Here is a 57,671-nt window from a genome sequence, read left to right on the forward strand (position 1 = left end):
GCAGGCCTAACACATGCAAGTCGAGCGGTTGAAGGAAGCTTGCTTCCTGATTCAGCGGCGGACGGGTGAGTAATGCCTAGGAATCTGCCTGGTAGTGGGGGACAACGTTTCGAAAGGAACGCTAATACCGCATACGTCCTACGGGAGAAAGCAGGGGACCTTCGGGCCTTGCGCTATCAGATGAGCCTAGGTCGGATTAGCTAGTTGGTGAGGTAATGGCTCACCAAGGCGACGATCCGTAACTGGTCTGAGAGGATGATCAGTCACACTGGAACTGAGACACGGTCCAGACTCCTACGGGAGGCAGCAGTGGGGAATATTGGACAATGGGCGAAAGCCTGATCCAGCCATGCCGCGTGTGTGAAGAAGGTCTTCGGATTGTAAAGCACTTTAAGTTGGGAGGAAGGGCAGTAAGCGAATACCTTGCTGTTTTGACGTTACCGACAGAATAAGCACCGGCTAACTCTGTGCCAGCAGCCGCGGTAATACAGAGGGTGCAAGCGTTAATCGGAATTACTGGGCGTAAAGCGCGCGTAGGTGGTTTGTTAAGTTGAATGTGAAATCCCCGGGCTCAACCTGGGAACTGCATCCAAAACTGGCAAGCTAGAGTAGGGCAGAGGGTGGTGGAATTTCCTGTGTAGCGGTGAAATGCGTAGATATAGGAAGGAACACCAGTGGCGAAGGCGACCACCTGGGCTCATACTGACACTGAGGTGCGAAAGCGTGGGGAGCAAACAGGATTAGATACCCTGGTAGTCCACGCCGTAAACGATGTCAACTAGCCGTTGGGAGTCTTGAACTCTTAGTGGCGCAGCTAACGCATTAAGTTGACCGCCTGGGGAGTACGGCCGCAAGGTTAAAACTCAAATGAATTGACGGGGGCCCGCACAAGCGGTGGAGCATGTGGTTTAATTCGAAGCAACGCGAAGAACCTTACCAGGCCTTGACATCCAATGAACTTTCCAGAGATGGATTGGTGCCTTCGGGAACATTGAGACAGGTGCTGCATGGCTGTCGTCAGCTCGTGTCGTGAGATGTTGGGTTAAGTCCCGTAACGAGCGCAACCCTTGTCCTTAGTTACCAGCACGTTATGGTGGGCACTCTAAGGAGACTGCCGGTGACAAACCGGAGGAAGGTGGGGATGACGTCAAGTCATCATGGCCCTTACGGCCTGGGCTACACACGTGCTACAATGGTCGGTACAGAGGGTCGCCAAGCCGCGAGGTGGAGCTAATCTCACAAAACCGATCGTAGTCCGGATCGCAGTCTGCAACTCGACTGCGTGAAGTCGGAATCGCTAGTAATCGCGAATCAGAATGTCGCGGTGAATACGTTCCCGGGCCTTGTACACACCGCCCGTCACACCATGGGAGTGGGTTGCACCAGAAGTAGCTAGTCTAACCTTCGGGAGGACGGTTACCACGGTGTGATTCATGACTGGGGTGAAGTCGTAACAAGGTAGCCGTAGGGGAACCTGCGGCTGGATCACCTCCTTAATCGACGACAACAGCTGGCTCATGAGCTCCCACACGAATTGCTTGATTCATTGAAGAAGACGATTGGGTCTGTAGCTCAGTTGGTTAGAGCGCACCCCTGATAAGGGTGAGGTCGGCAGTTCGAATCTGCCCAGACCCACCAATTATGGGGCCATAGCTCAGCTGGGAGAGCGCCTGCCTTGCACGCAGGAGGTCAGCGGTTCGATCCCGCTTGGCTCCACCACTTTTGGTGCTCCATCGTTGTCAAAGCTTAGAAATGAGCATTCCATCGAATGATGGTTGAATGCTGATTTCTGATCTTTTTCAGAATCGTTCTTTAAAAATTTGGGTATGTGATAGAAAGATAGACTGGACAGCACTTTCACTGGTGTTGTTCAGGCTAAGGTAAAATTTGTGAGTTGCTCTTAGAGTAAATGCGAATTTTCGGCGAATGTCGTCTTCACAGTATAACCAGATTGCTTGGGGTTATATGGTCAAGTGAAGAAGCGCATACGGTGGATGCCTTGGCAGTCAGAGGCGATGAAAGACGTGGTAGCCTGCGAAAAGCTTCGGGGAGTCGGCAAACAGACTGTGATCCGGAGATGTCTGAATGGGGGAACCCAGCTGTCATAAGACAGTTATCTCATGCTGAATACATAGGCATGAGAAGCGAACCAGGGGAACTGAAACATCTAAGTACCCTGAGGAAAAGAAATCAACCGAGATTCCCTTAGTAGTGGCGAGCGAACGGGGACCAGCCCTTAAGTTGGTTTGAGATTAGCGGAACGCTCTGGAAAGTGCGGCCATAGTGGGTGATAGCCCTGTACGCGAAAATCTCTTGTCAATGAAATCGAGTAGGACGGGGCACGAGAAACCTTGTCTGAATATGGGGGGACCATCCTCCAAGGCTAAATACTACTGACTGACCGATAGTGAACTAGTACCGTGAGGGAAAGGCGAAAAGAACCCCGGAGAGGGGAGTGAAATAGATCCTGAAACCGTATGCGTACAAGCAGTGGGAGCAGACTTGTTCTGTGACTGCGTACCTTTTGTATAATGGGTCAGCGACTTATATTCAGTGGCGAGCTTAACCGAATAGGGGAGGCGTAGCGAAAGCGAGTCTTAATAGGGCGTTTAGTCGCTGGGTATAGACCCGAAACCGGGCGATCTATCCATGGGCAGGTTGAAGGTTAGGTAACACTGACTGGAGGACCGAACCGACTACCGTTGAAAAGTTAGCGGATGACCTGTGGATCGGAGTGAAAGGCTAATCAAGCTCGGAGATAGCTGGTTCTCCTCGAAAGCTATTTAGGTAGCGCCTCATGTATCACTGTAGGGGGTAGAGCACTGTTTCGGCTAGGGGGTCATCCCGACTTACCAAACCGATGCAAACTCCGAATACCTACAAGTGCCGAGCATGGGAGACACACGGCGGGTGCTAACGTCCGTCGTGAAAAGGGAAACAACCCAGACCGTCAGCTAAGGTCCCAAAATCCTGGTTAAGTGGGAAACGATGTGGGAAGGCTTAGACAGCTAGGAGGTTGGCTTAGAAGCAGCCACCCTTTAAAGAAAGCGTAATAGCTCACTAGTCGAGTCGGCCTGCGCGGAAGATGTAACGGGGCTCAAACCAGGTACCGAAGCTACGGGTATCATCTTATGATGATGCGGTAGAGGAGCGTTCTGTAAGCCTGTGAAGGTGAGTTGAGAAGCTTGCTGGAGGTATCAGAAGTGCGAATGCTGACATGAGTAACGACAATGGGTGTGAAAAACACCCACGCCGAAAGACCAAGGTTTCCTGCGCAACGTTAATCGACGCAGGGTTAGTCGGTCCCTAAGGCGAGGCTGAAAAGCGTAGTCGATGGAAAACAGGTTAATATTCCTGTACTTCTGGTTATTGCGATGGAGGGACGGAGAAGGCTAGGCCAGCTTGGCGTTGGTTGTCCAAGTTTAAGGTGGTAGGCTGAGATCTTAGGTAAATCCGGGATCTCAAGGCCGAGAGCTGATGACGAGTTGTCTTTTAGACGACGAAGTGGTTGATGCCATGCTTCCAAGAAAAGCTTCTAAGCTTCAGGTAACCAGGAACCGTACCCCAAACCGACACAGGTGGTTGGGTAGAGAATACCAAGGCGCTTGAGAGAACTCGGGTGAAGGAACTAGGCAAAATGGCACCGTAACTTCGGGAGAAGGTGCGCCGGTGAGGGTGAAGGACTTGCTCCGTAAGCTCATGCCGGTCGAAGATACCAGGCCGCTGCGACTGTTTATTAAAAACACAGCACTCTGCAAACACGAAAGTGGACGTATAGGGTGTGACGCCTGCCCGGTGCCGGAAGGTTAATTGATGGGGTTAGCGCAAGCGAAGCTCTTGATCGAAGCCCCGGTAAACGGCGGCCGTAACTATAACGGTCCTAAGGTAGCGAAATTCCTTGTCGGGTAAGTTCCGACCTGCACGAATGGCGTAACGATGGCGGCGCTGTCTCCACCCGAGACTCAGTGAAATTGAAATCGCTGTGAAGATGCAGTGTATCCGCGGCTAGACGGAAAGACCCCGTGAACCTTTACTATAGCTTTGCACTGGACTTTGAATTTGCTTGTGTAGGATAGGTGGGAGGCTTTGAAGCGTGGACGCCAGTCTGCGTGGAGCCAACCTTGAAATACCACCCTGGCAACTTTGAGGTTCTAACTCAGGTCCGTTATCCGGATCGAGGACAGTGTATGGTGGGTAGTTTGACTGGGGCGGTCTCCTCCTAAAGAGTAACGGAGGAGTACGAAGGTGCGCTCAGACCGGTCGGAAATCGGTCGTAGAGTATAAAGGCAAAAGCGCGCTTGACTGCGAGACAGACACGTCGAGCAGGTACGAAAGTAGGTCTTAGTGATCCGGTGGTTCTGTATGGAAGGGCCATCGCTCAACGGATAAAAGGTACTCCGGGGATAACAGGCTGATACCGCCCAAGAGTTCATATCGACGGCGGTGTTTGGCACCTCGATGTCGGCTCATCACATCCTGGGGCTGAAGCCGGTCCCAAGGGTATGGCTGTTCGCCATTTAAAGTGGTACGCGAGCTGGGTTTAGAACGTCGTGAGACAGTTCGGTCCCTATCTGCCGTGGACGTTTGAGATTTGAGAGGGGCTGCTCCTAGTACGAGAGGACCGGAGTGGACGAACCTCTGGTGTTCCGGTTGTCACGCCAGTGGCATTGCCGGGTAGCTATGTTCGGAAAAGATAACCGCTGAAAGCATCTAAGCGGGAAACTTGCCTCAAGATGAGATCTCACTGGAACCTTGAGTTCCCTGAAGGGCCGTCGAAGACTACGACGTTGATAGGTGGGGTGTGTAAGCGCTGTGAGGCGTTGAGCTAACCCATACTAATTGCCCGTGAGGCTTGACCATATAACACCCAAGCAATTTGTGTCGAACGACCAGATTGCGGTGACTGTGGAGATGACACGAACCGAAAGTTCGCAGCAAGACAACCCACAACTATCACATACCCGATTCGCTGGAATGCCTTCCAAAGGGCATCCTGGCTACAGAATTTCTTGACGACCATAGAGCATTGGAACCACCTGATCCCATCCCGAACTCAGCAGTGAAACGATGCATCGCCGATGGTAGTGTGGGGTTTCCCCATGTGAGAGTAGGTCATCGTCAAGATTCAATTCCGAAACCCCTATCTGCGTGAGCAGGTAGGGGTTTTGTCTTTCTTGAGGCAAAAATAATGACCCTGGAGGGTGTTTTTTTGCAGCACGCCTGCCTATGAATCTGTGCCTTTATGCAATCCAGAGGTGATGAGATCGCGCAGCCATATGTGGCCAGGGTCTCGATGCAGTCTTTCCGGCCACAACATGAGCATCTCAAAACCTGGAATAGCGAGTGGAGGTGTCTGGACGTGAAGAGCTGGCTCATCCTGCACGAGTCTTTCCGGCACCACCGCGACCAGGTCACTGTGAGCCAGTGCTGAAACAAGCGAGTTGAAAGTGGACACTGATAGAACGACTTTGCGTTCCAGGCCTTGGGCAGCCAGTGCCTGGTCAGTACTGCCAACGAAGCCAGCGCCATTGGGTGACACCACGGCGTATTCAAGACCACAAAATGCCTCAAGCGAAAGCGGGGTTGCCAATGCAGGATGACCTCGACGCGCTGCCAGCACATAGCGTTCGTGAACCAAAGACTTGTGACGCAGTTTTGCTGGTGCTTCATCGCGGGTGTGCAGGGCCAGATCGAGCCGACCATTTTCAAGGTCATCGGCGAGGCTGAGGGGACTCTTGTTCAACAGCACCAGGCGGGTGTCCGGTGCCAGGCGCCTGAGCACCGCCAACGATGGCCAGACGAATGCGGTCACGGCGTAATCACTCGCAGCGATTTTCCAGGTGTGATTGGACAGTGCAGGCTCGAATGGGGCGCTGGGGCTCAGCGTCGCTTCCAAAGCCACCAGCGCTTCACGCAACGGTCCGCGCAACTCCTTGGCCCGCTCGGTAGGTGACATCCCTCGCGGGCCTGGCAGCAACAAAGGATCGTCCAGAATCTCTCGCAGCCGGCCCAGTTGCAGGCTGACTGTCGGTTGAGCCAGATTGAGGAGTCGGGCGGCGCGCGTGACGTTTTGCTCGGACAGCAGTGCATCCAGCGTGACCAGTAGATTGAGATCCAGGCGGCGCAAGATATTGTGCATGTAAATACCAGATGTTTCGGGAATTCATTTCTATCATAGCGAGCCGGTCGCTACCGTGTGGCATTCATTTACTTGGAGCTCCACATGAAGCTGCTGCTTGTCTACGCTCATCCTGAACCTCGATCCCTGAATGGCTCACTCAAGGATTTCGCCATCGCTCACCTGAAAGCCGGGGGGCACGAAGTAGTCGTTTCGGATTTGTACGCCATGGGTTGGAAAGCGCCTCTGGATACCGACGATGCGCCTGGCTATGACAACCAAACGCCTTTCAACCCTGCGCTTGAATCGCAGCGTGTATTCGCTGCGGGCACGCAGCCGCTGGACATCGAGAGAGAACAGGCAAAGTTGCGTTGGGCAGACGCCGTGATCTTTCAGTTTCCACTGTGGTGGTTCTCGATGCCTGCAATCCTCAAGGGCTGGATCGAGCGCGTCTATGCCTACGGGTTTGCCTACGGCGTTGGCGAACACAGCGAAAGTCATTGGGGTGATCGCTACGGCGAAGGCAGCATGATGGGAAAGCGCGCCATGTTGGTGGTGACCATGGGCGGGTGGGAGCCTCATTACAGTGATCGAGGCGTGAACGGTGCGCTGAATGATCTGCTTTTCCCCATTCAACATGGCGTGCTTTTCTATCCTGGGTTTACGGTGATGCCGCCTTTTCCGATCTACAAAACAGGCAAAATGGACGCGACTCGGTTCGAACAGGTTTGTGAAGCCTATGCAGTCCGGCTGGATAATCTGTTTGATGACGAGCCGCTGCGATTTCGTCGCCAGAATGGTGGGGACTATGAGATTCCGGCGTTGACTCTCAAGCCGCATGTTGCGCCTGGGCGTAACGATCTGGGCATCCATATGAGTGACGACTGAACGCTCGAAGGGTTGAAAAAGTCGAGTTCACGAAGACGTCGAGCCGGAGAATGCCGCCAGCTTGCATCTGCTGGAGAAGCTTGGATTTGCCCACGAAGGTACGTTGCGCGATGTCGAATACAAGGATGGGCGCTACATCAGCCTGCACCAGTTGAGCCTGATTGAGAGCGATCCGGCGGCGGTTGAGCTGATCAGACCGGCGAGTGGTTGAAGGCTTCAAAAAAAGCCCCGCTGTTGCGGGGCTCGTTCATTGCGGTGCGTTTACCGAGTTGCCTCGCTTTCGAGTGCAGCGACCGCTTTCGTCAGCTCGTCATGGCGGCGGATGAATTTCCAGTCCGTTTCATCGATGTAGATGCCGTCGGCGCTGCTGCCGCCTTCGAGGTCGATGGCGACGTGAGCGGACACCTGTGGCTTCACGCTCGCCAGAATCGGCGTGAAACCCAGTTGCTGGCTGGTTTCCAGCAGGGCGGCCTGGTTGCGTTCGTCGATATCAGCGGCTTCGTCCAGGTAGTAGGGCAGACGGATGCGGCCGGCTTGATCGCGATCCATCAGGTGCAGCAGCAGGTACATGTTGGTCAGCGCCTTGATGGTCATCGTGGTGCCGTTGGAGGCGGCGCCATCGATGTCCGTGTGGATGACCGGCTGACCGTTGATCTTGGTGATTTCGAAGGCGAGCTCGAACAGGTCCTTGAGGCCAAGCTGGTTATGATTGGCCGCGACCATGCGGGCCAGGTATTCCTTGGCTTCTTCGTTCTTGCTGTCCTGCTCGGCGCTCTGGTTGAGGTCGAACACGGAAAGGGTTTCGCCTTCCTCGTATTGGCCTGCGCTGTGGATGATCTGGTCGATATGCTTGAGGGCGTCCTTGTTGGGCGCCAGGACGATGCGGAAGCTTTGCAGGTTGGACACCTGGCGCTTGTTGATCTCGCGGTTGAACAACGCCAGCTGATGTTCGAGGCTGTCGTAGTCGCTGCGGATGTTGCGCAGCGTCCGGGCGATGTCGGTGACGGCGGCGCGGCGGGCCTTGCCCAAGGTCAGGGCTTCGTCGGTGCGATGGGCATAGGCGTTGATCAGCAACTGCAGGCGGCGCTCGACATCGTCTTCGCTGTCGAACTTGGCCACGCCCTTCAGGCGCACCTGGGCGTACAGGGCTTCGATCTGTCCGTCCACGCGTTGCAGACTCTGCCAGCTGTCCTGATAGTCATTGAGCAGAGGCAGCAGGTTATCCATGGAGTCGTCTATCAACTCCATGAACGGGGTACCGAATGGCAGGTCGACCGGGAGCAGGTGGCGGCGGCGCAGGGCATCGTCCAAGGTACGCTGTTTGCTTTCCAGGTCGGCGATCTGTCGACCTACCAGTTGCAGCTTGGCTGACAGCTGTCCGACGCGCTCGGTGAAGGCGTCGCTGGAGCGCGCCAGTTCATCCTGGGCCGCTTCGAGTTGGGCGAGTTGCTCAAGCTTGTCCGGTTCCTCGGCACTTAGGGTCTGGCTGCGACGGTAGTCTTCCAGCGCCTTCTGGGCATCCAGGACCTGTTGGTACAGCGTTTCGGATCGAGACTTGCTGGCCTGAACATCCGACGCGACGGCTTGCTGGGTCTTGAGCTGTTGCAGCTCCTTTTCCAGACGCGCGCTTTGCTCGCGCAGTGCGGCGCGATCGGCCAGAGCCTGCAACACCGGTGGCTCGATGGTGGACAGGTCGATGGAAAGTCCCGGCAGTTCGAAGCGCTCGCCCTTGAAGCGGTCGAGCACGGTCTGCACGGCGTCGACCCAGGCGTTGCCGTCATCCAGGGCCAGGCCACGGGGCCCCGTCGGCAGGCTGAACAGTGCACCGTTGAAGAGGCGCATCAGCCGGTCGACATCCTGTTGCGAGAACTCTTCGCGCAGGCGTGCGTAGCTGTTGTTGTCGGCGTGTTCCAGTTGCTGGCGGATGGACTTGAGGCGCTGTTCGATGTCGCGGACGCGTTCCTGCAAATCCTGTGCGCTGAATTGCCGGGACTGGGCCAGGGCGCCGGCCAGTTCGTCGTGGGCATCCTTGGCCGCGAGCAATTGCTGCTCCAGCATGCGCACGTCGGTGACCAGTGCGAAGCGGTTCTTGAGGACCGAGAGCTCGCCAAGCCAGCGCTGGATACCCGATATTTCACGCTCCAGGCGCATGAGTTCCTGGGTGCTGCCGCGCTGATTGTTTTGCAGCACGTCCTGCTCGTTGCGGTAGTGCTCGGACTGGATGACCAGTTCTTCCTTGCGTGCGCCGGCATAGTCCTGCCAGGTACCCAGCAGCCCATCGAGGATCGGCGAGAGGCGGTGGAGCTTGCCGCGCAGTGCGTCGCGCTGGGCAACGCCGGTGGCCAGTGCCTCGACCAGCGGGCCGGCGGCGACCAGTGCGTTGTAGTCCTGCTCCATGCGGCGTACGTCGCGGAAGGCTTCTTCACAGGCAGCGATGTAGTCGACGCTGCCCGAACGCAGGCTGTGTTCGAAGGCATCGAGGAACAATTGCTTGAGCTTGGCCGCGGTGATTTCGCGCATGTGCAGCAGGTTGATGAACAGGGCGCGAAAGGTCTTCAGGCTCTGCTCGCTGGTCGAGCGCAGTGGAATCAGGGTGAGGTCGAGCGGTACGCTGGTATGGCCGCCGACCAGCAGGCGGCGCAGTTCTTCGGGCTTGAGCTCATGGGCCTTGAGGTTGTGACGTTCGAGGTTGGCGAACAGTTCTTTCTGGCGCAGGCAGGTACCGTCCTGTTGATAGTGCGCCAGGTCCAACTCGCCAGCATAAGCGAAGAACTGGTGACCGAAACCGCCGCCAGGGCCGCGACCGACCACGCCGATCACGTGAGGACCGTGGGCCAGTAGCACTTCGCAGAGGATGTAGCTGGTATCGGTGGCGAAGTAGAAGCGCCGCGATTGTTCCAGGGTGTATTTGCCGAAGCTCATGTCGGACATGCGCGCCAGGATCGGGAACTGCAGGGCGTTGATCGAAGCGCTCTTGCCCAGGTTGTTGGCGCCATAGACCGACAGTGGATGTTCCAAGGGGAACAGTCCGAGGCTGTAGCCGGCGGTGTTGAGCAGGGCGAAGCGGCGGATGCCGTAGCGTTCCTGGGTCATGCATCGAACTCCTGTCGCTCTTGGGCTATCGCCAGTGCCAAGGCCTGTTCGTCGGCGGTGTCATCGCCTTCGTCGCTATCGTCGCCTGCCAGCATCGGTACCGGCAGGGGCAGGGCGCTGTGCAGGCTGGCGGCCAGGTCGCGGTCTTGTTGGACTGAGAGGCATACGTCGAGGAAGCGGTGCATCGGCGCCAGGAAGCGATAGATGCCGTTGTCTTCGGCGGTGAAGCCCAATTGAGTCATGCGTCGCAGGATTTTCTCTTCCAGTTCTTCCTGGGTTTGCACTTCGGCCTGCACGAACAGGTCACGGTACTTGTCCAGCAAGGCCGGTAGCTCATCGCGGCCCAGGCTTCCGCCATCGAGTACGGCAATCGGATCGCGGCCCTGGTCGGCCAGGTGCTCCACGAGGATGAAGGTGAACAGGGACAGACGCTGTGCGGTCTTGTTGACCTGTGCGGCAGCCAGCTCGGGAACGAAGTAGTAGAAACCACGGGTGTCGCAGACCAGCTCGAAGCCCAAGGCTTTGAACAGGCTGCGGTACACGTCCTGGAGGCTGGACAGCTGCGAGTAGAGCTCCGGGTCGCGGCGGCTGATGTGAAAGCCTTTGAGCAGCTCGCGGAAGATCGGCGCCAGGTGGGTCAGTTCTTTGAGGTCAAGATGCATGGTCGGTGCTCGCGGAATGTGCCGGGGCTGCCGCAACGGCGGGCTCGGCGCTGGAAAGCAGGGCGAAGGAGCGCAGGCTCAGCTGGTGTTCGCGGGTATGGTAGTCACGGCGTTCGAGGCGCTGGCGGTTAAAGCGCTTGTCCCGTGAGAGGCGTGAGAACCAGTACAGCATGTCGTCGGTGGCGCCATCGGGTTCCTGGTCGAGCAGCCAGAGCATCAGGTCGGGCATCGGCAGGGCGTTTTCGCAACGCTCGAGCATTTCCTTGACCGTGCGTGGCGCGCGCGGTGTGTCTGCCGTGTCGTTCTTGCGCGCCGTGGGGAAGGGCGCCGGCTTGGCTTCGAAGCGGGCCAGGGCGTAGACGTAGGCCTCGACCTGGCTGGCGCTGCCCAGAAAGGTGCTTTGCGGACGGCTGAACAATGGCAGGGCCGCCTGTGGCACGGCGTCCAGGCCCTTGCGGCGAATGGCCGAGAGCGCCAGGGCCGCGCCGCGGGTCACGGCGTTGTGCCGACGTGCCTCTTCGCGCAAGGGCAACAGCAGCTCGCGGGCATGGCGCAGGGTCAACTGCGCGCACGTCTGCATTTCGAGAATGCGCGCATGGGTGCGTAGCAGCATGTCGTCATCGACTAGGTGACCGAGGCGCTGCTGTTCGCTGAGCAAACGCAGCAGGACGTTCTCGACCTTGCGCACGCCTTGCTCGAAGGCGCCGTCGGCGTTGACCAGTTGGATCATCGGTTCGACGTATTCATCCCAGGTCGCGAGGACCTCGGCGTAGCGCTGGCGCAAGGCAACCTGGCGGTCACGAGTCTTGGCTCGCTCGGCCACGGCCACCAGGGCTTGTTCGTCGTTGGCCAGTTTCTTCAGGACATCGCGCACGCGCATGTCGAGCAGTCGAAGTTGCCGAGCCAGGTCGTTGCCATCGCGGATGTCGAAGGCATCCTGGATGTGCCCGGCCAGGCGTTCGAGGTGACGCAGGTAGGCTTCGATCTCCAGGCACAGGCCCAGGCGATGCTCGCGCCGCAGGTAGGCGAGGAAGTCGTGGATCTGCGCGTTGAGCTCGAAGCGGTTGGGGCTTTTCGCGACGGGTACCAGGATGTCCAGCCGGATCCAGGTGTCGAGCAGGCTGGTGATTTCCTGGGCAGTGCTTTCCAGGCGTTGGGCAGCCAGTTGCCGGCGCAGTTCGACAAGGCTCAGGGTGCCTTGGTCGAAGTGCTCGCACAGCGGCTCCAGCAGGGCCCAGTGGTCGGCGAGGGCGCGCAGCACGCGCTTGGGTTCGATCATCGGCTGGTCGACTCGTGCCAGGTTAAAGGGGCGCGATTGTACTGCATGATGGGGCGGGTATTGGTGCTGTGCGCGACCGCTCGTGTAAAACGTGGCGGCACATCGTGTCGAACATCGGTAGAATCCACCGCCTCGACTTACCCATAGATGGCTGACCTTTTGCTCAACGAGTCCCGTCGCCGCGCCTATCTGGACGCCATGCAGGTAGTGCACTGGCTGCCCCGCACCGAGCTGCCGTTCGCAGCGCCTTCGCGCGACTGTGTACTGGAGCACGTCGAGGCGTTGCCGTCGCCCTTGGAACCTGCCGAGCAGGCGGCGGTGACGGCAGCGTTGCCCAATGCACCGCGCCCCGTAGAGCCTGCGATGCCCGAACCTGCCAAGGTTCAGCGGCCCAAGATCGAGGTGCCGCGACCCAGCGCTGCTCGCCCGGCCATGACGGCCGTGCCCGAGGTGGCCGTCGAGGTGCCGGTTGCCAAAGCGGTCAGCCTGCCGCCGCGCTTTGCCTTGCAGGTGCTGCGCGCCGGTTCTTGTGTGGTGCTGGTTGAGCTGGCCACAGGGCAGGCGTTCCAGAGTCGCGATCCTTCCTACTTGCTGCTCAAGGACATGCTGCGCGCTGCCGGCCTGCCCGATGCGCCGCAGATTCTGGGCGAGCCGATCCGCTGGCCGTTTCTGCAGCGCGGCCAGTTGGACCAGGGGCCGGATGCGGCCTGCGATTTCGTTCAGGGGTTCGTCATGGCGCAGCTCGAGCAGGCGCCGTGCACGTGCCTGTGGTTGGTCGGGCTGCCGGCGATTCGTTTTGCCGGGCGTGCCAATGCCGAAGACTACAACCGCGAGCTGGAAGTGGAAGGGCTTGGGCTGGCCTGGGCCGTGCCGGGTCTTGAGCTGTTGATGGATGAACCCGAGCGCAAGGCTGCCGTGTGGCAGGCGATGCGCCGTCTTATGCCGCGTTGGAAAAACCGTGATGAGTGATGCCGTAAGCTTTCGCCGAATGACCGAAGCGGATCTGGACGCTGTACTGAAGATCGAATTCGCTGCCTACACCCATCCGTGGACGCGGGGCATCTTTCTCGATGGTTTGAAATCCTACGAGATCTGGTTGATGTTCGACGGCCAGCAACAGGTCGGCCATGGCGTGCTCAACGTCATCATCGATGAAGCGCATCTGCTGAACATTACCGTCAAGCCAGAGAATCAAGGTCGCGGATTGGGTTTGAAGTTACTGGAGCGGCTGATGTCCCGGGCCTACGAGCTGGGCGGGCGTGAGTGCTTTCTGGAGCTGCGAGCCAGCAATCAATCGGCCTACCGACTGTACGAGCGCTATGGCTTCAACGAGATCGGCAAGCGACGGGATTACTACCCCATGGCCGGAGGGCGCGAGGATGCGCTGGTCATGGCCTGTACGTTGTTCGAATGACTGCTTTGTTCAAGTAAGCGCCACCGATCACTGCCCTGCAGGAGCCTGGGAAAGTGATCGGTGTGGGCGCCAGCCTCAGCGTTTGCCGTCGAGCGGATCGATCAGGGCCAGTTCTTCTTCATCCAGACCATCGCCGCCGCCAATGTCATCTTCATCGACGAAGCTCAGCTCCTGGTCGGCAGGACCGCTTTCGCCTGGCTCGTTGGGCGAACGTGCGCCATCCTCGTGGATCAGTGTTTCGGGGCTCAGGTCGTCGTCGGTTGGGTTGTGATCATCCATCGAGGCGCCGGTCAGGCCTGCTTCGCGTACGCGTTCCTCAGGGACCAGATGCTCCAGTTCATCGGCTGGAATGGTGTCGCCGATCCTGCCGGTTGGACCGTCCGTGTCATCGAAATCCAGCTCGCGGACTTGGCCCATGCGGTCTTCGGTGTCGTCGATCGGGTTGGGTTGTGGCGCATCGTAGGGGCGATGGGAGTCAGTCATTACGGCAATCCTCTGGTGTGTGTCTAGATAGGGTTGACCCTCGTACGGATGGAAAGATTCAGCGCGATTTGTCCGTGCCGGCCGTGACCTTGTGCGGTCCTGGCCAGTCATAATTCAAATCATTCTTGAGGCTTGAACATGCATGATCTACAGGAACTGATCGACAACAACGCACGCTGGGCCGAGGCGATCAAGGAAGAAGATCCGGAGTTCTTCGCCAAGCTGGCGCGTCAACAGACACCTGAATTCCTCTGGATCGGCTGCTCGGACGCGCGGGTGCCGGCCAACGAGATCGTCGGCATGCTGCCGGGTGATCTGTTCGTGCACCGCAACGTGGCCAACGTGGTGCTGCACACCGATCTGAATTGCATGTCGGTGATCCAGTACGCGGTCGATGTGCTCAAGGTCAAACATATCCTGGTGACCGGCCATTACGGCTGCGGCGGTGTGCGAGCGGCGATGCAGGATCGCCAGCTGGGGCTGATCGATGGCTGGCTGCGGACCATTCGCGACCTGTACTACGAGCACCGCAAGGTGCTGGCGACCTTGCCGACCGAAGAGCAACAGGTGGACCGCTTGTGCGAGCTCAATGTCATCCAGCAGGTGGCCAACGTGGGGCATACCAGCATCGTTCAGAACGCCTGGCACCGCGGTCAGGAGCTGTCGGTGCATGGCTGCATCTACGGCATCAAAGATGGCCGCTGGAAAAGCCTGGACGTGACCATCAGTGGCTTCGACCAGTTGCCGCCGCAATACCGTTTGCGCGCGCTGGATTGATGAGCAGGAACGAGTGGGCCCGATTCAGGTTCTGAACTGGATGGGGTGGCGACGCGAGTCGCGGCCCTGCCGGTAATCAAACGCGAAGCGAAGGAGGCACGATGAAGTCTTATGGCTGGCTTGCACTGATGGCAGCGATGTCGATCGGTAGCGCCAATGCGGCATCCAAGGAAGTCCAGATCAACCTGGTCAGCGCCGAGGGCGCGCCACAGCCGATCGGCACGGTGATGATCGAGGAAACGCCCTATGGCCTTGAGTTCACACCCCAACTCAAGTCTCTGCCCGCGGGTGTGCATGGATTCCACGTACATGCCAATGGCAGCTGCGCGGCGGCGATGAAGGACGGCAAGATGTCGGCTGCGGAAGCGGCGGGCGGGCACTTCGATCCACAGAAGACCGGCAAGCACCTTGGCCCATACGATGCCAAAGGTCATTTGGGTGATCTGCCGGCGATCTATGTGAACGCCGATGGCACTGCGAACTATCCAGTGCTGGCGCCGCGCTTGAAGAAACTGAGCGAGGTGGAAGGGCATGCGTTGATGGTGCATGCCGGTGGTGATAACCATGCTGATTCGCCAGCACCGCTGGGGGGTGGTGCGGCGCGGATGGCTTGTGGGGTGATTTGATCGGGGTGTGAGGTTGGGGAGCGGTGGTGCTGCCTTCGCGGGCAGAGGGCTCGCCGCCCGCCCTGCTCCCACATGAAGTAACGCGGTGGTCAGAGCTGGACGGGTGTCAGCACTGGTTCGCCACTGAAGAATGCACTCAGGTTGCGTTCTACCATCGTCACCGTGTCCCGCGTGGCTTCCGGTGAGAGGCCGGCCACGTGAGGTGTGAGCACGACGTTGTGCAGCGTCTTGAAGGCGTCGGGCACGTTGGGCTCGTCGTCGAAGACGTCCAGCGCGGCACCGGCTATGGCGTTGGTTTGCAAAGCTGTTAGCAGATCCGCCGTTGCCACCACACTGCCGCGGGCGATGTTTACCAGAAAACCTTCTGGCCCCAGCGCCTGCAGCACGGCTGCATCGACGATGGCCCGGGTCTGCGCTCCGCCAGGGGTAGCCACAATCAGGATATCGCTTGCCGCAGCCAGTTCCACTGGGCTGGCGCAGTAGTCATAGCTGACATCGGTGCGCGGCTTGCGGTTGTGGTATTGCACACTCATGTCGAAGCCCAGCGCAGCGCGCTTGGCGATTGCCAGGCCCACCGCGCCCAGACCGATGATACCCAGGCGCTTGCCCGCTACCGAAGGGCGCATGGCCTTGACCCATTCACCCCGCCGGACCGAAGCATCGGCGCCTGGGATATCGCGCATCAGTGCCAGCAACAGCGCCAGGGTATGGTCGGCCACCGTCGATGCATTCACGCCCGCCCCGTTGGTCACGGTCAGGCCATGTGCCTTGGCGGCTGGCAGATCGACGTTCTCGTAGCCTGCGCCCAGCACGCAGATGATGCGCAGCTTGGGCAGCGCCGCCATCTCATCCGCGGTCAAACCCAACGGTCCGCGAGTGAGCACGGCGTCGATGCGGTCCGCGTGCTGCGCTATCGCGTTGGCCCGAGCGGAAGGCGAAGGCGCCATGATCAGGTCGTAGCCTTGATCTTCGAGAATCGACACGTAGTCGTTGATGGTTTCGACCAGCACCAGCACGGTTGCGCGCATGTAGACCTCCGGGGTGGGAAATGAAGGTCATGGTAGCAAGTTGTTGGGCAGCGAAAATGCACGCATAAAAAAAGGGCCTACCTTTCGGTAAGCCCTTTTTCGTACTTGGTGGCTACACAGGGACTTGAACCCCGGACCCCAGCATTATGAATGCTATGCTCTAACCAACTGAGCTATGTAGCCAAGTGGCGCGCATTATTCGCTCGAAACGAGATTGTGTCAACACCCCTTTGCAAAATATTTATGCGTGCGATCAAACGCTTAGGCAATGCGCGGGTGCGAGGGCGCGCGCGGCGCGGCGATCAGCCGCCGAACCAGCCCAGCTTGATGACGAAGATGATCGACAGCACGATGAGCGCCGAATTGAGTTCGCGCCATTTGCCGCTCAACAGTTTGACGGCCGTCCAGGTGATGAAGCCGAACGCGATGCCGTTGGCGATCGAGTAGGTCAGTGGCATGGCCAGTGCGGTCACCACGACCGGCGCGGCGACGGTGATGTCGTCCCAGTCGACTTCTGCGAGGCCTGATGCCATCAGCACTGCCACGAACAGCAGCGCAGGCGCGGTGGCGAATGCCGGGACGCTACCGGCCAGCGGAGCGAAGAACAGCGCCAGCAGGAACAGGCAGGCGACCACGATGGCCGTCAGGCCGGTTCGTCCGCCGGCGCTGACGCCGGCAGCCGATTCGATGTAGCTGGTGGTGGTCGAGGTGCCCAGCAGCGAGCCGGCCAGTGCGGCGGTACTGTCGGCGATCAGGGCGCGGCCCATTTTCGGCATGTGGCCGTCCTTGCCCATCAGGCCGGCACGTTTGGCCACGCCGATGAGGGTGCCGGAGTTGTCGAACAGGTCGACGAAGAGGAAGGCGAAGATCACGCTGATCAAGCCAACGTCGAATGCACCCTTGATGTCCAGCTGCAGGAAGGTTGGTGCCAGCGACGGTGGCATCGATACCACGCCGCCGAACGGGGTGACCCCAAGCACAATAGAGAGCACGGTGATCAGCAGGATGCCGATCAGTACCGAGCCGCGGACCTTCAGTGCTTCCAGGGCGACAATGATGAAGAAGCCGAGTATCGCCAGCACCGGTTCGGGTTTCGACAGGTCGCCCATGCCGACCAGAGTAGCCGGGTTGGCGACCACGATCTTGGCGTTTTGCAGTGCGATCAGTGCCAGGAACAGGCCGATGCCTGCGGCGATGGCCGAGCGCAGCGGCAGGGGAATGCTGTTGATGATCCATTCGCGGATGCGAAAGATCGACAGCAGGAAGAAACACACGGCCGAGATGAACACCGCACCCAGTGCGACCTGCCAGCTGTGGCCCAGGTGCAGGACCACGGTGTAGGTGAAGAACGCATTGAGGCCCATGCCCGGTGCCAAGGCAATCGGGTAGTTGGCGATCAGGCCCATGATCGCCGAGCCGATGGCTGCGGCCAGGCAGGTAGCAACGAACAATGCGCCCTTGTCCATGCCGGTTTCGCCCAGGATGCTGGGGTTGACGAACAAGATGTAGGCCATGGCCAGGAAGGTGGTGACCCCGGCAAGGATTTCCGTGCGCACGGTGGTGTTGTGCGCCTTGAGCTTGAAGAATGAGTCCAGCATGTTGCTCCCCTGAGGCGATGGACGCCGTGATCTGCGGCGACGGTGTGTGCTGAAACATAACTGCCTGGTCAGCTTTTGCGGTTTGCCTGTAGCAGGTTCCGGGCCATGTGCTGCAAGACGCCGCAGGTGCGCCATTGGTAATGCGTTACGCCCTGCATGCCACTTCTGGTTACATAACCTTTGCACCCATTGGAAGCAGTCCGCACCGGGGTTCTGCACCAAAGCGGAGCCGCGCTGCCGGTGTGGCGTTCCTGGGTGCAGGCAAAGGCGCCGGAAAGCGGTTGGTCTGAATCTTGCTGCGATGGCATTTTGCTGGCGCCACGTTTCCGTAGGTACCTGCAGTCTCCGTGGAGTTGTCGGACATGCATGCTTTGTTGTCGCCGGGTATCCGGTTGCTGGGTCGCTATGGGTTCGCACGCAAGTTTCAGCTGCTGTTTCTCTTGTTCATGTTGCCGCTGGTAGGCAGCCTCTGGCTGTTGGGAGAAGACTTTCGCGATCGACTGGCCGTGATCGATGCCGAGCGCAGCGGTGTGCATCAGTTGCTGGCGCTCGACAGCCTGGACGCGCAGCTCTCGGCGCAGCGCAACCGCGCCGCGCGCTGGAAGGCGGTGGATATCCAGCGCCAGCCGACGCCGGAGGCTCAGGCGGCGATCGCCGCGCTGGAGGCGGCCACGCCGGGGATCCAGGCGTCGCTCGAGAAACTGGGCAGTGAGCTGGCGCGCGAAAAGGCGCCGGCCGATACCCTGGAGCGCCTGCAAGCGGTGCAGGCCGCCACCAAGGGGCTGGACCTGGCGAGCCTGCGCCAGGTGGGTTGGTGGCCCGATGGCTACGATCGCTTCACGGCGGCGCTGACGTCGGTGCAGGTGCTGCGCGAGCAGATTGCCATGGCCAGTGGCTTGATCGTCGACCCGTGGCGGGAAACCTATCTCTTGATGCAGATCGCCACCCAGCAGGCACCTGATCTGATCGAACGTGTGGGGCGCTTGGGCAGCATTGGCCATTCGTCATTGGTCGCCGGGCAGTTTAGCCTGCAGAGTCGTCTGCAGATGCGCGACCTGCGCAGTCGCATCAACGATGCGCGCGAGCAACTGGTGAAAGCCGGTGGCACTCTGCAACAGCGCCTGCCGGAGCAACTGCGCGGCTGGGATGCGCAGTACCAGAAAGCGCTGGGTACGTTGGACGGCGAGTTGAAGCGGCTGGATGACAACCTGTTCGGCGGCGACATCAAGCTGTCAGCCGCGCAGTTCGAAAGCAGCGTGGACAGCATGCTCGGCGCCTTGAGCAGTTTGCGGCATGAGTCGCTGACGTCGTTGGAGTCGAGGCTGGACCACTATCATGCCCAGGCCGTTCGCCAGTTGATTCCAGGCGCGGCGGTATTCGCCTTGCTGCTGTTGGCAGCGCTGTACCTGTTCGTTTGCCTGCAGGCGTCGATCCGCCGTAGTGCCAGCGGGATCACCACGCTGGCGCAGTCGTTGCGCGACGGTGACCTGAGCGTCCAGGTGGCGGTGCAGGGGCGCGACGAGCTGGCCGCGATCAGCACGGCGCTCAACGCTGCCGTGGTGCAGTTGCGTGGCAGTCTGCTGGGGGTCAACCAAGAGACCGTGCAGCTGAGCCAGGCAGTGGTGACGCTCAATAGCCAGTCCAGCGGCACGCTCGATGAAGTCGAGGCGCAGCAGCAACAGATCAGCCAGATCGCGGCGGCAGCCACGCAGTTGGCGGCCACCTCGCAAGGGGTTGCGCGCAGCTGCGAGCAGGCTTCGGACAGTGCGCAGCAGACCCGGCAGATTGCCGAGGACAGCAGCCGCGACAGCCAGCGCACCACTGCCAGTATTCAACAGCTCAACCAGCGTTTGAACGACACGGCCCAGGCGCTTGGCCGGGTGAGTGAACAGGGGCAGCAGATCCAGTCGGTGGTGGATGCGATTCGCGGTATTGCCGAGCAGACCAATCTGCTGGCGCTCAATGCGGCCATCGAGGCAGCCCGGGCGGGTGAACAGGGTCGCGGCTTTGCGGTGGTGGCCGATGAGGTGCGCAGCCTGTCGCAGCGCACTCAGGCGTCGACTGGGCAGATTGCCGGGACGGTGGAAAGTTTGCGCTCGACGGTCAAGCAGGCCGTGGAGTTGATGCAGGTCGCCTGTGGGCAGGCGCAGGTCGATGCGCAGTCGGTGATGGGCCTGGGGGATCGCCTGGGCGAGATCGCCGGGGCGGTGCAGGGAGTGACCGATACTCTGGCGCAGATCGCCACGGCAGTGGAGGAACAGGCGGCCACGGCCGATGAGGTGAGCAGCAACATTCAGCAGGTGGACCAGGCGGCAGTGCGTTTGCTCGATGGCGCGCGGGCGGTGAACCAGGCGGCGGATCGGCTGGGGCAGGGGAGCCGGGTGCTGAGCGAGAATACGGCGCGGTTCAATCTGGGGTAGGGCTGGGGGATTGCGGGGTGGTTTTCGCGGCCAATGACCGCTCCTACGGGTGAGTTGTGTGCAGTTCGTAGGAGCGGTCATCGGCCGCGAAGCATCCGGTGCGGTCTTTCACGCCAGGGTGCTGGTCAGGCCTGGGCGGTTTCGGCGGGGGAGACGATGCTGGTTTTCATGCCGCGCGAGCGGCCCGAGCTGAGGTAGGCGGCGATCGATTCCTGGGTCACTTCGCCAAGGAACACGTTCTCGGCGTCCAACACAGGCAGCCATGAGCGATTGAATTCGTACATGCGCGACAGCAGGATGCGCAGGTGCTCGTCGTAGGCCGCCGTGGCGTTGAATTCACGCAGGAAGTCGACGCAGCTGCCGACCTGGCGATACAGGTCACGGCGGCGCACATAACCCATGGCCTTGTTCTGCGCGTCGGTGACGACGACGTAGCGGCGGTCGTGTTCGTCCATCAGTTCCAGTGCATCGGCCACCGGCGTTTCCGGGCTCACCGACGGTGCGTTGTCGGCGGCGTCCTCGGCCTTGACCAGCAGCAGGCGCTTGAGCGTGCTGTCCTGGCCGACGAAATTACTGACGAAGTCGTCCACCGGGTGGGCCAGCAAGGTGTCGGGATGGTCGATCTGCAGCAGCTTGCCAGCACGGAAGATGGCGATCTTGTCGCCCAGCTTGATTGCCTCGTCGATGTCATGGCTGACCATGATCACGGTCTTGTTCAACGCCCGCTGCATCTCGAAGAACTCGTTCTGGATCATCTCGCGGTTGATCGGGTCGACCGCGCCGAAGGGCTCGTCCATCAACAGTAGCGGCGCTTCGGCGGCCAGTGCGCGGATCACGCCGATGCGTTGCTGCTGGCCGCCTGACAGTTCGCGCGGGTAGCGGTGCAGGTACTGCTTGGGCTCCAGCTTGATCATGCTCATCAATTCGCGGGCGCGCTCGGCGCAGCGCTTCTTGTCCCAGCCGAGCAGGCGCGGGACCACGGTGATGTTCTCCTCGATGGTCATGTTGGGGAACAGGCCGATCTGCTGGATGACATAGCCGATGTTGCGACGCAGGGTCACTTCGTCCAGGCCGGTGGTGTCCTCGCCGTTGATCAGGACCTTACCGGAGGTGGGCATGATCAGCCGGTTGATCATCTTCAGCGTGGTGCTCTTGCCGCAGCCCGAAGGCCCGAGGAATACGCAGATCTCGCCTTCGTTGACGGTCAGGCTTACCGCGTCGACGGCTTTGACTTCCTTGCCGTTGCTGTGGAAGGTCTTGGTCAGGTTCTGGAGTTCGATCATTTCAATAATCCTTTGGGAGTCAGGGCGCGTTGCAGCCATTGCAGGAGCAGGTCGGCGATGATCGCCAGGACACTGACCAGCACGGCGCCGACGATGAGCATGGACATGTCGCTGCGGCTGATGGAGGTGAGGATGAGAACGCCCAGGCCGCCGGCGCCGATGGTGGCGGCGATGGTCATGACGCCGATGTTCATCACCACGGCGGTGCGCACGCCGGCGAGAATCACCGGCACGGCGATGGGCAGCTCGACCATGCGCAGGCGCTGGCCGAAGGTCATGCCGATGCCTTTGGCCGCTTCGCGGATGCCGGGCTCCACGCCGGTCAGCGCCAGGTAGGTATTACGCAGGATCGGCAGCAACGAGTAGAGAAACACGGCCGTGATGGCCGGCAGTGGACCAAGGCCCTGGCCGAACTTGGAATAGAACGGCAGCAGCAGGCCGAACAGGGCGATCGAAGGGATGGTCAGCAGCACGGTGGCGCAAGCCTGCAAAGGCCCGGCGAGTGCCGGGAAGCGGGTCATCAGGATGCCGATGGGCACGCCGAAGAGGATGGCCAGGCTGACGGCGATGCCGACCAGTGTGATGTGCTGCCAGGTCAGGTGCAGCACCAGGGGCCAGTCGAGGTGGGAGAAGGTGTCGAGGAAACTCATGGCTTCTCCTGGGCTTGATCGTTGATCGGATGGGCCTTGAGAAACTCGGCCGCCACTACCGTCGGGCTGCGGTGCGCGACGTCGACCTGGGCGTTGAGCTCACGCATGGTGGCATCGTCGAGCATCTCGGCCAGCGGCTTCAGTTGCGCAGCCAATTGCGGGTGGGCGTCGAGCAGTTGCTGACGAACCACCGGCGCGGCGGTGTAGTCGGGGAAGTACTCGAGGTCGTCTTCGAGCAGCTTGAGCTTGAAGGCGTTCAGGCGGCCATCGGTGGTATAAACCAAGCCGGTGAAGACCTGCCCGTTGCGCAGCGCGGTATAGACCAGGCCCGCGTCCATCTGGCGAATGTCACGCCGGGTGAATTTCAGGTCGTAGGTCTGGGTCAGGCCGACCAAGCCGTCAGAGCGGTTGGCGAACTCGGTGTCCAGGGCCAGGATGTGGCCTTTCTTCGGTTCGTCGATCAGCACCTGGTTCAGCTGGCTGATGGTGTTGACCTGGGGATACGCCTTGGCGACGTCTTCAGGCAAGGCCAGGGCGTAGGTGTTGCTGAACCGCGAGGGCGTCAACCAGACCAGACCCTTCTTGGCGTCCAGTTCCTTGACTCGCGCGTAGGTTGCCGCGCTGTCGAGCTTCTCGTCGATATGGTTGTAGGACACCAGTGACACACCGGTGTATTCCCAGAGCATGTCCAACTGGCCGCTTTCCTGGGCACTGCGTGCCAGGTTGCTACCCAGGCCGCCGGTGACCCGAACGTCGTAGCCCTTGCTGCCCAGGTATTGGGCGGTGATGGCCGCCAGTACGGTTTGCTCGGTGAACACCCGGGCGCCGAGGCGGATCACGGGTCGGTCCGCAGCCTGCACGACGCCTGCGCACAACAGGGCCAGGCCCAGTACGATGCTTAACTTCTTCATTGAATTCATTCCTTCGCTCAGCGAGTCAACCCGCGTTCAAGCCAGAGGCGGCTGACCAGGGTCACGAGGCCGTCCAGAATCAGGGCCAGCAGCGCCGTGCAGGCAGCGCCCAGCAGCAGCTGCGGCTGATTGTTCAGGGCGATGCCGGGGAAGATCAGGCTGCCCAGGCTGTTGGCGCCAATGAGGAACGCCAGGGGCGCGGTGCCTACGTTGATCGCCAGCGCCACGCGTACACCGCCGACGATGATCGGCACGGCATTGGGCAACTCCACCTTGAACAGCACCTGGCGTGGGGTCATGCCGATGCCGGTGGCGGCTTCCTTGAGTGAACCCTGAACGTTTTTCAGGCCTTCGTAGGTGTTGCGCACGATGGGCAGCAGGGAGGCGAGAAACAGCGCGAAGATGGCCGGGCCACTGCCGATGCCCAGGATGCCCAGGGCGATGGCGAGGACCGCCAGGGGAGGAATGGTGTTGCCGATGTTGAAGATCTGCATGAAGCGTTCGGCGCGCTTGACCATGCTGGGCCGACTCAGCGCCACTCCAGCGGGAACGCCCACCAGCAGCGCGGCGAACATCGAGACCAGCACCAGAATCAGGTGCGCTTGCAGATAGAACAGCAGATCTTCACGGTAATGCTCGATGGTGCTTAAGCCGATCCAATGGACCAGCAGGGCCAGGACGGCAACGATAACAGCGCCCCCTAACAGCCCTTTGCCATAGCGATTAGCCACAGGCGGACTCCTTTTTTTCCGTCGGCGCCTACCGGGCCTGCGATGAGCGCTCAAGCGAGCGATCGACCCAGGTAGGACGCGAATAGCAGCTCGCGCGATGCGAGCCATAAGCGCAGCCTCGTCAGGCTAACTTGCTGATTTTGCTAGCCCTGACGCGTGTTCGAATCAGGGGATGGACGTCTCCGTGCCTTGAAAGGTTCCCACACATTGACAGCATTTGGCCACCTCGGATGGGGTAAACGGTCGAATGAGCGGTGGCGGAAAAAGCACGATTGGCAGGCGCGCAACTCGATTCAGCTGCGCTCTGCCCTATCGTGGCGAGCTCGTTCTACACCTCCCAACGCCCCTTTAATCCAGATGCCGCGTGCGTCCCAACCGGTAGATCAGCAACGTCAGGGAGTCGGCATTCATCAGCATGATGCGGGAACGGATATCCGCGTCGTTCAGAAACCGGCGGCGGGCGTCCACGAGGTCTGGCGAGGCAGCGATTCGCAGGATCAGGGCGCGGCCCTTGCGGTCGTCGTTGCGAATGTCGCGTATGCGCCCGGTCACCTCGTCGCGCACGGTGAACAGCCTCCGACTGGGCGTGCGATGGGAAAACAGCTCGTCGTGCTCGTGCTCCAGCCACGCTCGGCGCACGCCGGGTCGCAACCGTTCGACATAAGGAGTCGCGGCTTCCAGGTAGCGGATATCGCGGGTGTCGCAGGCGATGTGGGTGAACTCATGCAGCAGGACCATGGCCTTGCTCAGGGCATTGGCATCGTCGGGGCGAAAGCTCGGCGCCAGCGGCAGGTTTCGGGCGCTGTCGAACTCGAAGAATTCATCGAGCAGGAAGACCTGCTTCTGTGGATCCAGCGCAGACATGAACGCAATGCCCACGCTCGACGCCTGGTTCAGGCGGCGGCCCATGACGTAGCGCTTGGAACTCACCGGCGAATAAGCCCGCGAGGCCATGACCGTGACGAGCTTTTCCAGCGATTGGCGGATGCGTCGCACCAGCGCGTCGCTGACCTGCGGCGTGCCGAAGAAATGCGCGATGATGTCCAGGGTGGTCGCCGGGGCGCGACCGGCCGGCGTGGCGCGATGCAGGTTATCCAACGCATTGCCCAGGTAGGACAGGGCATCGCGGTGCGCATGGCGCAACATGCGCGCGCGCTGCGGCATCAGTTGGCGAATCTTGCGCGCGCCCACGGCCAGAATCACTACTTCGTTGCGGCCCAGGGTCCAGCGTGTCAAACGGCCACCCAGGCGGCTCGGTACGCCACCGGCGTACACGGGCAGTGCCGGGGACGTGCTGATTGCCCAGCCTATCTGCGCATCGAAGTCCAGCATCGGCCCCAGCTCCTCATCCTGCGTGCCACCTAGAAACCACTGGCCGTCTTCCTGACGAACGCGGTAGAGCCGCCCGCGCAGATTGATGAAGTGTTCGGAGGTGGTGCGAGTGGCGTAGCTGCCGGTCGAGGCCTCGAAGTACAGGTCTTGCAGGGCTTGTCCGGGGCTTTCGTAGCCGGCCAGCGACAAACCGTATTGACTGTCTTCGCGCAGCGCCTGCCAGAACTGCTCGCGACGGGTGGGTACGCCTTCGAGCTTCGAGACGCCATGCCCGATCAGCGCACCCTGAACCAGTGCGCAAGCCAGCTCGAGCAAGCTCTGGCCCCATTTGCCCTGTTCTGCGGCCTGGGCAATCTGCAGGGTCTTGAGCTCCAGTTGCCAGGTCGCCAGGATCAGGCCGATCTTGCCCGGCAGAAACATCGGCAGTTGCTCCCAAGCCAGGCTCAATACGCTGACGAAGGCGCTCCACTGCGCCTGTGCCGCCGTGGTGAGTTGGGTCTTGGATAGCGTGATCAGGTAGCGGGCATTCTCTTCGAACAGGAAGTGCAGCAGGTTGCCGGTGACGGGCGTACTGCTCAGCTGAACAGGGCCTGGGGCCGGAAAGTAATCGAAGCTGGACTCTGAACTCAGGTTCAAATGAGCTTCCTTGAAGCCACCGTGGTCGTAGCGTGAGCGCCACGACTCGGGCATGCGCGCCAATACGCGCTGCTGCAGGCTCGTGTCGTCGATCAATGCCTTGAGCAGCGCGGCAGCGTTGTCGAAAGCTTGGAGCGGGAGGCTGGCCTCATAGGGCAGATACAGCACGCACAGGCCACTACCGCGGGCAATGAACAAGTAGCAATCAGGCACGCGGTCGGCGCTCAGGCCTTGGCTGGCGATCAGCTCCAGTGGGGTGAAATCGAGCGGTCCCAGGTCGCCGACCGGTCGCAACTGTGCTTCAGGTGCAAGCATCACTTGGGTGATCAACTGAACGGCCTGCAACGACAGGCTGCCCTTGAGGTGCGCTCGCCAGGCATATTCGATCAGCTGACCGGGCAGCTGGCGACAGTACCGTTCCAGGCGCCGTGCGTAGCGCAGGTCCGTCGGCAGGAACGCCTGCTCCAGCATCACCTGGTAGTGACGGCCCAGATCCAACGCTCGTACAAGTTGGCGAACATAGGCTGCATCCAGCTCGGCCGGCGCCGGGTGCCCGCTGCCCAGCTCGACGGCGGTGATGGCCGCGTCCCAATCGCGATAGTGATTCAGCGCGTATTGCACCAGGCTCTGCCGGTGGCTGAGCGTGGCGGCCGGCACAGCGCTGGGAATCTCGCCCGGCAGTGGTGGGGTCGGTACGTAGCGCTGTGTGGTGACAAACACCGCGTGAGGCATGAAGCGGCCGGGTGTGAAGTCCGAGTCCAGCTGGGCTTGCAGGCGGTCTTGCGCAAAGCTCGGAATGTCTTGAAGGTCGAGCAGGTAATCCTGCTCGGCGGGGCTGCTCAGCAGGCTATAGGCCAAGGCTTTGAGGTAACCGGTTTTCTGCGCGGCAGTCGCCTGTGCCAGCCAGGGAGGGATCACATCGATCTGGATTTGCCGGCGAGCCAGTTCGCAGTGATGCTCCAGTGCTCGCGCCAGGTTGTCCGGCGGCTCGGCCTGACGCATCAGGTCAGGCAACGAGGCGATGGGCCAGCTGCCGGCGATCAAATGATCGAAGGTTTGCAGGCGCCAGGCTTGCCGTGCCGAGCTGTCGAAGGTGTTCTGGCGCAAGGGGGCCGAGGTTGAAACAGACTTTTCATCCAGGCGGCTTTCCAGCGCCACCAGATAATGCTGCAGCTGGCGATAGTACCCGCTGGCCAGCGCCTCTCGATGACGTCCGGCCTGCTCGAATGCCCCACGCAGTTGCTGACGAGCGCGGCGCACAATCGTGGCCATCAACGGTTCGGGCAATGCCTCGATAGGCTGCTGGACGCCTTCTGCGACCTGGATGAAGGCTTGCCCCGGCGCCTTGTCGCCGGTTTGCCACAATGCCTGGGGCAGGTTGGGTTCGGGCAGCTGGATGGACAGGGCAGCGGGGCCGCCCTCCAGAACGTAGGCCATCTCACGTTGCAGGAGGCCCGCCGAGACTGACATCAGGTCCGGCCCGCGGGCTTGATAGCGAGCGTATTGCAGGTCCAGATCGACCAGGTGGGTGAGCAGTTGCTGTGGATCGTGGGCATCGCGCAGGATCGCGGCGCCCACATAGTTCAGGCTGGCCGGATCATCGCGAATGTCGCCCGGGAAAAGTGGGTCCAGCGTGCGCAGGTGTGGGTCCAGGCGTCGATCCAGTGCCAGGGCTTGTTGGCACAGGCGCCAGGGCGTTTGCGGGCTGCCCTGGCTCAGGGTTTCCTGCAGGCGGGTACGCTGTTGCGCCAACAGTGCCCGTGCATACGCTTCCAGCGTTTGAACGGGGGTGGGGTCCAGGCACAAGGCGTTGATGCGCAGCGTTTTGAACAGGGCCTGGCTGGTTTGAGGGGCATGGGGCAGCCAACGCTCTCGCTGCAGCGGGTCGGCCAGGTCCGCCAGCAAGGCGCGTCGGCTGGCATACTTTTGCACGCCGCTGCCAGCGCAGTAGGTGTAGCAAGGGCCTGTGTGGTCTGCCTGGCTCAGTACCAACAGATCGTCCAGCGCCAGGTTCTGGTTTTCCAGCGTCGATACACGCAGGGAACAGGCACGCAAAGGGTGCTCCGTTTCGGCGTCATGCCCGCTCGCCCAAGCCGTCAGTTGCCGATACTGCTCGGGTTCCAGGTTGCCGATCTGCTGGCTGTGCAGCAAGTGCTGGAGCAGGGTGGTCTGCAGCGCTGTGCCCAGCTGCTCGCACAAGGGTTGAACGGCCGTAGCCGAGTTGTCCCAGTAATGCGCCAGCCGGATGCCGGCACGTACCGCTGGCTCTAGCAGGTTGCCGTCGGCGGGTGCGAGCATCTCATCGGGTGTCGGCTGGTCCCGCACCCATTCGCGCATCTGCGCAAGATTGTCCGCCAGGCCTGCGTGCAGGCGCAGCATCAGAGCCTGGAACACGTCACCACTGAGCAGCGAGCCTTCGAACGCTTCGACAGGGCGCGCTTGCACGACACGTTGCGCCGCTGCTGTTGCCGGAAACCGCAAGGCCGCGCCCGCGACCGCAGCGCCGATGGAATCGAGCAGAAATTGCTTGAGCTGCAGTGGCTCGGCAAAACGGCGCAGCCCCAGCAACGGGTTGTAGAGCATCACGACCGTGGTGTGGCCGCCTCGGCTCAGTCGCACGGTGGCAGGCAACTCGAAGCGTTGGCCATCGCTCATCACGGCCGTGATCCCGTCGATGCGCAGCTGCTGCGCCGCCGTCGGCTGGTGGTCGCGGTTCGCTGCCGTGATCGATGACAACCACTGGTGCTCTTCGGTTGTGATCTCTCCGGCTGTCAGGCTCGCCTGTGCATGGGCCATGAAACGTTGACGCAGTGACGTACTGTGGAACCAGGGTAGAGGTTGAGCGGACATGGTGCCTCCTGGGCAATGAAAAAAGCCCCGCATGCGAGCCCGATGGGGCGAGGCGGGGTTATCACTGTTGCCCGGAGCAGGAGGGTGGGGGTGGTATCTATGGCTGAAACGCGTCCAGGCAAGCGAGGGGGCGAAAGGTGCACGTCGCCGCTGGACAACGTGCGGTTTGGTTCGAGGCAGGCTATAATCCGCGCCCTTTTTCATTCCCTCGCCAGGCGATCATCCATGACCCAACAGGCCGCCGAAGTCGCGAAACGCCGCACTTTCGCTATCATTTCCCACCCGGATGCGGGCAAGACCACCATCACCGAGAAACTCTTGCTGATGGGCAAGGCCATTGCCGTGGCCGGTACGGTGAAGTCGCGCAAGTCCGACCGTCACGCGACCTCCGACTGGATGGAGATGGAGAAGCAGCGCGGTATTTCCATCACCACTTCGGTGATGCAGTTCCCCTACCGCGAGCACATGGTCAACCTGCTCGACACCCCCGGCCACGAGGACTTCTCGGAAGACACCTACCGCACCCTGACGGCGGTCGACTCGGCCTTGATGGTGCTCGACGGCGGTAAAGGCGTCGAGCCGCGGACCATTGCCCTGATGGATGTCTGCCGCCTGCGCGACACGCCGATCGTCAGCTTCATCAACAAGCTGGACCGCGACATCCGCGACCCGATCGAACTGCTCGACGAAATCGAGGCAGTACTCAAGATCAAGGCTGCACCGATTACCTGGCCGATCGGCTGCTACCGCGATTTCAAGGGTGTCTACCACCTGGCAGGCGACTACATCATCGTCTACACGCCGGGCCATGGCCACGAGCGCACCGATGTGAAGATCATCGAAAAGCTGGACTCCGACGAGGCGCGTGCGCACCTGGCCGATGAGTACGACCGTTTCGTCGAGCAACTGGAACTGGTGCAGGGTGCCTGCCACGAGTTCAATCAGGACGAGTTCCTGAGCGGCCAGTTGACCCCGGTGTTCTTCGGTACGGCACTGGGTAACTTCGGTGTCGACCATGTGCTCGATGCCGTCGTGGACTGGGCGCCGCGCCCGCTGCCGCGGGTTGCCAACGAGCGCACCGTGGAGCCGGTCGAAGAAAAATTCTCCGGCTTCGTGTTCAAGATCCAGGCGAACATGGACCCCAAGCACCGCGACCGCATTGCGTTCATGCGCATCTGTTCGGGCCGCTACGAGAAGGGCATGAAGATGCGCCATGTGCGCACCGGCAAGGACCTGCGCATCGGCGACGCCCTGACGTTCTTCTCCTCCGAGCGCGAGCAGCTCGAAGAAGCGTTCGCCGGCGACATCATCGGCCTGCACAACCACGGTACCATCCAGATCGGCGACACCTTCAGCGAAGGCGAGAGCCTGGGCTTCACCGGTATTCCGCACTTCGCCCCGGAGTTGTTCCGCCGCGTGCGGCTCAAGGATCCGCTCAAGTCCAAGCAGTTGCGCCAGGGGCTGCAGCAGTTGGCCGAGGAAGGCGCCACCCAGGTGTTCTTCCCCGAGCGCAGCAATGACATCATCCTCGGCGCGGTCGGCGTGCTGCAGTTCGACGTGGTCGCCAGCCGTCTGAAGGAAGAATACAAGGTGGAGTGCGCCTACGAGCCGATCACCGTGTGGTCCGCACGCTGGATCGAATGTGCCGATAAAAAGAAACTCGAGGAATTCAGCAACAAGGCCGCAGAAAACCTGGCGCTGGACGGCGGTGGGCACCTGACCTACCTGGCGCCGACACGGGTCAACCTGGCGTTGATGGAAGAGCGCTGGCCGGACGTGAAATTCCGCGCCACCCGCGAGCACCATTGATCGACCCCACGTGGGCCTCAGTGGCGGATCTGGTTCCAGATACGGGTGCGTAGCTGCTCGATCTCGGTCGGCATGGGTTGCAGCAGGAACAACTTGCTCATGACCTCGGCACTGGGGTAGATCCTTCGATCGCGCTTGAGCACCGGATCGACCCACTCATCGGCGCCTTCGTTACCATTGGCGTAGTGCACGCTGTTGGTGATGTTGGCCATGACCTTGGGGTCCAGCAGGTAGTTGAGAAAGGTGTACGCCGCGTCTTCGTTCGGGGCGTCGGCGGGGATGGCGACCATGTCGAACCACATGGTCGAACCCTCCCGCGGCAAGGTGAACTCGATTTCCACGCCTTTCCCGGCTCGCCTGGCCTGGGTCTGCGCCTGCAGCACGTCGCCGGAAAAACCGACCACCGCGCACAGCTTGCCCTCGGCCAACTGATGGCTGTACTCCACCGAATCGAAATAGCGTACGTAGGGCTTGATGCTCAACAGCAACGCCCGAGCCTTGTCGTAGTCGGCCGGGTTCTGGCTGTGCGAGGGCAGGCCCAGGTAGTTCAGAGCCATGGGCAGCAGTTCGGGGCCGATGTCGAGAATGGCAACGCCGCACTTCTGCAGGCGCGCGATGTTCTCCGGCTTGAACACCAGGTCCCAGGAGTCGACCGGGGCATCGTTGCCGAGCGCCGCCCGGACCTGATCGACGTTGTAGCCGATGCCGCTGACGCCAAACAGGTACGGAAAGCCATAGCGGTTGCCGGGATCGTTGATTTCCAGGGCGCGCAGCAGTGCAGGGTTGAGGTACTTCCAGTTCGGCAGGCGGGTGCGATCGAGTGGCTTCAGATTGCCGGCGCTGATGTGGCGGTTCATGAAGTGATTGGAAGGGAATATCACATCGTACTTGCCGGGCGATTCGCGCAGGCGCTTTTCCAGGGTGTCGTTGCTGTCGAACAAGCTGTATCGGGTTTCGATGCCGGTCTGGCGCTGGAAGTTGGACAGGGTGTCGGGGGCGATGTAGTCGGGCCAGTTGTAGATGTTGACCGTGCCGGCGGCGAACGCCATGGGCGTGGCCAGCATCAGTGCGGCGAGGGCCAAGTGACGCATGGGGTAACTCCTGAGCCGCCGTTGATCGCCTACTGTAATCATAGAATCGAGGTGGGGGAAGGCCCCGTGCTGCATAGAGCTGCGCGCGATGCCGCGACAACGGTATAGTGCCGGCGCACCCGTCATCGAGGAGATCGCCGTTGCGTTGGTTATCATGGATGCTGGCCGCCGCTGTGTGCGCCACACAGGCCGCCGTTGCCGCGCCGTCGGTGGCGACCCTGGAACGCAGCCACTGGCCGGAGCGCATCGATTCGCCGGTGCTGTTCGACGTCGCGTCGCGGGCGCACATACTGCTGTTCGCCCGTTCGCTGCTGGCCAGCGAAAGCCAGGACGAAGCACAACTGACCACACGGCTGGGCCTGCGCCAGATCAACCTGCTGGCCATCAACGACCTGCGCCAGCGGTTGTGGCAGCGGCTTTGGGCCAACTTCGACCTGGCCCAGCAAAGCTGCGAGCAGGATGCCTCGTTCTGCTACGCCATCGACAGCGAAAGCGAGCTGCGCACCCAGGCGGCCGATTTGGGCATCGATCCCGAATCCTTCTATGCAGGCTTTGCCGTACCGGGCCAGGTGTTCAGCGAGGCTTACCTCAACGAACTGTTGCGCCTGGCTGCCGTGTCGCCGCAGACCACCAGCGAAGTGCAGCTGCTGTCGGAGCAGGAATTCGATGGCAACGGCTTTGCCGACCGCACCTTCCTGCTCAGCTTCGACGGCGGCCCCGGCCCGGTCGATGGCACCACCGATGCGTTGACCGGCTACCTGCGCGCTCAGGATCTGAGCGCCACGTTCTTTGTGCCCGGACAAACCCTGCAGGCGCGTGCCGAGAAGACCTCGGTGGCCCAGTTGCAGGCGCTGTATGCCGGCCAGTGCGTGGCGACCCTGGGTTGGCAGTACGTGTCCCATGGGCAATGGGACAAGTGGCAGGACTCGGTGCTGCGCAGCATCGCCCTGCTGCAGGCCGACCTGCCGGACAGCTACGTGCCCTGGTTCCGCCCGCCGTACGGTCAGCGCCGCGCCGACAGTGGTGGATTCTTCGCCGGTGCCGGTCTGAAGGTGGCGTTGTGGAACATCGATTCGATGGACGACGACAGCCGTCTGACGGCCCAGCAGGCCGGCGAGCGGACGCTCAGCCTGATGCTGCTGTGGCGAAGGGGGATCGTGGTGTTTCACGACACCCTGGCCAAGGCGCAGACCGCAGTGCCCTGGTTGATGCGAGAAACCGCCCAGACCGACATCGCCTGGCAGGCGTGTGCCGACGTTCGGTGAGCGTGAGGCCGTAAACGTCAGGTTTTGCGGGGGCTTGGCAGGTTTGCGGAGAAATTTGGCGAGATGATGATGGGTAGGTCAACTTCGGACTCTAACGGCGTATGTCCCAGCCGCCAAGCGTTATTCGCACGGCTGAAAAATAAACATCAAAAAACCGTAAAGTGCGTTTTTTCTTCATGGGTTTTGCGGTATTACGAAGACAGACCGCCGAACCCTGCATCACAGGTGGCGTCTTCCAGAGACTCTCCACCTGTGCGCAGGTCCTGCTCCTTGATGCGGGAATCCGGCGGCCTTTTCACGGCGCAGCACCGTCCAGGTATTGCGTTGTCAGGCTCCCAAAAAGGTGACCGAGTATGGATGAACAAGGACGCAGCACCTCTTCCAATCAGCCGATCCTTTATGTGCTCGATACCAACGTACTGATCCACGATCCAAATGCCCTGCTGAATTTCGAAGAACACCGTGTCGCCATTCCCATGACCGTTCTGGAGGAACTGGACAAACTCAAGGATGGCAAGCAGACCGTCGCTGCCGAATGTCGGCAGGCCATTCGCCTGATCGACAAGACCCTGGGCGATGCGTCGCCGGCGGTGGTCGAATCGGGTGTGCCGATCATGCGCGTCAACGGCAGCACCAAGGGTTTTCTGTCTATCCTCATGGACAAGCGCCCCGAGCCATCGAACCTGCTGCCGCAGAACCTCAACGACAACATCATCATCAACCAGTTGATCGACCTGCACACCCGTCACCCCGACCTGAGCGTGATTCTGGTCACCAAAGACATCAACATGCGGCTCAAGGCCCGCGCTTGCGGCATTGCCGCCGAGGATTACAGCACCGACCAACTCGTCGACGACGTATCGCTGCTTTCGCGTGGCTACCACAATGTGACCGGCTCGTTCTGGGACCGCGTGAGCAAGGTCGAGACCCGTCAGGACCACGGCCGCACCTGGCACCGCGTGCAGTTGAGCGAGCTGCTGCCCTCGGTGCACATGAACGAGTTCATCATCGACGAGCAGGGCTTCGTCGGCTGGATCAAGGGCATCAAGGACGATGAATTGATGATCCTGGACTTGCACCAGGAACCCTTGCTGCACCAGGAAGCCTGGGGCCTGAAGCCGCGTGACATCTACCAGGGGCTGGCCTTGTTCGCCTTGCTGGACCCGGATATTCACTTGGTCAACCTGTCCGGTGCGGCGGGTTCGGGCAAGACCATCCTGGCACTGGCGGCGGCCATCGAGCAGACCATGGTGACCAAGCGCTACCGGCGCATTATCGCCACTCGCAGCGTGCAGGGGCTGGACCAGGAAATCGGCTTCCTGCCCGGTACCGAAGCGGAGAAAATGGAGCCTTGGCTGGGCGCCATCACCGACAACCTCGAAGCCCTGCACATGGACGACGAGAACACGCACGGCAGCGTCGACTACATCCTGAGCAAGGTGCCGCTGCAGTTCAAATCGTTGAACTACATTCGCGGCCGCAGTTTCCAGCACAGTCTGATTCTGATCGACGAATGCCAGAACCTCACCCCGCACCAGATGAAAACCATCATCACCCGGGCCGGCACTGGCTCCAAGGTGATCTGCCTGGGCAACCTGGCGCAGATCGACACCCCCTACCTGTCGGCCCCAAGCTCAGGCCTGACCTACCTCACGGAGCGTTTCAAGGACTTCCCGCAGGGTGTGCACATCACGTTGCAAGGTGTGCCTCGCTCGATCCTCGCCGAGTATGCCGAGTCCCATCTGTAAACCTGAAACTGGCGGTGCCTTGCGGCACCGCTCGGTTCAGCCGTTGAATTGCACTTCCTGACGCTCCTGGCCTTTTTCCAGCACGAATCGATAGACGCGCCCCGCCTCCTTGTCGAACGTCAGGCGCTTGCCGGGCCGTACGTGATGCTTGGTGGGCGGCTTGCAGTCCTTGCCGTCGGGGGCACAGTCGTTGAAATGATCGATCACCAGCGTGGCGTTGCCGTCATTGGGGATGACGAAGCTGTTGGCTTCGTGCACCACGTCGGTGACATAGCGCGTGGGCGTCGGCTTGACGAACACCACGGCGCCGAAGCCGGCCAGGATATTCACCCCCGCCGTGAGGGCTTCGTCGTACTGCTTGGCTTGCTCGGCGTTCAAGCCAAAGCCGTCGCTGGCCTCCGGCAGCACCGGAATGAAACGCAGGCGATAGTAGCGCTCGGCCTCGCGCTTGCCGCGGTACAGCAGCCTGACCTGTTGCATGCCCTGGGCCGGCACGATCAGCCGCGCAGGGCTGGCAATCAGGCTGCGTTCGCCCGCTGGCAGGCCGTCGAGCGACACTTCGGTGGCCTTGCCGTCGGCCCCATACACCAGTTCGGCGACGGTGACCTTGACGAAGGCGGTATGGTCGCCGTTGTTGTAGATGCGCTTGAGCGAGGTACTGCGGCCCTCGTCCAGGTATTCGTAGAGGCTGCCGATGTTCAGTTCCGGCCCGGCGTGGGCTGCCGGTGTGCCAAGGGCAAGCAGTAGCAACAGGTGTCTCATGGTGGACCTCAGGCGATGGTGGCGTCGTAGATGATGGTGACCGTGCCGCTGTACTTGGCGCCCGGATTGAGCAGCATCTTCGCGGCGTCGGCGCCGCTGACTTCGAAGTGCAGCATGCCTGCCGCATTGGTGATGTTCCCGGAGGGCACGATCGTTTTGGCCCGCGCCGCGCCGTGCCTGAGCGACAGTCGGTTCACCGGCTGGTTGTTGTGGGTAAAGGTGCTGGGCAGGGTAAGCTGGGTGTCCATGGGCACATCCGCCCGGGTTGTGGTGTAACGCAAGTTGCAGCGACCGTCTGCGGCGTTCGGCAACTGGCAACCCAGGTAGACGCGTAACGGCGAGGCTGCCCACAGGCGCAGAGGAGAGTCGTAATAGAGCCGCTCGGGTGCCCTGCTGGAGTTCATCGTAGCGGCCCAACCGCCCTGCGGAATGAGCTTGAGCTCGGCACCATTGTCGGGGAAGTCCACGCGAATGTCCGGCTGGACCACGAAGCTCACGCGAAAGCGAATGACGTCGGTACTGGCGCTGGTCAGGTTGCCGAAGTCGAAACCGCGGCCAGGCCCTACTGGGTAATCAATGACGCCTTCCCAGCGCCCTGGGTTAAGGGAGGCGGGCGCGGGAAACTCTGGTCGGATGCTGACGCCTATTTGACTGACCTGTGAGTTCTCCACCATCGAGTTGCCGGATTTCGACGAATAACAAGGTGTAGGGTTAGTCTCGTTCAAGGTGTACCACAGGTGCTGGGACCATACGCCTGGGGCACTGCCGATGCCGCCGAGGCCGCCACAGCCACCCCTGGGGGCGGCCAGTACCGTTTCGTTGCGCCAGCTGACCCGTTGGCTGAAATGGTTGAAGGCGATCGACATGCTCGCCGTCTGGCCAGTGTCCTGGTTTTGCAGCGTGATGGCCTGGCGCGCGGGGAGCTTGACATAGACTTTGTTGCGGTCGTCCGCCGAGTTGACGTCCACGACCTTGGTGTAGGTGATGGGCAGATCGATGCCCCAGTCACGGTTCGTGCAATACCCGCCGCTGGCGAACTGACTGCACCATTGCGCCCGCCGGGTAGTGTTGATGAACTGGGTACCCTCGATGCGCGCGGTGATCACGGTTTCGTTCGCCTGCGCCGCTTGAGTGAAAAACCACGGCAAGACCAGCAGTGCAAGCTTGCCGAGGGTTGCTGCCGCCGCATGAGGCCTGTTCGATAGCCGATTCATCCTGCCTCTCCTTCTGAAGCGCCACCGTTGGCGGCCAGGCTGTCTGCGCTGCATTGCTGGTCGCCCACCAACAGCACTTCGTTTTCACGCTGGGCGTGCTTTTCGTCCAGCTTCAGAAAGCACAGCCGTGCACCGCTGCGGCGTACTTCCAGGGTGGGCGTCGATTCGCTCATTTCCACAGCGAAAAAACCGTCGGCCTCGGTCAGGCTGCGGCTGGCGTGGTTGATCACCATGGCACCCTTGATCGGGTCGCCACGGTGGTTGAGCAGGCGGCCCAGTACGGTGACGGTGCGCATCACGCGGATCTTCTGGTAGGTCACGCCGCCACGGTTGAGGTGGTAGCTGAAAGAGGAGGGCTGGATGACCGCCGCGTGGGCGTCGGCGCCCTGGAAGTCGAGTTGCACCTGGCCCGGACGATAGGCACCGGCCGGCATGACGTTGCGGCCTGGATACAAGGTTGCGCCGAAGCTCTGCGGGCTGTCGGCACGCAGGCTCAGGCCCTGGATATCGGATTCCACATCGACGATCACGCCGGCCTCGTAGGCCTGGAAGAGACCGCTGGCGGCGATCTTGTCACCGTCGGTGGCCAGGGTGCTTTCAAGGTTCAGGCCACCGCTCAGGCCGTCGTCCAGGGACGATTTTTGCAGGTAGGCGTCGCCGTACACGGCGTTGTTCTGGAACTGCGCATTGGTGGCAAAGCCTGCACCATAGCGATCGGCTGTCAGCGTGCCCGAGACGTTGCGCAGGGTGTGGTGCTGCAAGGCCTGCTGGTAGGTCAGCGATACGTTGTGATCGCGGCTGCCATCCTGCGCCGTGCGGCTGCCCAGGGTTGCGGACAGGCGGCGGCCGTCCTGGCCCAGGTTCATGCTCAGGGTGAAGTCGACGCCGCGATTGCGGTGCCCGCCGGTGGTGATGGAACCGGGCCGGTCGAATACCGAGGTGCGCCAGTTGGCGTCCGAGCCGAGCAGCTTGCCATGGTAGGTCACGCCCAGGTCGAGTGCGTTGCCGCCATACAGGCCGTCGCTGCGTGCGATACGGGCGTTGGCGCTCCAGCGCTGGTCGATGCGGTGCATCCAGGCCGCCGAGGTTTGAATCACCTGCTGGGCCGGCGCTCGCTCGAGCTGCCCACGCAGCCTTGGGTATTGCTGCCAGCTCTGGCTTCGACTCAACACCAGGTTGCCGGCGTCGTAGTTCCACAGTGCCTGGAGGTCATAGCCCTGGCCGTGCTGACCGGTATGAAACAGGTTGGCGTACAGTTTCAGGCTCTGCAGTGCGTCCCAATCGGCCGACACGCCGTACTGATCGAAACCCCGGACACGCTGCAGCGAACCGCCCAGCACCACGCGGGAGTGGGCCAGGTAGTTGAACAGGGCGCCGGCGCTGAGGCTGTTGTCGCGATCCTCATCCCAGTTGCTGAGCAAGGTACTGCGTTGCCCCAGGTACAGGTTGTAGCGCCAGCGTTCGTCCGGATTGCTCCAGTTCGATGGCTTGTAGATGAACGCCTCGCTGCTGGACGTTACGCGGCCGTCTTCGAGTACTCGCACTTCGACGTCGTAGATGCCACCGGGCAGTACCTTGGTATCGATGGCTTGCAGCCCCGGCTGGACCGGCTGGCTATTGATCAGCACACCGCCGCGGTAGATTTCCACCACCCCGGCGCGCGTCGGGGTTACGTAGATCGGTGTGGCACTGGGGCTGGCGCTGCTCACCGCGAGGCTGTCGCTGCTGCCGAACATGACGCCCAGCGCGGTATCCGGGCTGTCGCCCAGGGTCCGAGGCTGGCGCGCCAGGCCCTGGGAATCGGGCATGAAGTAGCCCAGGCGGTAGAAGTGGTTTTCTATCAGGCGTTCGGCGTACAACTGGTCGACACGCCGCCGGGTGCCTTGGCGACTGTCCTGGCTGCGGTCGGCCTGGACCTGCCCCAAGGCGGTCCAGTCGCCCAGGCTGCCTTGGCCTTGCAGGGCATAGCGACCTGTCTGCTCCTGTTGGCCGGCAGAGATATTGAGCTGGTTACGCAGGATCAGGCCCTGGCTGCCGTGCTCGGGCAGGGCGTGATAGCGTTGGGAATCGGTGCTGCGTTCGACCGAGCGGGTCAGAATCGACAGGCGCGAGTCGTGCAAGCTGTAATGCAGGGCAAGCAATTCGTTGCGGCAATCGTTGACGCAGGTGCCCAGTGGCACTGGATCGGCAAGTTGGGCCGCCCAGCGTTGACGCAGCGGCTGCAAGGACGGCTCGCCGTCGCTGTCGACGAATTCGACGAGCTGGACGCGATCGCGGCGATCCAGTGCGATCAGCGCCTCGCCCAGGGGCTGGCCGTCCAGGTCGATGCGCACCGCCAACGGAACGTCGAAGAAATGCTCGTTGAACTCGGCGGGCAAGCCTTGCGCCTGGCTCAGCACCCCCACCGAGCCCGTGGCCGGGGTCATGGCCATGGACAGGCCAGGCATGAGGGTCAGCACCAGCAGCGAAGCGATGCGCGCACCGCTTGGCATCGATAGGGCATGTGCAGTCATGGGTACCACGAGGTCTTGGGCCAGCCGGTGTCGCGCAGGCAACAGCGGCGGCCGTATGAACGATGGAAAGCGGGCGGCGATCAGACCGGATCAGGGGTTTCGAACACCAGGTTGACGATGCCCTGGTAGCTGCCCGGGACATACCCGGCGCTTGGCTTGGTGCCCGCAGTGACGAGGAAGTCGACCACGGTGCCTGCGGCGGAGTCGGCCACGTTGGAGACGGTTTCAGCACTGGTGCTCAGGCGGCGGCCGCCGATGCTGACGTCCAGGCCGATGGTGCTGCTGCCACTGGTCATGGAGGGGGTGGTAAGCAGCTTGGCCTTGATTTCGCCGCTGGTGCTTTTCATGGTCAACTGCTTGCGGATGGGTTCCAGGCTGCCATCGGCAGGCTTGAAGCTCATGTTCTGCGGTTCGTTCATCCAGTTGCCGCCCAGAGGTTCGACGATGAACTTGTCGGTCGGTACGGTGGCGGTCACGGTGACAGTATGGTCGATGCGCTGAACGGCCATGGCTGGAGCGGCCATCAGGATGGCCAGGGGCAGGGCGAGGAATGCGGATTTCATCGGGTACAACTCCTTGATTTCGATATGAGCAGCGAGTGCGCGCTGCGTCTCGACCGGACCTGAGCCGAAGTCGAACCCGGTCGGTAGGCGGCGCAAGGAGAAGTGTGCAGAGGTCTGGCCGGTGAAAAAGTCAGAAGCATCCCAAGTTTCGTAGGAATCGTCCTACAACATGGCGTTTCGGGTTTGCGCACACCGCCGGTTGCGGGGCTACAATCGCCGCTTCTGGAACAGGAGTAACGCTGTGCTGACCCATCTCGATTCCCAAGGCCGCGCCCATATGGTGGATGTCACCGAAAAGGCCGTGACGTTCCGCGAAGCCGTGGCCCAGGCGCGCGTGCGCATGCTGCCGCCGACCCTGCGCATGATCGTCGAGGGCGAGCACCCCAAGGGTGATGTGTTCGCCGTGGCGCGCATTGCCGGCATTCAGGCGGCGAAGAAAACCAGTGATCTGATTCCCCTGTGTCATCCGCTGATGTTGACCGGCGTGAAGGTCGAGTTGGTGGCCGACGGCGAAGACAGCGTGTTGATCACCGCGCGCTGCAAGCTGGCCGGGCAGACCGGGGTCGAGATGGAGGCATTGACCGCGGCCAGTGTGGCGGCCTTGACGATCTACGACATGTGCAAGGCGGTCGACCGCGGCATGGTCATCGAACAGGTGCGGCTGCTGGAAAAGCAGGGCGGCAAGAGCGGCCATTTCAAGGCGGACGCATCATGAAATACACCGTGTTGTATTTCGCCCGCTATCGTGAGGTGCTGGGTACCGGCGAGGAAGTCGTGACCGGCGAGTTCGCCAGTGTCGATGCCCTGCGTGAGTTCCTCATCCTGCGCGGTGATCGCCAGGTGCTGGGGGAGAAGGGGCTCATGTGTGCACGCAATCAGGAGATGTGCGCGTTGACCGAGCCGCTGTTCGACGGCGACGAAGTGGCGTTCTTTCCAACCGTGACCGGAGGCTGACATGAGTGTTCGCGTACAGCACGAACCGTTCGACCCGGGGTCCGAGCTCAATGCTTTGCATCAGGCCAATACCGGGGTGGGCGCCGTGGTCGGTTTCGTTGGCTACGTGCGCGATTTCAACGATGGGCTCGAAGTGCGCGGGATGTTGCTGGAGCACTATCCGGGCATGACTGAAAAAGCCTTGGACAAGATCGTTTTCGAAGCGGCGCAGCGCTGGCCGTTGCTCAGGCTGGAGATTCTGCACCGGGTGGGTGCACTGGAACCGGGCGAGCCGATCGTGTTCGTCGGTGTGGCCAGCGCCCATCGTCAGGCGGCGTTCCAGGCCTGTGATTTCGTCATGGACTACCTCAAGACCCGCGCGCCGTTCTGGAAAAAGGAAAATACCGAGGATGGCCCGCGCTGGGTGCAGGGGCGAGAGAGCGACGAGCAGGCGGCCCAGCGCTGGGAGTGATCTGAGGGTCGGCGGAGGCCCTTTCGCGGGCAGAGCCCGCTCCCACAAAAGGGCGGCGCGGTGAGTCAGGAGCGCTTGCGTTCCACCGGTTTGAGCAGCTCGGCTGATGGCATTTCGAAGTTGATCTTGCGGCCCAGCAACGCCTCGATCGACGGCAGCTGATAGGAATCGTCTTCGCCGGCGAAGCTGATCGACACGCCACTGGTGCCGGCCCGTCCTGTACGACCGATGCGGTGAACGTAGTCGTCCGGCACTTCGGGCAGGGTGAAATTGATCACATGGCTGATGCCGTCGATGTGGATACCGCGGCCTGCCACATCGGTGGCCACCAGTACCCGGATCTTGCCTTCGCGAAAGCCTTCCAGGGTCTTGATGCGCTTGTGTTGCGGCACGTCGCCAGACAACTGTGCGGCATTCACGCCATCGCGTACCAGGCGCTCCTCGATCCGGCGAACCTCGTCCTTGCGGTTGGCGAAGACGATGACCCGTTCCCAGTCGTTGCTGGTGACCAGGTTGTAGAGCAACGTGTATTTATCGCTGCCGGCCACGGCGTACACGTGCTGCTCGACGGATTCGCTGGCTACGTTTTCCGGCTCGATCTCGACGATGGCCGGATCGGTGGTCCACTGCTGGGCCAGGTTCATCACGTCTTCGGTGAAAGTGGCCGAGAACAGCAGGGTCTGGCGCTCCTGCTTGGGCGGCGTCTGGCGAATGATCTGGCGCACCTGGGGGATGAAGCCCATGTCGAGCATGCGATCGGCTTCGTCGAGCACCATGACCTCGACCATGTCCAGATGGACTTCGCCGCGCTGGTTGAAGTCCAGCAGGCGACCAGGGGTCGCGACCAGAATGTCGCAGTGGCGGGCTTCGAGCTGCTTGAGTTGCTTGTCGAAATCCATGCCGCCCACGAAGGTCATCACGTTCAGACCGGTGTACTTGGTCAGGCCTGCGGCATCCTTGGCGATCTGCACCACCAACTCGCGGGTCGGTGCGATGATCAACGCGCGCGGCTCGCCCATGAAGCGCTCCTTGGGCGGCGGCGTCTGTTGCAGTTGGGAGATGATCGAGACGAGGAAAGCGGCGGTCTTGCCAGTGCCGGTCTGGGCACGGCCGATGGCGTCGCGGCCCTTGAGCGTGTAGCCCAGCACCTGCGCCTGGATGGGCGTGCAGTAGGGGAACCCCAGGTCGTGGATGGCGTGCATCACTTCGTCGGTAAGCGCGAAGTCGTGAAAGCGCGTCTTGCCTTCCTGTGGTTCGACCTGAAAGTCGGCACGGCTCCAGGCGGGCGGCACCGGCTTGGCTACCCGCGCGCGCGCAGGCTTTTCATCAACGAAGGTCGCCTTCGCGGGTGCTTCGGGTTCAGGGCTAGGGGTGGGCGCTGCCACAAAGGCGGACGGCGGGGTCGATTCTTGGCTGTCGACGGGCAGGACGCGGGTGGCGCCAGTGTCGGCTGCAAGCGGTTGCGCCTCGCTTTTGCCGAACATCTTCTTGAGTGCTTTGAGCACAGGCTTCTCATCGATTGGTTAAGGAATGTACGTCAGGCAGTGTAATGCAAGAATCGAGCACGACGGTAGAAGAGTGCGGGATGCGGTCTGGCTGATGCTCGGCGGTATTCCTTTCGCGGCCGATGACCGCTCCCACGGGTGTCGCGCTCCCAGGAGGGCGGCGGTTAGTGCAACCGCTGCGCGAGCCACTCGCCGATGTCGGCGATCTCTTGCGGTAACACTTGGTGACCCATGGGGTATTCCCGCCACGCTGCGTCCACGCCCCAGCCTTTGAGGTATTCATACGCGCTGCGGCCCATGGCATTGATCACCACTTCGTCGTTTTGCCCATGCAGGCACAGCGCCGGAATACGCTGTTGGCTGGCGGCCAGTTGAACCTGGTCGTCGAAGGTGGGCGCGTAGGTCGACAGCGCGAGCACGCCCCCCAGCGGACCTTTCCAGCTGATGTAGGCCGTGTGCAGGGCCACCGCGCCGCCTTGGGAAAAGCCTGCAATGAAGATCCTTTCCGGTTGGATTCCGCTGGCCTGCTGCTCTTCGATCAGCCCGCAAAGCATCTGCGCAGACGCCTCCAGCTGACCTTGGTCGATGGCCCGCGCAGGGTTCATGGCAATGATGTTGTACCAGCTGGGCATGGCGTAGCCGCCATTGATGGTGACCGCGCGGGTTGGCGCCTGGGGCAGTACGAAGCGCGTGCTGTGAAGGCTTTCTTGCAAGGCTTCTGCCACGGGCAAGAAGTCGTATCTGTCCGCGCCCAGGCCGTGCAGCCAGATGACACAGGCATCGGCGGTGTGGTTCGGTTCGATGATCAAGGGGTCAGTCATGGTTGCTCCGTTGTGGGGCGCCCGCTCTGTTTGAGTGCAGTGAAGCGGGACGCGATGGTGCGATCTATGAACAAGATGTCGCAAGGCTACAAGTTTTTCTATTGACGCGCACTTAAACGCTTTCGACGTTCACTATGGTACGAGGCTTGCTATGTAACTGGCGTAATACCAGCATCCTCATCGGCGGTAACACTATAGAGCCTTCATGCACTGACGCAGAGCAGTCAGTGAGGGTGCAGAAAGCCTGCCGATGATCGCGAAAGACGCCGCAGGCCACTGCGTCGAACCTTGCGGGGAGCGGGGACAAGCGTTGCATATCCCGGTCGCGCCATCTGGCCAGTCGGGTTCATCACTTGTATTGCGATTGATGCTTGACCCAACAACTAGCCAACACGGGTCGATACCGCCTCATTTAGGTGCAGCGCAATTCAAGCTCGGACACAACAAGAGCAACTGGAGGTTTTGAATGAAGATGTTGAAATCCACCCTGGCTGTACTGACCGCTGCGACCGTCCTGGGCGTGAGCAGCTTCGCTCAGGCGGGTGCCACTCTGGACGCCATCCAGAAGAAAGGTTTCGTACAGTGCGGCGTCTCCGACGGCCTGCCTGGTTTCTCCGTTCCTGATGCTTCGGGCAAGATCGTCGGTATCGACGCCGACGTTTGCCGCGCCGTCGCTGCCGCCGTGTTCGGCGACGCCACCAAGGTCAAGTTCAGCCAGTTGAACGCCAAGGAACGCTTCACCGCGCTGCAATCCGGTGAAATCGACATCCTGTCGCGTAACACCACCTGGACCAGCTCCCGCGATGCGGGCATGGGCATGGTCTTCGCCGGCGTGACCTACTATGACGGTATCGGCTTCCTGGTGAACAACAAACTGGGCGTGAAAAGCGCCAAGGAACTGGACGGTGCAACCATCTGCATCCAGGCCGGTACCACCACCGAACTGAACGTGTCCGACTACTTCCGCGGCAATGGCCTGAAGTACACCCCGATCACCTTCGACACCTCCGACGAGAGCGCCAAGTCCCTGGAAGGCGGTCGTTGCGACGTGCTGACCTCCGACAAGTCGCAGCTGTTCGCCCAGCGCAGCAAGCTGGCCGCACCGAACGACTACGTCGTTCTGCCGGAAACCATCTCCAAGGAGCCCCTGGGCCCAGTGGTACGCCGTGGCGACGAAGATTGGCTGGCGATCGTCAAGTGGACCCTGTTCGCTCAACTCAACGCCGAAGAAGCTGGCGTGACCTCGAAAAACGTCGAAGCCGAAGCCAAGTCGACCAAGAACCCCGACGTGGCTCGCCTGCTGGGCGCCGACGGTGAATACGGCAAGGACCTGAAACTGCCGAAGGACTGGGTCGTACAGATCGTCAAGCAAGTCGGCAACTACGGCGAAATGTTCGAGCGCAACCTGGGCGCGAACACCCCGCTGAAGATCGACCGTGGCCAGAACGCTCTCTGGAACGCTGGCGGTATCCAGTACGCACCACCGGTACGCTGATCGGCCCTGCGCCTGACGGCACGTTGCCGTCGGGCGCTGTTTTTCCTCTCTCCTGGGGCTTTCCATGCAAAATCAAATCGGCGCACCCAAGCAGGGGTTATCCCTGACCGATCCACGTGTGCGTGCGTGGCTTTTCCAGATCATCACCATTGTGGCGGTGGTCGGTATGGGCTGGTTTCTGTTCAATAATACACAGACCAACCTGCAACACCGGGGCATCACTTCCGGCTTCGACTTCCTTGAACGCAGTGCCGGCTTCGGCATTGCCCAACACCTGATCGACTACACCGAATCGGACAGCTACGCGCGCGTGTTCCTGATCGGCTTGCTCAACACCTTGCTGGTGTCGATCATCGGCATCATCCTGGCAACCATCCTGGGCTTCGTGATCGGGGTGGCTCGCTTGTCGCCCAACTTCATGATCAACAAGCTGGCGACCGTCTATATCGAGGTGTTCCGCAACATCCCGCCACTGCTGCAGATCCTGTTCTGGTACTTCGCGGTGTTCCTGACACTGCCGGGGCCGCGCGCGGCGCATGGCTTCATGGACAGCTTCTACGTCAGCAGCCGCGGCGTGAACATGCCGGCCGCCCTGACTGCACCCGGCTTCTGGCCGTTCGTGCTCAGCGTGATCGTGGCCATCGTCGGCATCGTGATGATGTCCAAATGGGCCACCAAGCGCTTCGAGGCCACGGGCGAGCCGTTTCACAAGTTCTGGGTGGGCCTGGCGATCATCATCGTGGTGCCAACGCTGTGTGCACTGGTCTTCGGTACACCGGTGCACTGGGAAAAGCCCGAGCTCAAGGGCTTCAACTTCGTCGGTGGCTGGGTATTGATCCCCGAACTGCTTGCGCTGACCCTGGCCCTGACCGTGTACACCGCAGCGTTCATCGCCGAGATCGTGCGTTCGGGCATCAAGTCGGTCAGCCACGGCCAGACCGAAGCGGCCCACTCGCTGGGTCTGCGTAACGGTCCGACCCTGCGCAAGGTGATCATTCCGCAGGCCCTGCGCGTGATCATTCCACCACTGACCAGCCAATACCTGAACCTGGCGAAGAACTCGTCGCTGGCGGCCGGTATCGGTTATCCGGAAATGGTTTCGCTGTTCGCCGGTACCGTGCTCAACCAGACGGGGCAGGCGATCGAAGTCATTGCCATCACCATGAGCGTGTACCTGGCGATCAGTATCAGCATTTCCCTGCTGATGAACTGGTACAACAAGCGCATTGCGCTGATCGAACGGTGAGGATGAGCGCATGACGACCCATATTTTCAAACCCGACCAGCCACCACCGAGCAAAGTGTTCGGCCCGGTCGCGTGGATGCGCCGGAATCTGTTCTCCAGTTGGCTCAACACCCTGCTGACCCTGCTGTCGCTGTACCTGATCTGGCTGATCGTGCCGCCGCTGCTGAGCTGGTCGATCTTCGATGCGAACTGGGTTGGCACCACCCGTGCCGACTGCACCAAGGAAGGCGCCTGCTGGGTGTTCATCCAGCAGCGTTTTGGCCAGTTCATGTACGGCTACTACCCGCCCGAACTGCGCTGGCGCGTCGACCTGACCGTGTGGCTGGCGGTCCTGGGTGTGGCGCCGTTGTTCATGTCGCGGTTCAAGCGCAAGGCGGTCTACGGCATCGGTTTCCTGGTGCTGTACCCGGTCATCGCCTACTTCCTGCTGCATGGCGGAGCGTTCGGCATGCCGACCGTCGCCACCAGCCAGTGGGGCGGTCTGATGCTGACCCTGGTGATCGCCACCGTGGGCATCGCCGGGGCCTTGCCGCTGGGGATCCTGCTGGCGCTGGGCCGTCGCTCGAAAATGCCGGCGGTGAAGGTGGTCTGCGTGACCTTCATCGAGTTCTGGCGCGGCGTGCCGTTGATCACCGTGCTGTTCATGTCGTCGGTGATGCTGCCGTTGTTCCTGCCTGAAGGCATGAACTTCGACAAGCTGCTGCGTGCGTTGATCGGCGTGATCCTGTTCCAGTCGGCCTACGTGGCCGAAGTGGTGCGTGGTGGCATGCAGGCGATTCCCAAGGGGCAGTACGAGGCGGCTTCGGCCATGGCGCTGGGCTACTGGCGCAGCATGGGCCTGGTGATCCTGCCGCAGGCCCTGAAGATGGTCATTCCGGGCATCGTCAACACGTTCATTGCATTGTTCAAGGACACCAGCCTGGTGATCATCATCGGCCTGTTCGACCTGCTCAACAGCGTCAAGCAGGCGGCAGCCGACCCGGCATGGCTGGGCATGGCGACCGAGGGCTACGTGTTCGCGGCCCTGGTGTTCTGGATCTTCTGTTTCGGTATGTCCCGCTACTCCATGCACCTGGAGCGCAAGCTGGACACTGGCCACAAGCGTTAGGAGCTTAATCATGAGTGAAGCCATCAAGAAACCGGCGGGCGCTCCGGGCATCATCCAGATGCAAGGCGTGAACAAGTGGTACGGCCAGTTCCACGTGCTCAAGGACATCAACCTGAACGTGGCCCAGGGCGAGCGTATCGTTTTGTGCGGGCCTTCGGGTTCGGGCAAGTCGACTACCATTCGTTGCCTGAATCGGCTGGAAGAGCATCAGAAAGGCACCATCATCGTCGACGGTGTGGAGCTGACCAACGATCTCAAGCAGATCGAAACGGTGCGCCGCGAAGTAGGGATGGTGTTCCAGCACTTCAACCTGTTCCCGCACCTGACCATCCTGCAGAACTGCACGCTGGCGCCGATGTGGGTGCGCAAGATGCCCAAGCGCCAGGCCGAGGAAATCGCCATGCATTACCTGGAGCGCGTGCGCATTCCAGAGCAGGCGCACAAGTTTCCGGGTCAGTTGTCCGGTGGTCAGCAGCAGCGTGTGGCCATTGCGCGGGCGCTGTGCATGAAGCCCAAGATCATGCTGTTCGACGAACCGACGTCGGCGCTCGACCCGGAAATGGTCAAGGAAGTGCTCGACACCATGATCGGTCTGGCCGAAGACGGCATGACCATGCTCTGCGTGACCCACGAAATGGGCTTCGCCCGCACCGTGGCGAACCGGGTGATCTTCATGGACAAGGGTGAGATCGTCGAACAGGCCGCGCCAAACGACTTCTTCGACAACCCGCAGAGTGACCGGACGCGGATGTTCTTGAGTCAGATTCTGCACTGATCGCCGTCTGCAACAAACGAAAGACCCGGGCCTGTGCCCGGGTTTTTTCGTTAGTGGTCTGCGCCTCCGTGGCGCCTGCTTCGCGGGCAGAGCCCGCTCCCACAGGATATCCGCTGCCTGCGGGCCTGCTTTGAACCTGTTGGGGGCCTGTTGTGGGAGCGGGCTCTGCTCACCTGACACACCACAGCGCCTGCTTCGCGGCCGATGACCGCTCCTACGGGTTGCCCGGATACCTCTGGGAGCGGGCTCTGCCCGCGAAAAGCGCACTGCGTTTCTAGCGGCTGTGCATTTGCCATTGCTGGCAATAGGCTCTACCCTTCCTGATTCAAAGCCGTACCCAAGAGACCACCAGGCATTCGCGTCCTGGCAATGGTCCGCACTTTCGTTTCTGGACCTTTATGCCTACTGCCAACTGTTCCCCCTCGAGCCGCGACATCGTCACGCCGCTGCATAAACCCTGGTTGCTGATCCTTGGCCTGGTGCTGGTGGCGCTCAACCTGCGCCCGGCCTTGTCGAGCATGGCGCCGTTGCTCGCGCAGGTCTCGGCCAGCCTTGGCCTGAGCGGATCCACAGCCGGCCTGCTGACCACGCTTCCGGTCCTGTGCCTGGGCCTGTTCGCGCCCCTGGCGCCCCTGCTGGCTCGACGTTTCGACAGCGAGCGCGTGGTCCTCGGCGTGTTGCTCGTGCTGGCAGCCGGTATCGCCCTGCGCAGCCAACTGGGCGTGTGGGGCCTGTTCATCGGCAGCCTGGTAGCCGGCGGCAGCATCGGGATCATCGGTGTGCTGCTGCCTGGCATCGTCAAGCGTGACTTCGCCCGTCAGGCCGGTACGATGACCGGCGTCTACACCATGGCGTTATGCCTGGGCGCGGCACTGGCGGCCGGTTCCAGCGTTCCGCTGAGCCAGTATTTCGATGACAGCTGGCGCATCGGTCTGGCCTTCTGGATGGTACCTGCGTTGCTGGCTGCGGTGTTCTGGTTGCCCCAGACACGGCAAAAGCACGGTGTCCAGCGCGCTCGCTATCGCGTGAGCGGGCTGTTCCGTGACCCGCTGGCTTGGCAGGTGACGCTGTTCATGGGTTTGCAGTCATCACTGGCCTACATCGTCTTTGGCTGGCTGCCGTCGATCCTGATCGGGCGCGGCTTGTCCGCCGCCGAAGCGGGGCTGGTCATGTCGTTCTCGATCATCGTGCAGTTGCCCAGCGCGTTGACCGTGCCATGGCTGGCCACCCGCGGCCGTGATCAGCGCGTGCCGATTCTCGCGGTAATGGCGCTGAGCCTGGCGGGTTTGTTTGGCCTGCTTTACGCACCGCTGAGCGGGATGTGGGGCTGGGCGATCGTGCTGGGACTGGGGCAGGGAGGCGTGTTCGCGCTGGCCCTGACCTTGATCGTGCTGCGCTCGCGCGATGCCCATGTGGCGGCGAATCTGTCGAGCATGGCCCAGGGCGTGGGCTACACCATCGCGTCGATGGGGCCTTTCGCGGTCGGTCTGGTGCACGACATGACGGGTGGGTGGGACGCGGTAGGTTGGGTGTTCGCGGTCATTGGCATCGCTGCCACGGCCGCCGGCATGGGGGCCGGGCGCACGCTGCATGTGCAGGCAATAGCGACGAAGGTGGAGTGATATTGCTTGCACACAGGCGCTGCTGAATCGATGACCGCTATCACGCCAGCCAAGCCTTGGTATGTCTACCTGGTGCGCGCGGCGAATGGCTCGCTCTACTGCGGCATCAGTGACGACCCGCAGCGACGCTTCGCCAAGCACCAGAGCGGAAAGGGCGCGCGGTTTTTCCTGTCCAGCCCGGCAGTGGCACTGGTGTACTACGAAACCTGGCCCAGCAAAAGCGAAGCCTTGCGCCACGAGCGGCTGATCAAACGCCTGCGCAAGCCCGCCAAGGAACACCTCGTAGCCTCATTCACCCCCCTGTAGCAGCGGCGCGAGCCGCGTCCGGCTGCACTGCGTTCATCCAGGCACACTGCACACATCGCCGACGCTGCTACGGGGGTATGTGGTCTGCGCGCGGGCGAGTAAGCTGTGATCTTTCCCATCCTGCTGGAGCCGATATGTCCGAGTTGATCCTGCATCACTATCCGACCTCGCCGTTCGCCGAAAAGGCCCGTTTGATGCTCGGCTTCAAAGGGCTCGCGTGGCGCTCGGTGCTGATCTCGCCGATCATGCCCAAGCCCGACCTGACGGCGCTGACCGGAGGCTACCGCAAGACACCGGTGCTGCAGGTGGGCGCCGATGTCTATTGCGACACGGCCCTGATCGCTCGCCGTCTGGAACAGGAGAAAGCCTTGCCAGCGTTGCTGCCCCCTGGCCAGGAACTCACCGTGGCCACTTTCGCCGCCTGGGCCGATTCGGTGCTGTTCCAGCATGCCGTCAGCCTGGTATTTCAGCCCGAGTCCATCAGTGCCCGACTGTCGCGGCTGCCGGAAGACGCCGCCAAGGCCTTCATCGCCGACCGCATGGCGCTGTTCCAGGGCGGCACGGCCACGCGTCTGTCGGTCGAGCAGGCCAAGCATCAGTGGCCAACGTTCATGGCGCGCCTGGAACACCAGCTGCAGGACGCAGAGGGCGACTACCTGTTTGGCGAACCTACCCTGGCCGATTTCTCCATGGCTCACCTGTTGTGGTTTCTCAAGGGCACGCCGGTCACCGCCCCGCTGGTGGATGTCTATCCCGCGATCCATGCCTGGCTGGGGCGCGTGCTGGGTTTCGGTCACGGCACCTACAGCGACCTGACGGCCGACGAAGCCTTGGCGATCGCCAAAGCGGCCACCCCGGCACCTTTGCCCGACGAGACGTTCGAGGACCTCAATGGGTTCAAGGCGGGTGATCAGGTCAGCATTGCTGCTGTGGACTATGGGGTTGACCCGGTCCAAGGTGAATTGCTGTTTGCCGGGGCCGAGGAATTGATCATTAAGCGCGAAGACGAACGCGCCGGCGTGGTGCATGTGCACTTCCCGCGGGTGGGCTTCGCCCTCGCCAAGCAGTAGCGCGGCTGGGTCTGCCCGATACATCGCAGCGCCTGCTTCGCGGCCGATGACCGCTCCCACAGGATAGATACGGACCCCGTGGGAGCGGTCCGTGGCCGCGAAAGGCGCGGCGCGATATTCCTGATACACCGAGGTGGGTCAATCCTTGCGGCGCTTGAGCTGGTCGGTCAGTTGCGACGGCAGACCCTTGATGATCAACGTTCCGGCTTCCTCGTCGTATTCGATCTTCGAGCCCAGCAGATGCGCCTCGAAGCTGATCGACAGCCCCTCGGCGCGCCCGGTGAAACGACGAAACTGGTTGAGGGTGCGCTTGTCCGCCGGAATCTCCGGCGACAAACCGTAATCCTTGTTGCGAATATGGTCGTAGAACGCCTGCGGGCGCTCTTCATCGATCAAGCCCGACAACTCCTTCAGCGTGACCGGCTCGCCCATCTTGGTCTGGCTGGTGGCGTACTCCACCAGGGTCTGGGTTTTTTCCCGCGCCGATTCTTCTGGCAGATCCTCGCTCTCGACGAAGTCGCTGAACGCCTTGAGCAGTGTCCGCGTTTCCCCCGGACCGTCGACGCCTTCCTGGCAGCCGATGAAATCACGGAAGTACTCTGAGACTTTCTTGCCGTTCTTGCCCTTGATGAACGAGATGTACTGCTTGGACTGCTTGTTGTTCTGCCACTCCGACAGGTTGATGCGTGCCGCCAGATGCAACTGCCCAAGGTCCAGGTGCCGCGAAGGAGTAACGTCGAGCTCGGAGGTCACGGCCACGCCTTCACTGTGATGCAGCAGGGCAATGGCCAGGTAATCGGTCATACCCTGCTGGTAATGGGCGAACAGCACGTGCCCACCAGTGGACAGGTTGGATTCTTCCATCAGCTTCTGCAGGTGCTCGACAGCCGTGCGGCTGAACTGGGTGAAGTCGCGGCCTTCGTCCAGATAGTCCTTGAGCCAGCCGCTGAACGGGTGCGCGCCCGACTCGGCGTGGAAGAAACCCCAAGCCTTGCCCTGCTTGGCGTTGTAGCTGTCGTTGAGGTCGGCAAGCAGGTGCTCGATGGCGCTGGATTCGGCCAGCTCGCTGTCGCGCGCGTGAAGCACGGCAGGCGTGCCGTCGGGTTTCTTGTCGATCAAATGGACGATGCAATGACGGATCGGCATGGGGTTCTCGGCTTGTCTGGCTGACGGGCACGGCGGACATGGCAAGCCGCGCGGCAAAGGGGCGAAGTGTAACGTAGATAGGGGTTTTACGGATTGCCGGTGACTGGCGCGTGCTCTGAAACGACGAAATCGTCTACTTTTCGGCCAAACCCATGATAAAGCTGAATAAAAGGCCCGCTAGTGGCGGATATTTGTCTGGCTCTGTGCTAGTTTTGCCCGGTCTTGCGGCCCACAAGGCCGTGAAGCCCCGCAGAGAGCGGCTTTCGAGTCGAACCAAACGCCATTCTGGGTATCTACAATGGCGATTGGCATGATCGAAACGCGAGCCCCGGCGGACGTCGCGCGCCCGGCTCCGACTTACGCTGCACTTTGCAATCCAATTGAATTTGATAGGGAAGGTACACCACCATGGCATTAACCAAAGACCAACTGATCGCCGATATCGCTGAAGCTATCGACGCGCCGAAAACCACCGCGCGCAACGCTATCGAGCAGCTGGGCCAGATCGTTGCCGATCAATTGGAAAATGGCAGCGAGATCACCCTGCCTGGTATCGGCAAGCTGAAGATCACCGAGCGTCCTGCCCGTACCGGCCGTAACCCTTCGACCGGCGCTGCCATCGAAATCGCTGCCAAGAAAGTCGTCAAGTTCGTCCCAGCCAAAGTGCTGACCGATTCCGTCAACAAGTAATTGTAACGGCTCGACGAACCGTGCCGCGGGTCAACCCGGGCGCGGTTTTTTTGTGCCTGAGAAAGCTCGGTGCTCCCCGTAGGAGCGGTCCGTGGCCGCGAATGGCGCGATTCGGTATGTCTGACACACCGCAGCGCCTGTTTCGCGGCCGATGACCGCTCCTACGAGGTGTGTGTTGGGGTGAACCAGGTAGTGCGGGCTTGCTCTGACTGGAAGGTCCAGGCGACGAAGCGGCTTTGCTTCTGGCCTTGGCCCATTTCCACCACCCGTACCTGCGCCGCGGCGACCTTGCTCAGCGCTGCCTGAATGGCCGGTAGGTTGGAGGCCTTGGACACCAGCGTCGAGAACCACAGCACCTGCTTGCCAACGGCCACACTTTCGTTGATCAACTGGGTCACGAAGCGTATCTCGCCACCTTCACACCACAACTCGTTGTTCTGGCCACCGAAGTTGAGCACCGGCAACTTGCGCTTGGGGTCGGCCTTGCCCAGGGCGCGCCATTTGCGCTGGCTGCCGCGCGTTGCCTCCTGCAGCGAAGCATGGAAGGGCGGGTTGCACAGGGTCACGGCAAAGCGCTCCTCGACGCCCAGCAAGCCCAGCAGAATCTGCCGAGGTTGAGACTGCTGACGCAGGGTGATGGCCTTGCCCAGCTTGTTGGCCTGCACGATGGTGTTGGCCGAGGCCAGTGCAACGGCATCTATGTCGGAGCCAACGAACTGCCAGCGATAGTCGCTATGGCCCAGCAAGGGGTAGATGCAGTTGGCGCCCACACCGACATCCAGCGCCTTGACCCCGGCGCCTCGGGGAATCTCGCCACCGTTGTCTTCGGCCAGCAGATCCGCCAGGCAGTGCAGATAGTCGGCCCGTCCGGGGATGGGCGGGCACAGGTAACCGTCCGGGATGTCCCAGTGCTGGATACCGTAGAGGCTCCTGAGCAGGGCCCGGTTGAAGACCTTCACCGCCGCAGGGTCGGCGAAGTCGATGCTCTGCTTGCCATACGGGTTGAGGATGACGAACCGGGCAAGGTCCGGATGGCTCTTGATCAGTTGCGGGAAGTCGTAGCGACCCTGGTGGCGATTGCGCGGGTGCAGGGTGGGTTTTTGCGGGGTGGACATGGAGAGGATACCGGTGGGGGCGCGGGCCTCTTCGCGGGCAGAGCCCGCTCCCACAGGATCTATCCGCAAAGAGGCCCGCAGACGGATTACAGACTGGCGATCCGCGCGTGCTGTTCGGCCAGCTTGGCCAGCGCCTGCTCGGCTTCGGTCAGTTTGGCGCGCTCTTTGTCGATGACGGCAGGTGGTGCCTTGTCGACGAAGGCGGCGTTGGACAGCTTGCCGCCCACCCGTGCAACTTCACCGTGCAAGCGCTGGATTTCCTTGTCAAGGCGAGCCAGTTCGGCGTCCTTGTCGATCAGCCCGGCCATCGGCACCAGCACTTCCATTTCACCGACCAGCGCAGTAGCGCTCAGCGGCGCTTCCTGGCCATCGTCCAGCACGGTGATGGACTCCAGCTTGGCGAGCTTCTTGAGCAAGGCATCGTTTTCCTGCAGACGACGCTGATCCTGGCTGCCGGTGTTCTTGAGGAACAACGCCAGCGGCTTGCCCGGACCGATGTTCATCTCGCCACGAATGTTGCGCACGCCCAGCATCAGGCCCTTGAGCCATTCGATGTCGTCTTCGGCTGCGGTATCGATGCGGCTTTCGTTGGCCACCGGCCAAGGCTGCAGCATGATCGTCTTGCCCTGCACACCGGCGAGCGGCGCCAGGCGCTGCCAGATTTCTTCGGTGATGAACGGCATGAACGGATGCGCCAGGCGCAACGCCACTTCCAGCACGCGCACCAGGGTGCGACGGGTACCGCGCTGGCGCTCCACCGGAGCGTTCTCGTCCCACAGCACCGGCTTGGACAGCTCCAGGTACCAGTCGCAATACTGGTTCCAGATGAACTCGTAGAGCGCCTGGGCGGCCAGGTCGAAACGGAACTGGTCCAGGTGACGGGTCACCTCGGCTTCGGTGCGCTGCAGTTGCGAGATGATCCAGCGATCAGCCAGCGAAAGCTCATAGGCCTCGCCGTTCTGGCCGCAGTCCTCGCCCTTGTCGAGCACATAGCGAGCGGCGTTCCAGATCTTGTTGCAGAAATTGCGATAGCCCTCGACGCGGCCCATGTCGAACTTGATGTCGCGGCCGGTGGACGCCAGCGAGCAGAAGGTGAAGCGCAGGGCGTCGGTGCCGTAGCTGGCGATGCCGCCTTCGAACTCGTCGCGGGTCTGCTTCTCGATCTTCTTCGCAAGCTTGGGCTGCATCATGCCGCTGGTGCGTTTTTCGACCAGGGCTTCGAGTTCGATCCCGTCGATGATGTCCAGCGGGTCCAGCACGTTGCCCTTGGACTTGGACATCTTCTGGCCCTGGCCATCACGCACCAGGCCATGCACGTAGACCGTCTTGAACGGTACCTGCGGCGTACCGTTCTCGTCCTTGACCAGGTGCATGGTCAGCATGATCATCCGGGCGACCCAGAAGAAGATGATGTCGAAGCCGGTGACCAGCACGTCGGTGCTGTGGAATTTCTTCAGGAACTCGGTCTGTTCCGGCCAGCCCAGGGTGGAGAAGGTCCACAGGCCCGAACTGAACCAGGTGTCCAGCACGTCGTTGTCCTGGTTGAGCACCACATCGGCGCCCAGGCCGTGCTTGCTGCGCACTTCTTCTTCGCTGCGGCCGACGTAGACCTTGCCGGACTCGTCGTACCAGGCCGGAATGCGGTGGCCCCACCAGAGCTGGCGGCTGATGCACCAGTCCTGGATATCGCGCATCCAGGAGAAGTACATGTTTTCGTACTGCTTGGGCACGAAGGCGATGCGGCCGTCTTCCACGGCGGCAATGGCCGGCTCGGCCAGTGGCTTGGTGGACACGTACCACTGGTCGGTCAACCAGGGCTCGATGACGGTGCCGGAGCGATCGCCCTTCGGCACTTTCAACGCGTGGTCATCGACGCTGACCAGCAGGCCGGCGGCGTCGAACGCGGCGACGATCTGTTTGCGCGCTTCGAAGCGGTCCAGGCCGGCGTATTCGCCAGGCAAGGTGCCGTCCACGCTGTCGTTCAGCGTGCCGTCGAGGTTGAACACCTGAGCGCTGGCCAGGACGCTGGCATTCTTGTCGAAGATGTTGAGCAACGGCAGGTTATGACGCTTGCCGACTTCGTAGTCGTTGAAATCATGGGCCGGGGTGATCTTCACGCAGCCGGTGCCGAACTCGGGGTCGCAGTAGTCATCGGCGATGATCGGAATGCGACGGCCCACCAAGGGCAGTTCGACGAACTTGCCGATCAGTGCCTGGTAGCGCTCGTCGTTCGGGTTCACCGCGACGGCGGCGTCGCCGAGCATGGTTTCCGGACGCGTGGTGGCGACGATCAGGAAGTCGTTGCCTTCGGCGGTTTTCGCGCCGTCTGCCAGCGGGTACTTGAGGTTCCAGAGGAAACCCTTTTCGTCGTGGTTTTCCACTTCCAGGTCGGAGATGGCCGTGTGCAGCTTGGTGTCCCAGTTGACCAGGCGCTTGCCGCGGTAGATCAGGCCGTCTTCGTGCAGGCGCACGAAGGCTTCCTTGACCGCTTCGGACAGGCCGTCATCCATGGTGAAACGCTCACGGCTCCAGTCGACCGACGAACCCAGGCGACGGATCTGGCGGCTGATGTTGCCACCGGACTGGTCTTTCCATTCCCAGATCTTTTCCAGGAATTTTTCCCGGCCCAGGTCATGGCGATTCAGGCCCTGAGCTTCGATCTGGCGCTCGACCAGCATCTGCGTGGCGATACCGGCGTGGTCGGTACCCGGCTGCCACAGGGTGTTGCGACCCTGCATGCGGCGGAAACGGATCAGGGCGTCCATGATCGCGTTGTTGAAGCCGTGGCCCATGTGCAGGCTGCCGGTAACGTTCGGCGGCGGAATCATGATGGTGTAGGAGTCGCCGGCACCTTGCGGGGCGAAATAGTTCTCGGCCTCCCAGGTCTGGTACCAGGAAGTTTCGATAGCGTGCGGCTGGTAGGTCTTATCCATGCGCGGCGGGACCCTATAAGGCATTTATTCAAAGAAAGCCGGGAAGTATAGCGGGGATGTGGCGGCTATGGGAGGCGCCGATCGGCAAACCCTGCGGGCGAACCCTGTGAGAGCGGTCCGTGGCCGCGAAAGACGCGCTGCGGTCTGCCTGACACTGCGCGGCGTCTGCTTCGCGGCCGATGACCGCTCCCACGCAAACTGCATGTTGGGATATGGAAGGGGTCAGGCCTGATTCAGCAGCCGTTCCATGCGCGCTTCAAGGCGGCGCTTGATTTCGGTTTCGATGTGGGGAGCGAAGTCGTCGATCACATCTTGCATGATCAACTGTGCGGCGGCGCGCAGCTCGGCGTCCAGGTGCAGCAGAGTGTCCTGGCGATTCTGCGCGGGGGTTGGCGCAACGGCCGCCGCTGGCGCTTCGGCGGCGGCTCCGGGTTCGTCGTGCAGTTCGAACAGCAACGGCACGTCGGGTTCGCTGCGCACCACGGCGTCGGTCAGCAGCGGTGGCTGCAGGGTGTCGTCGCCGAGCAGCTTGCGGATCGACTCGAGGTCGTCCAGCAGGTGTACGGATTTGGGCAAAGGCTTGCTGTTGTTGTCCATCGTGGGCTCAAAGTCGCGATAAGCGGTGGTCTTGCAAAGGATAGCCTTGTTCACGGTAGAAGCGAAAACTCTCCCGGGCGGCCTGACGAATAG

At 61.6% G+C, this 57,671-nt stretch carries 45 protein-coding genes, 3 tRNA genes, 3 rRNA genes and 1 pseudogene (2 of these 52 running past the window's edge); 27 read left to right on the forward strand and 25 right to left on the reverse strand.

Annotated features, from left to right (window positions below):
* From LT40_RS02885 to rrf, 5 genes are all read left to right on the forward strand, one after another.
* A 16S ribosomal RNA gene (locus tag LT40_RS02885) occupies positions 1-1,496 on the forward strand; it begins 41 nt to the left of the window's first position.
* Positions 1,497-1,561: 65 nt separating this feature from the next.
* A tRNA-Ile gene (locus LT40_RS02890) sits at positions 1,562-1,638 on the forward strand.
* Positions 1,639-1,643: 5 nt separating this feature from the next.
* Positions 1,644-1,719, forward strand: a tRNA-Ala gene (locus LT40_RS02895).
* Between the two features lie 248 nt (positions 1,720-1,967).
* A 23S ribosomal RNA gene (locus LT40_RS02900) occupies positions 1,968-4,860 on the forward strand.
* A 148-nt stretch (positions 4,861-5,008) separates the two neighbouring features.
* Positions 5,009-5,124, forward strand: a 5S ribosomal RNA gene (gene rrf, locus LT40_RS02905).
* The 16S, 23S and 5S rRNA genes sit together here with 2 tRNA genes alongside, the layout of an rRNA operon.
* A 100-nt stretch (positions 5,125-5,224) precedes the next feature.
* On the opposite strand, the gene LT40_RS02910 is transcribed toward rrf, so the two are convergent.
* Complete coding sequence (locus LT40_RS02910) at positions 5,225-6,139, reverse strand: LysR family transcriptional regulator (RefSeq protein WP_043186266.1); 915 nt, start codon at positions 6,137-6,139, stop codon at positions 5,225-5,227.
* Positions 6,140-6,223: 84 nt separating this feature from the next.
* Between LT40_RS02910 and LT40_RS02915 the strand changes: the two genes are divergently transcribed.
* On the forward strand, positions 6,224-7,006 hold the full coding sequence (locus tag LT40_RS02915; protein WP_043186269.1) for an NAD(P)H-dependent oxidoreductase: 783 nt from the start codon (positions 6,224-6,226) through the stop codon (positions 7,004-7,006).
* Positions 7,007-7,067: 61 nt separating this feature from the next.
* Positions 7,068-7,217, forward strand: a complete 150-nt coding sequence (locus LT40_RS21520; RefSeq protein WP_148308504.1) for a GNAT family N-acetyltransferase — start codon at positions 7,068-7,070, stop codon at positions 7,215-7,217.
* 50 nt (positions 7,218-7,267) lie between these two features.
* On the opposite strand, the gene mksF is transcribed toward LT40_RS21520, so the two are convergent.
* The 3 genes from mksF to mksB are packed head-to-tail and all read right to left on the reverse strand — an operon-like array spanning position 7,268 to position 12,040.
* Positions 7,268-10,099, reverse strand: a complete 2,832-nt coding sequence (gene mksF, locus LT40_RS02920; RefSeq protein ID WP_043186271.1) for an Mks condensin complex protein MksF — start codon at positions 10,097-10,099, stop codon at positions 7,268-7,270.
* Positions 10,096-10,761 (reverse strand): Mks condensin complex protein MksE, encoded by a 666-nt coding sequence (gene mksE, locus LT40_RS02925; protein ID WP_043186274.1) that lies wholly within the window; start codon positions 10,759-10,761, stop codon positions 10,096-10,098. The genes mksF and mksE overlap by 4 nt, the downstream gene beginning before the upstream one ends.
* The gene (mksB, locus tag LT40_RS02930) at positions 10,751-12,040 is read right to left on the reverse strand and encodes an Mks condensin complex protein MksB (protein WP_043186277.1); all 1,290 of its coding nucleotides are present in this window, start codon (positions 12,038-12,040) and stop codon (positions 10,751-10,753) included. Before mksB ends, mksE begins: the two co-directional genes overlap by 11 nt.
* A 159-nt stretch (positions 12,041-12,199) precedes the next feature.
* On the opposite strand from mksB, the gene LT40_RS02935 reads away from it, so the two are divergent.
* Both LT40_RS02935 and rimI read left to right on the forward strand, forming a co-directional pair.
* Complete coding sequence (locus tag LT40_RS02935) at positions 12,200-13,009, forward strand: hypothetical protein (protein WP_043193265.1); 810 nt, start codon at positions 12,200-12,202, stop codon at positions 13,007-13,009.
* Positions 13,002-13,454, forward strand: coding sequence for a ribosomal protein S18-alanine N-acetyltransferase (rimI, locus tag LT40_RS02940; RefSeq protein WP_043186281.1), 453 nt, complete (start codon positions 13,002-13,004; stop codon positions 13,452-13,454). Before LT40_RS02935 ends, rimI begins: the two co-directional genes overlap by 8 nt.
* Positions 13,455-13,529: 75 nt before the next feature.
* On the opposite strand, the gene LT40_RS02945 is transcribed toward rimI, so the two are convergent.
* The gene (locus LT40_RS02945; RefSeq protein ID WP_043186284.1) at positions 13,530-13,937 is read right to left on the reverse strand and encodes a hypothetical protein; all 408 of its coding nucleotides are present in this window, start codon (positions 13,935-13,937) and stop codon (positions 13,530-13,532) included.
* A 138-nt stretch (positions 13,938-14,075) separates the two neighbouring features.
* On the opposite strand from LT40_RS02945, the gene can reads away from it, so the two are divergent.
* Positions 14,076-14,714 carry a carbonate dehydratase gene (gene can / locus LT40_RS02950; RefSeq protein ID WP_043186288.1) on the forward strand — a complete coding sequence of 213 codons (639 nt, stop codon included), beginning with the start codon at positions 14,076-14,078 and terminating at the stop codon, positions 14,712-14,714.
* Positions 14,715-14,815: 101 nt separating this feature from the next.
* Complete coding sequence (gene sodC, locus LT40_RS02955) at positions 14,816-15,340, forward strand: superoxide dismutase family protein (protein ID WP_043186291.1); 525 nt, start codon at positions 14,816-14,818, stop codon at positions 15,338-15,340.
* 89 nt (positions 15,341-15,429) lie between these two features.
* Here sodC and LT40_RS02960 read toward each other — a convergent pair whose 3' ends face one another.
* The 3 genes from LT40_RS02960 to LT40_RS02970 all read right to left on the reverse strand — a co-directional run bounded on the left by LT40_RS02960 (position 15,430) and on the right by LT40_RS02970 (position 17,966).
* Positions 15,430-16,368, reverse strand: coding sequence for a 2-hydroxyacid dehydrogenase (locus tag LT40_RS02960; protein WP_043186294.1), 939 nt, complete (start codon positions 16,366-16,368; stop codon positions 15,430-15,432).
* A 106-nt stretch (positions 16,369-16,474) separates the two neighbouring features.
* Positions 16,475-16,551, reverse strand: a tRNA-Met gene (locus tag LT40_RS02965).
* A 119-nt stretch (positions 16,552-16,670) separates the two neighbouring features.
* Positions 16,671-17,966, reverse strand: coding sequence for an NCS2 family permease (locus tag LT40_RS02970; protein ID WP_043186299.1), 1,296 nt, complete (start codon positions 17,964-17,966; stop codon positions 16,671-16,673).
* Between the two features lie 1,265 nt (positions 17,967-19,231).
* Between LT40_RS02970 and LT40_RS21950 the strand changes: the two are divergent.
* Together LT40_RS21950 and LT40_RS21955 are read left to right on the forward strand one after the other, a co-directional pair.
* Positions 19,232-19,525, forward strand: a pseudogene (locus LT40_RS21950) (HAMP domain-containing protein); the annotation flags it as partial.
* A gap of 63 nt (positions 19,526-19,588) precedes the next feature.
* Positions 19,589-20,386: a methyl-accepting chemotaxis protein gene (locus tag LT40_RS21955; protein WP_420329681.1), complete on the forward strand. Its 798-nt coding sequence runs from the start codon at positions 19,589-19,591 to the stop codon at positions 20,384-20,386.
* Positions 20,387-20,511: 125 nt separating this feature from the next.
* On the opposite strand, the gene LT40_RS02980 is transcribed toward LT40_RS21955, so the two are convergent.
* From LT40_RS02980 to LT40_RS03000, 5 genes are all read right to left on the reverse strand, one after another.
* On the reverse strand, positions 20,512-21,669 hold the full coding sequence (locus LT40_RS02980) for an osmoprotectant ABC transporter ATP-binding protein OsmV (protein WP_043186305.1): 1,158 nt from the start codon (positions 21,667-21,669) through the stop codon (positions 20,512-20,514).
* Positions 21,666-22,319 carry an ABC transporter permease gene (locus LT40_RS02985; protein WP_043186308.1) on the reverse strand — a complete coding sequence of 218 codons (654 nt, stop codon included), beginning with the start codon at positions 22,317-22,319 and terminating at the stop codon, positions 21,666-21,668. The genes LT40_RS02980 and LT40_RS02985 overlap by 4 nt, the downstream gene beginning before the upstream one ends.
* On the reverse strand, positions 22,316-23,230 hold the full coding sequence (locus LT40_RS02990) for a glycine betaine ABC transporter substrate-binding protein (RefSeq protein WP_043186311.1): 915 nt from the start codon (positions 23,228-23,230) through the stop codon (positions 22,316-22,318). Before LT40_RS02990 ends, LT40_RS02985 begins: the two co-directional genes overlap by 4 nt.
* Before the next feature lie 17 nt (positions 23,231-23,247).
* The gene (locus LT40_RS02995) at positions 23,248-23,961 is read right to left on the reverse strand and encodes an ABC transporter permease (protein WP_043186316.1); all 714 of its coding nucleotides are present in this window, start codon (positions 23,959-23,961) and stop codon (positions 23,248-23,250) included.
* A gap of 348 nt (positions 23,962-24,309) precedes the next feature.
* The gene (locus LT40_RS03000) at positions 24,310-28,779 is read right to left on the reverse strand and encodes a dermonecrotic toxin domain-containing protein (protein WP_043186318.1); all 4,470 of its coding nucleotides are present in this window, start codon (positions 28,777-28,779) and stop codon (positions 24,310-24,312) included.
* A 225-nt stretch (positions 28,780-29,004) separates the two neighbouring features.
* Here LT40_RS03000 and LT40_RS03005 point away from each other — a divergent pair, with 225 nt between their 5' ends.
* Complete coding sequence (locus LT40_RS03005; protein WP_043186321.1) at positions 29,005-30,588, forward strand: peptide chain release factor 3; 1,584 nt, start codon at positions 29,005-29,007, stop codon at positions 30,586-30,588.
* 17 nt (positions 30,589-30,605) lie between these two features.
* On the opposite strand, the gene LT40_RS03010 is transcribed toward LT40_RS03005, so the two are convergent.
* Complete coding sequence (locus tag LT40_RS03010) at positions 30,606-31,679, reverse strand: polyamine ABC transporter substrate-binding protein (protein ID WP_043186323.1); 1,074 nt, start codon at positions 31,677-31,679, stop codon at positions 30,606-30,608.
* Between the two features lie 158 nt (positions 31,680-31,837).
* Between LT40_RS03010 and LT40_RS03015 the strand changes: the two genes are divergently transcribed.
* Together LT40_RS03015 and LT40_RS03020 are read left to right on the forward strand one after the other, a co-directional pair.
* Positions 31,838-32,944, forward strand: a complete 1,107-nt coding sequence (locus tag LT40_RS03015) for a polysaccharide deacetylase family protein (protein ID WP_043186325.1) — start codon at positions 31,838-31,840, stop codon at positions 32,942-32,944.
* 353 nt (positions 32,945-33,297) lie between these two features.
* Complete coding sequence (locus LT40_RS03020; protein ID WP_043186327.1) at positions 33,298-34,692, forward strand: PhoH family protein; 1,395 nt, start codon at positions 33,298-33,300, stop codon at positions 34,690-34,692.
* Positions 34,693-34,728: 36 nt separating this feature from the next.
* Here the strand turns inward: LT40_RS03020 and LT40_RS03025 are convergent, their stop codons facing one another.
* From LT40_RS03025 to LT40_RS03040, 4 genes are all read right to left on the reverse strand, one after another.
* Positions 34,729-35,454: a pilus assembly protein gene (locus tag LT40_RS03025; protein WP_043186329.1), complete on the reverse strand. Its 726-nt coding sequence runs from the start codon at positions 35,452-35,454 to the stop codon at positions 34,729-34,731.
* Between the two features lie 8 nt (positions 35,455-35,462).
* A complete protein-coding gene (locus LT40_RS03030) occupies positions 35,463-36,668 on the reverse strand; it encodes a hypothetical protein (RefSeq protein ID WP_043186331.1) in 1,206 nt (401 codons plus the stop codon).
* The gene (locus tag LT40_RS03035) at positions 36,665-39,181 is read right to left on the reverse strand and encodes a TcfC E-set like domain-containing protein (RefSeq protein WP_237749281.1); all 2,517 of its coding nucleotides are present in this window, start codon (positions 39,179-39,181) and stop codon (positions 36,665-36,667) included. The genes LT40_RS03030 and LT40_RS03035 overlap by 4 nt, the downstream gene beginning before the upstream one ends.
* A gap of 80 nt (positions 39,182-39,261) precedes the next feature.
* The gene (locus LT40_RS03040) at positions 39,262-39,744 is read right to left on the reverse strand and encodes a CS1 type fimbrial major subunit (protein WP_043186334.1); all 483 of its coding nucleotides are present in this window, start codon (positions 39,742-39,744) and stop codon (positions 39,262-39,264) included.
* 241 nt (positions 39,745-39,985) lie between these two features.
* On the opposite strand from LT40_RS03040, the gene moaC reads away from it, so the two are divergent.
* From moaC to moaE, 3 genes are read left to right on the forward strand one after another with little or no spacing between them, the layout of a single operon-like run.
* Positions 39,986-40,459 carry a cyclic pyranopterin monophosphate synthase MoaC gene (gene moaC / locus LT40_RS03045; protein WP_043186336.1) on the forward strand — a complete coding sequence of 158 codons (474 nt, stop codon included), beginning with the start codon at positions 39,986-39,988 and terminating at the stop codon, positions 40,457-40,459.
* On the forward strand, positions 40,456-40,698 hold the full coding sequence (locus LT40_RS03050) for a MoaD/ThiS family protein (protein WP_043186338.1): 243 nt from the start codon (positions 40,456-40,458) through the stop codon (positions 40,696-40,698). The genes moaC and LT40_RS03050 overlap by 4 nt, the downstream gene beginning before the upstream one ends.
* 1 nt (position 40,699) lies before the next feature.
* Complete coding sequence (gene moaE / locus LT40_RS03055; RefSeq protein ID WP_043186340.1) at positions 40,700-41,149, forward strand: molybdopterin synthase catalytic subunit MoaE; 450 nt, start codon at positions 40,700-40,702, stop codon at positions 41,147-41,149.
* Between the two features lie 65 nt (positions 41,150-41,214).
* Here moaE and rhlB read toward each other — a convergent pair whose 3' ends face one another.
* Positions 41,215-42,654, reverse strand: a complete 1,440-nt coding sequence (gene rhlB, locus LT40_RS03060; protein WP_043186343.1) for an ATP-dependent RNA helicase RhlB — start codon at positions 42,652-42,654, stop codon at positions 41,215-41,217.
* Positions 42,655-42,818: 164 nt separating this feature from the next.
* Positions 42,819-43,475, reverse strand: coding sequence for an alpha/beta hydrolase (locus LT40_RS03065; protein ID WP_043186345.1), 657 nt, complete (start codon positions 43,473-43,475; stop codon positions 42,819-42,821).
* A 466-nt stretch (positions 43,476-43,941) separates the two neighbouring features.
* Here LT40_RS03065 and LT40_RS03070 point away from each other — a divergent pair, with 466 nt between their 5' ends.
* The 7 genes from LT40_RS03070 to LT40_RS03100 all read left to right on the forward strand — a co-directional run bounded on the left by LT40_RS03070 (position 43,942) and on the right by LT40_RS03100 (position 51,097).
* The gene (locus LT40_RS03070; protein ID WP_043186347.1) at positions 43,942-44,970 is read left to right on the forward strand and encodes an amino acid ABC transporter substrate-binding protein; all 1,029 of its coding nucleotides are present in this window, start codon (positions 43,942-43,944) and stop codon (positions 44,968-44,970) included.
* A gap of 64 nt (positions 44,971-45,034) precedes the next feature.
* Positions 45,035-46,216 (forward strand): amino acid ABC transporter permease, encoded by a 1,182-nt coding sequence (locus LT40_RS03075; protein ID WP_043186349.1) that lies wholly within the window; start codon positions 45,035-45,037, stop codon positions 46,214-46,216.
* Between the two features lie 10 nt (positions 46,217-46,226).
* Positions 46,227-47,324, forward strand: a complete 1,098-nt coding sequence (locus LT40_RS03080; RefSeq protein WP_043186351.1) for an amino acid ABC transporter permease — start codon at positions 46,227-46,229, stop codon at positions 47,322-47,324.
* A 10-nt stretch (positions 47,325-47,334) separates the two neighbouring features.
* Positions 47,335-48,099 carry an amino acid ABC transporter ATP-binding protein gene (locus LT40_RS03085; RefSeq protein WP_043186354.1) on the forward strand — a complete coding sequence of 255 codons (765 nt, stop codon included), beginning with the start codon at positions 47,335-47,337 and terminating at the stop codon, positions 48,097-48,099.
* A 398-nt stretch (positions 48,100-48,497) separates the two neighbouring features.
* Positions 48,498-49,721: an MFS transporter gene (locus LT40_RS03090; protein ID WP_043186356.1), complete on the forward strand. Its 1,224-nt coding sequence runs from the start codon at positions 48,498-48,500 to the stop codon at positions 49,719-49,721.
* A 30-nt stretch (positions 49,722-49,751) separates the two neighbouring features.
* Positions 49,752-50,027, forward strand: coding sequence for a GIY-YIG nuclease family protein (locus LT40_RS03095; protein WP_043186358.1), 276 nt, complete (start codon positions 49,752-49,754; stop codon positions 50,025-50,027).
* Between the two features lie 134 nt (positions 50,028-50,161).
* Positions 50,162-51,097: a glutathione S-transferase family protein gene (locus LT40_RS03100; protein ID WP_043186360.1), complete on the forward strand. Its 936-nt coding sequence runs from the start codon at positions 50,162-50,164 to the stop codon at positions 51,095-51,097.
* A 138-nt stretch (positions 51,098-51,235) separates the two neighbouring features.
* On the opposite strand, the gene yejK is transcribed toward LT40_RS03100, so the two are convergent.
* Positions 51,236-52,243 carry a nucleoid-associated protein YejK gene (gene yejK / locus LT40_RS03105; protein WP_043186363.1) on the reverse strand — a complete coding sequence of 336 codons (1,008 nt, stop codon included), beginning with the start codon at positions 52,241-52,243 and terminating at the stop codon, positions 51,236-51,238.
* A gap of 408 nt (positions 52,244-52,651) precedes the next feature.
* On the opposite strand from yejK, the gene LT40_RS03110 reads away from it, so the two are divergent.
* Positions 52,652-52,933: an HU family DNA-binding protein gene (locus LT40_RS03110; RefSeq protein ID WP_043186365.1), complete on the forward strand. Its 282-nt coding sequence runs from the start codon at positions 52,652-52,654 to the stop codon at positions 52,931-52,933.
* A 161-nt stretch (positions 52,934-53,094) separates the two neighbouring features.
* On the opposite strand, the gene rlmF is transcribed toward LT40_RS03110, so the two are convergent.
* From rlmF to LT40_RS03130, 4 genes are all read right to left on the reverse strand, one after another.
* On the reverse strand, positions 53,095-54,048 hold the full coding sequence (gene rlmF, locus LT40_RS03115; protein ID WP_043186366.1) for a 23S rRNA (adenine(1618)-N(6))-methyltransferase RlmF: 954 nt from the start codon (positions 54,046-54,048) through the stop codon (positions 53,095-53,097).
* A gap of 86 nt (positions 54,049-54,134) precedes the next feature.
* A complete protein-coding gene (locus LT40_RS03120; protein WP_043186368.1) occupies positions 54,135-56,981 on the reverse strand; it encodes a valine--tRNA ligase in 2,847 nt (948 codons plus the stop codon).
* Between the two features lie 222 nt (positions 56,982-57,203).
* Positions 57,204-57,578, reverse strand: a complete 375-nt coding sequence (locus tag LT40_RS03125; protein ID WP_043186371.1) for a hypothetical protein — start codon at positions 57,576-57,578, stop codon at positions 57,204-57,206.
* Positions 57,579-57,585: 7 nt separating this feature from the next.
* Positions 57,586-57,671: the 3' end of a DNA polymerase III subunit chi gene (locus LT40_RS03130; RefSeq protein ID WP_043186373.1), read on the reverse strand. Its footprint extends 343 nt past the window's final position; only the last 86 of its 429 coding nucleotides appear in the window; the start codon falls outside the window, past its right edge; its stop codon occupies positions 57,586-57,588.

The sequence above is a fragment of the Pseudomonas rhizosphaerae genome, from assembly GCF_000761155.1.
GTDB lineage: Bacteria > Pseudomonadota > Gammaproteobacteria > Pseudomonadales > Pseudomonadaceae > Aquipseudomonas > Aquipseudomonas rhizosphaerae.

Bases quoted from the DNA above. Each gene is read 5' to 3' on its own strand.
- mksE (WP_043186274.1), bottom strand. From the start codon at position 10,761: ATGCATCTTGACCTCAAAGAACTGACCCACCTGGCGCCGATCTTCCGC.
- LT40_RS03010 (WP_043186323.1), bottom strand. From the start codon at position 31,679: ATGCGTCACTTGGCCCTCGCCGCACTGATGCTGGCCACGCCCATGGCG.
- mksB (WP_043186277.1), bottom strand. From the start codon at position 12,040: ATGATCGAACCCAAGCGCGTGCTGCGCGCCCTCGCCGACCACTGGGCC.
- LT40_RS03120 (WP_043186368.1), bottom strand. From the start codon at position 56,981: ATGGATAAGACCTACCAGCCGCACGCTATCGAAACTTCCTGGTACCAG.
- LT40_RS03125 (WP_043186371.1), bottom strand. From the start codon at position 57,578: ATGGACAACAACAGCAAGCCTTTGCCCAAATCCGTACACCTGCTGGAC.
- LT40_RS03090 (WP_043186356.1), top strand. From the start codon at position 48,498: ATGCCTACTGCCAACTGTTCCCCCTCGAGCCGCGACATCGTCACGCCG.
- LT40_RS03035 (WP_237749281.1), bottom strand. From the start codon at position 39,181: ATGACTGCACATGCCCTATCGATGCCAAGCGGTGCGCGCATCGCTTCG.
- LT40_RS03050 (WP_043186338.1), top strand. From the start codon at position 40,456: ATGAAATACACCGTGTTGTATTTCGCCCGCTATCGTGAGGTGCTGGGT.
- LT40_RS03005 (WP_043186321.1), top strand. From the start codon at position 29,005: ATGACCCAACAGGCCGCCGAAGTCGCGAAACGCCGCACTTTCGCTATC.
- LT40_RS02990 (WP_043186311.1), bottom strand. From the start codon at position 23,230: ATGAAGAAGTTAAGCATCGTACTGGGCCTGGCCCTGTTGTGCGCAGGC.
- rlmF (WP_043186366.1), bottom strand. From the start codon at position 54,048: ATGTCCACCCCGCAAAAACCCACCCTGCACCCGCGCAATCGCCACCAG.
- LT40_RS03100 (WP_043186360.1), top strand. From the start codon at position 50,162: ATGTCCGAGTTGATCCTGCATCACTATCCGACCTCGCCGTTCGCCGAA.
- LT40_RS03025 (WP_043186329.1), bottom strand. From the start codon at position 35,454: ATGAGACACCTGTTGCTACTGCTTGCCCTTGGCACACCGGCAGCCCAC.
- LT40_RS03030 (WP_043186331.1), bottom strand. From the start codon at position 36,668: ATGAATCGGCTATCGAACAGGCCTCATGCGGCGGCAGCAACCCTCGGC.
- LT40_RS03020 (WP_043186327.1), top strand. From the start codon at position 33,298: ATGGATGAACAAGGACGCAGCACCTCTTCCAATCAGCCGATCCTTTAT.
- moaE (WP_043186340.1), top strand. From the start codon at position 40,700: ATGAGTGTTCGCGTACAGCACGAACCGTTCGACCCGGGGTCCGAGCTC.
- LT40_RS03040 (WP_043186334.1), bottom strand. From the start codon at position 39,744: ATGAAATCCGCATTCCTCGCCCTGCCCCTGGCCATCCTGATGGCCGCT.
- LT40_RS03075 (WP_043186349.1), top strand. From the start codon at position 45,035: ATGCAAAATCAAATCGGCGCACCCAAGCAGGGGTTATCCCTGACCGAT.
- rimI (WP_043186281.1), top strand. From the start codon at position 13,002: ATGAGTGATGCCGTAAGCTTTCGCCGAATGACCGAAGCGGATCTGGAC.
- LT40_RS03080 (WP_043186351.1), top strand. From the start codon at position 46,227: ATGACGACCCATATTTTCAAACCCGACCAGCCACCACCGAGCAAAGTG.
- LT40_RS02980 (WP_043186305.1), bottom strand. From the start codon at position 21,669: ATGATCGAACTCCAGAACCTGACCAAGACCTTCCACAGCAACGGCAAG.
- LT40_RS03095 (WP_043186358.1), top strand. From the start codon at position 49,752: ATGACCGCTATCACGCCAGCCAAGCCTTGGTATGTCTACCTGGTGCGC.
- LT40_RS02985 (WP_043186308.1), bottom strand. From the start codon at position 22,319: ATGAGTTTCCTCGACACCTTCTCCCACCTCGACTGGCCCCTGGTGCTG.
- mksF (WP_043186271.1), bottom strand. From the start codon at position 10,099: ATGACCCAGGAACGCTACGGCATCCGCCGCTTCGCCCTGCTCAACACC.
- LT40_RS03085 (WP_043186354.1), top strand. From the start codon at position 47,335: ATGAGTGAAGCCATCAAGAAACCGGCGGGCGCTCCGGGCATCATCCAG.
- LT40_RS02945 (WP_043186284.1), bottom strand. From the start codon at position 13,937: ATGACTGACTCCCATCGCCCCTACGATGCGCCACAACCCAACCCGATC.
- LT40_RS02915 (WP_043186269.1), top strand. From the start codon at position 6,224: ATGAAGCTGCTGCTTGTCTACGCTCATCCTGAACCTCGATCCCTGAAT.
- LT40_RS03000 (WP_043186318.1), bottom strand. From the start codon at position 28,779: ATGTCCGCTCAACCTCTACCCTGGTTCCACAGTACGTCACTGCGTCAA.
- LT40_RS02960 (WP_043186294.1), bottom strand. From the start codon at position 16,368: ATGCGCGCAACCGTGCTGGTGCTGGTCGAAACCATCAACGACTACGTG.
- can (WP_043186288.1), top strand. From the start codon at position 14,076: ATGCATGATCTACAGGAACTGATCGACAACAACGCACGCTGGGCCGAG.
- LT40_RS03065 (WP_043186345.1), bottom strand. From the start codon at position 43,475: ATGACTGACCCCTTGATCATCGAACCGAACCACACCGCCGATGCCTGT.
- LT40_RS02970 (WP_043186299.1), bottom strand. From the start codon at position 17,966: ATGCTGGACTCATTCTTCAAGCTCAAGGCGCACAACACCACCGTGCGC.
- LT40_RS03015 (WP_043186325.1), top strand. From the start codon at position 31,838: ATGCTGGCCGCCGCTGTGTGCGCCACACAGGCCGCCGTTGCCGCGCCG.
- LT40_RS03110 (WP_043186365.1), top strand. From the start codon at position 52,652: ATGGCATTAACCAAAGACCAACTGATCGCCGATATCGCTGAAGCTATC.
- sodC (WP_043186291.1), top strand. From the start codon at position 14,816: ATGAAGTCTTATGGCTGGCTTGCACTGATGGCAGCGATGTCGATCGGT.
- LT40_RS03070 (WP_043186347.1), top strand. From the start codon at position 43,942: ATGAAGATGTTGAAATCCACCCTGGCTGTACTGACCGCTGCGACCGTC.
- yejK (WP_043186363.1), bottom strand. From the start codon at position 52,243: ATGCCGATCCGTCATTGCATCGTCCATTTGATCGACAAGAAACCCGAC.
- LT40_RS02910 (WP_043186266.1), bottom strand. From the start codon at position 6,139: ATGCACAATATCTTGCGCCGCCTGGATCTCAATCTACTGGTCACGCTG.